Raw genomic sequence first — 55630 nt, forward strand, 5'->3', positions numbered from 1 at the left:
CTGATCGTCGACGGCGCGGCCGAGGTGTCGCCCGAAGGCGGCGCCGGTGACGCGGTGCGGCTCACGGTGACGCCCACCCGCGCGCTGCTGCACCGCGACGCCGACTCCCCCGATGCGGCGAGGGGCTGCCTGCACGACTGTGTGGTGTTCTCGCTGCCGGCCTAGCGGCGATCGCAAGCGCGGCCGCGGCGCAGCGGGTCGCCATGGCCTATCAGCCGGGCGCAGCGGGTCGCCGCCATCGGCCTAGGGCCGTACAGTCTCATCCGTGAGCCGCATCGCGCCCCTCGCCCCGCCGTGGAGCGAAGAGGATGCCGCCGGCATCAACAGCTGGGGCCACCCGGACCGCACCTACGAGCCGCTGCTGTTGGTGCGTTGCCTGCAGCGCCATCCGGCGCTGGCCTCCCGGCTGCGCAAGCTCGGCGAATCCCTTTACACCGCAGCGCTTTTGCCGCCCCGGACGCGGACCATCGCCATCCTTCGCATCTGCGCGCTGCTGCGCTGCGCTTACGAGTGGGGCGGGCAGGCCGCCTTCTGGGGTCCGATCGCCCGGGTCAGCGACGACGAGTGCGACGCGCTGGTCTTGGCCGGCGCCGATGACCCGCGGTGGGGCCCGGCCGAGCGGACGCTGATCGCGGCGGTCGACGAGTGCGAGCGCACGGGTTCGTGGTCGGAGGCGACATGGGAAGCGCTCGGCGACTTTCTTGACGACGAGCAGCGCATCGAATTGCTCACGGCCGTCGGTTGGTACCGCACGATCTGCACGCTGTGCAACGCGCTCGCGCTTCCGGTGGAGGGCTGGATGCGGCCCTGGCCGGGCTCAGCCGGCTGACCGGTCCCTGCGCAGGCTCGGATGCTGATTCTTCAACAGCGGCAGCAGCACTCGTCGCGGCATGAACTGGAACAGGCGGGTGCTGATCTGGCTGGGCAGGCCGGGGATCACGGTTGGGCGGTCGCGGTCGAGCGCGTCGACCCCGGCGCGCGCCACCTCACGCGAGGGCTTCCACATGAACTTCGGGAACGCGTCGGCGAAGTCGCGCTCGTCCATGCCGGCGCTCTTCACGAACTCGGTGCGCACCGGGCCGGGACACAGCAGCGCGACGGTGACGCCGGTGCCGGCGAGTTCACCGCGCAGCCCTTGGGTGTAGTTGTTGACGAACGCCTTGGTGGCCGCGTACCCGGCCTGCCCGGGGAAGGGTTGGTAGCCGGCGGTTGAGCCGACGTTGAGGATCGCGCCGCGGCCGCGCGGCACCATCCGCTGGACCGCGCGGGTGCTCAGATCGATGACGGCCTCGACGTTGACCCGCACCTGCGCGATCTCGTCGGCCACGGGAATTTTCGTCACCGAGCCCATGGTGCCGATGCCGGCGTTGTTGACCAGGATGTCGACCGTCAGGCCGCGGCGCTCGACCTCGTCGAACAGGCCGGCGCGGGCGGCGGAATCCGCGACGTCGCAGGCGATCACCTCGACGCGTACCCGGCCGGCGAGTTCGTCGGCCAGATCCCGCAGCCGGTCTTCGCGGCGGGCGACGAGCATCACGCCGTGGCCACGGTCGGCCAACTCGCGGGCGATGTCGGCGCCGATGCCCGACGACGCGCCCGTCACGACGGCGGTGCTGGTGGGTGAGGGAGCGGGAAGCGCCACGCGCTTAAACGTACAAGGCCGGCCAGGCGCCTCGAGTGTGAAGTCAGGGCGCCGGGTGTGAAGCCTGGGCTTCGCGGGTGAAGCCAGGGCGGAAAAATCACGAAAATCCCGCCCTACGCTCACACTCAAAGCCGCGAACTCACACTCGATGCCGCGGCGCGCCGGCCTACCCGCCGAACGTGCAGCGGGCCGCACGCTCGGCGTAGAAGTCGGCACGAAAAAACCCGGCCCCCAAGGGGAACCGGGTTTTCTCGTGCTCAGACTCTTAGAAGTCCATGCCGCCCATGCCACCGGTCGGGTCGCCGACGGGAGCGGCGGCCTTCTCCGGCTTGTCAGCGACGACGGCCTCGGTGGTCAGGAACAGGCCCGCGATCGACGCGGCGTTCTGCAGCGCCGAACGGGTCACCTTCACCGGGTCGGCGACGCCGGCCTTGAGCAGGTCCTCGTACTCACCGGTGGCGGCGTTCAGGCCGGTACCGGCGGGCGAGTTGCGGACCTTCTCGGCCACCACGCCGGGCTCCAGACCACCGTTGAAGGCGATCTGCTTCAGCGGAGCCTCGAGCGCGACGCGGACGATGTTGGCGCCGGTCGCCTCGTCACCGGTGAGCTTCAGCTCGTCCAGCGACGGGGTGGCGTGCAGCAGGGCCACGCCACCACCGGCGACGATGCCCTCCTCCACGGCCGCCTTGGCGTTGCGCACGGCGTCCTCGATGCGGTGCTTGCGCTCCTTGAGCTCGACCTCGGTCGCGGCCCCGGCCTTGATCACCGCAACACCGCCGGCCAGCTTGGCCAGGCGCTCCTGCAGCTTCTCGCGGTCGTAGTCGGAGTCGCTGTTCTCGATCTCGCTGCGGATCTGGGCCACCCGGCCGGCGATGGCGTCGGAGTCACCGGCGCCCTCGACGATGGTGGTCTCGTCCTTGGTGACGACGACCTTGCGGGCCTTACCCAGCAGGGCGACGTCGGCGCTCTCCAGCGACAGGCCGACCTCTTCGCTGATGACCTGACCACCGGTGAGGATGGCCATGTCCTGCAGCATCGCCTTGCGGCGGTCACCGAAGCCGGGGGCCTTGACGGCCACCGACTTGAAGGTGCCGCGGATCTTGTTGACGACCAGGGTGCTCAGAGCCTCACCCTCGACGTCCTCGGCGATGATCAGCAGCGGCTTACCGGCCTGGATGACCTTCTCCAGCAGCGGCAGCAGGTCCTTGACCGTCGACACCTTGGAGCTGACCAGCAGGATGAAGGGGTCCTCGAGGACGGCTTCCTGACGCTCGGCGTCGGTGACGAAGTAGCCCGAGATGTAGCCCTTGTCGAACCGCATGCCCTCGGTGAGCTCCAGCTGCAGGCCGAAGGTGTTGGACTCCTCGACGGTGATGACGCCCTCGTTGCCGACCTTGTCCATCGCCTCGGCGATCAGGTCACCGATCGACTGGTCGCCCGCCGAAATCGCCGCGGTGGCAGCGATCTGGTCCTTGGTCTCGACCTCCTTGGCCGACTTGAGCAGGGTCTCGGTGACCTTCTCGACGGCCTTCTCGATGCCGCGCTTGAGACCCAGCGGGTTGGCGCCGGCGGCGACGTTACGCAGGCCCTCGCGGACCAACGCCTGAGCCAGCACCGTGGCCGTCGTCGTGCCGTCACCGGCGACGTCGTCGGTCTTCTTGGCGACTTCCTTGACCAGCTCGGCGCCGATCTTTTCGTACGGGTCCTCCAGCTCGATCTCCTTGGCGATGGACACACCATCGTTGGTGATCGTGGGGGCACCCCACTTCTTCTCCAGGACGACGTTGCGACCCTTGGGGCCCAACGTCACCTTTACCGCGTCGGCGAGGGCGTTGAGCCCCCGCTCGAGGCCACGGCGGGCCTCTTCGTCATACGCAATTGTCTTGGCCATTGCGAAGTGATTCCTCCGGATTGGGGATGACACGTTCTGGCCGGGTGCAGTGCCCGCGACGGACGACCGGGCTGTCGTTGGACCTGGTCTCACCGTCCCGACCTAGCACTCACTGGTCGCGAGTGCCAAGTCATTCTTAGCACTCGCCTATGCCGAGTGCAAGAAGTAGTGGGGCTCAGGGCAGGTCGAGCAGCTGCTCGTAGAACCCGCCGAAGCCGCGCGGCCGGTCGACCAGATGGATCTCGAGGATCCAGTGGCAGATGCGCCCGCGCGGGTCGGTGCGGCGCATCGGCTTGTCCGAGCCGGGCATGATGTACCACTCGATGCCGGGGCCGGCGATCTTCTTGTGCGGGAACTCCCCCACCAGGTGCCCGGCGATCCGGCTGGCCCACTCGAAGCCCTCCGCGTGCGCCACCCCGACGACGAAGTCGAACAGCTCGGCGCCGGTGACGTCGGGATGGCCGGCGAAGTAGTCGCGGCCGGCCTGCCACGCCCGGGGCAGCGCGTCGCGGACGGCCTTCTTGTGTGGGTCGTCGCCCAACAGGAAGGTCCGGCCGAAGTCGGCCTCCCACTCCTCGAAGATCGGCCCCAGATCCAGGAAGACGATGTCGTCGTCGACGATCAGCCGGTCCGGCGGGCGCTCGTGGAACGGTTGCAGCGTGTTCTCCCCGGCGCGCACGATCCGCCGATGCCAGTGCCGGGTCACGCCGAACATCTCGCCGGCCAGGTCGTGAATCTCATCGGAGAGCTCCTTCTCCCCGACCCCGGGCCGAATCATGGCCCGCCGCTCGATCTCGTCGAACAGTTGCGCCGCTTTGCGTTCGGCGTCCAGCAGCCGTTCCACGCGCAGTTCCTCCGCGGCCTCCATCCACGCGATGTTATGCGCACACTGGAGCCATGTCCCTCGTCGTGCCGCCCTACCCGCCGGCCCGCTACACCGCCGAAGAGCCGGAGATCAGCGCTTGGCTCAAGCGGGCCGACCAGCCCCCGGACTACGAGACCTCCGGCGTCAAATACCACTATTTGGCCAACCAACAGGACACCGCCGGCGACTACGGCCTCTATCGGGTCGACATCGCCCCGGCCGGCGGCGGTCCCCCGGCCCACTTCCACCGGGCCATGTCGGAGGCCTTCTTCGTGCTCTCCGGGACGATGAAGCTCTACGACGGCACCGAGTGGGCCGACGGGCACCAGGGCGATTTCCTCTATGTCCCGCCGGGCGGCGTCCACGGCTTCCGCAACGAGGCCGACGAGCCGGCGTCGATCCTGATGCTGTTCGCGCCGGGCGCCCCCCGCGAGGCCTACTTCGAAGGCTTCGCGGCGCTGGCCGACATGACCGACGAGGAACGCCGGGAGTGGTTCGTCCGCCACGACAACTACTGGGTCTGACCGCCCAGGTCGCCGTCGACGTAGCGCTGCAGGTTTGGGGCGATCGCGGCGATGGCCTCGTCGTCGGTCATCGAGGCGACGGGCTCGATCTTCCACACGTAGCGCATCAGCGCGAACCCCATCATCTGTGAGGAGATGAGGCCGCTGCGGATCAAGCGGTCCCGGTCGTCGCTGCCGAGCCCCGAGACCCCCATCAGGCTGCCCTCGACCACGCGACGGAGTTTGTCGCGGGTGGCGGGGTCGTGCGCCGCGGTCTGCAGGATGGCCCGCAGCGTCGGCCCGATCTCATCGTCGGCCCAGCTGGCCAGCAGCAGCTGCAGCAGTGCGGCGCCGAGCCGCTCGACCGGGGTGGCCCACACCTCGGCGACGCGGTCCAGCCACTGCTGGGGCGGGTTGGTCGCGGCGTCGAGCAGCCCTTCCTTCGACCCGAAGTAGTGGTAGACCAGCGCCGGGTCGACGTCGGCCCGCCGCGCGACCGCCCGGATCGTGGTGCCGGCCCAGCCGTGCACGGCGAATTCGTCGCGCGCCGCCGCGGCGATGCGCGCGGCGAGCACCCCCCGTTCGTCCCGGGGTCCAGGGGTCCCGGGCGTCGTCGCAGTCTTCGCCACGAGTTTCATCGTAGCGTGAATTTCTCCTTGCGTTGAAACTAATTTCACCGTAGCGTGAGACTAGTCTCAACGGTCCGTGAAAATCTCGAGGGAGCGGCCCCATGTACACCTACGACATCGACGCCGCGGCCATGTTCGACGACCGCACCGACCAGTTCGCGAAGTTCGGCGTTCCACTCGAGGACATTGAGCGGGTCCGCTCGGCCGTCGACGACATGTGGGCCGACGCGCCGGGCGGCTGGGTCTACGAATGGTCGCGGGTGGCAAGGGATTACGCCGAGCGCGGGGACCATCGGATGGCGTCCCTGGTGTACGGGTGCGCCAAGTTCCCCTGCCTGACGGACGCCGCCCGGGTCAAGGCGCTGCAGCACCAGCTCGAGCAATTTCAGTTGGCGGCCAACGGCTTTCCGGTGCACTTCGAGCGCCGCATCGTCGCCGTCGGGTACCGCGGCGGATCGGTCGAGGTGCCGGTGCACCTGTATTCGGCCGACGGCCGATACTCGGACCGGGCGGTGCTGATCGCCAGCGGCGGTGTGGACACCTGGAAGATGGACATCCACCCGTGGTGGGTCGCATTCACCCAGGGCGCGGGCGTGACCACGCTGGCCTTCGACCATCCCGGCACCGGCGAGACGGACATCCCGCTCGATGAACACGCCGACGAGGTGATCCGCGGCCTGGTGGGCTACGCCCGGACGCTGGGCGACGGCCGGGTCGCACACTTCGGCGCGTCATTCGGCGGGAACTTCGCCGCGATGTCCGGGCTGACCGGAATCGTCGACGCCGCAATCGAACTCGGTGGCCCGGTGGTCGACGCGTTCGCCGCCGAGAACATCGCAAAGCTGCCCTACGGCATGCGCGACATCGTGGGCAACGCCATGCACTGGGATCATTCCCCCACCCTCGAGGAGCTCAGCGCCGGCCTCGGCCGGCTCAACCGACGGGATCTGCTTGCCCGGCAAGGCAATTCGGAAATGTTGGTGATCAATGGCGCCGACGACTACTTCGTCCCGCAGTCCGACACGCTCGTCTTCCAGGGCCGGCCCGACACCGAGGTGCACCTCATCGAGGGCACCGGCCATGTCGCCATGAGCAAGGCGCCCGAGGTGGTGCCGCGGGTCATCGCCTGGCTGCGCGCGCAGATGACAACCGAGCGATGACGCGCCCGGCAACATCCGGCCGGGGTGAGTATGTTTTGGGCCATGGCTTCCAACGACAAAGAAACCCGCGCCTGGTCGGAGAGTGACGTCCCGGATCAGAGCGGGCGCGTCGTCGTCATCACCGGCGCGAACACCGGCATCGGGTATGAGGCGGCCGCCGTGCTGGCCCACCGCGGCGCCCACGTCGTGCTCGCGGTGCGCAACCTCGAGAAGGGCAACGCGGCGCTGTCGCGCATCGTCGCCGCCGGGGGGCAAGGGTCCCGAGAAGTAGACGTCACCCTGCAGCAGCTGGATCTGACCTCGCTGGACGCGGTCCGGTCGGCCGCCGACGCGCTGCGCGCGGCCTACCCGCGCATCGACCTGCTGATCAACAACGCCGGGGTGATGTGGACGCCCAAGCAGGTCACCGCGGACGGATTCGAATTGCAGTTCGGCACCAACCATCTGGGCCACTTCGCGCTGACCGGGTTGCTGCTCGACCACCTGCTCCCCGTGCGGGATTCGCGGGTGGTGACCATCAGCAGCCTCGGCCACCGGCTGCGCGCCGCGATCCACTTCGACGACCTGCAATGGGAACACCGGTACGACCGGATCGCCGCCTACGGGCAATCCAAGCTGGCCAACCTCCTGTTCACCTACGAGCTGCAGCGCCGGCTGGCGGCCACGCCCGACGCGAAGACCATCGCCGTGGCCGCGCACCCCGGCGGCTCCAACACCGAGCTGACCCGCAACCTGCCGGCGATCTTCCGGCCCGCCGCCGCGGCGCTGGGCCCGGTGCTGTTCCAGAGTGCGGCCATGGGTGCGCTGCCGACGTTGCGGGCCGCCACCGATCCGGACGTCCAGGGCGGGCAGTACTTCGGCCCGGACGGATTCCTCGAGCAGCGTGGCCACCCGAAGCTCGTCAAGTCCAGCGCCCAGTCCCACGACGCGGAACTGCAACGCCGGCTGTGGGCCGTCTCCGAAGAGCTTACCGGCGTCCGCTTCCCGGTCTGACGCGCGGATAATGGCCCCGATGCGATCAGTCGCGGAACATCAGCGCGTCGTCACCGATTTGATTCGTCCGCGGCCGCCGGTTTCGGTCGCGCTGACCGACGCCCAGGGCATGGTGCTGGCCGAGGACGTCATCGCCCAGCTGGCGCTGCCGGTCTTCGACAACTCCGCGATGGACGGCTACGCGGTGCGCGCCGAGGACACGGCGTCCGCGACGCCGGAAAACCCGGTGGTGTTGCCGGTCGCCGAGGACATTCCGGCCGGGCGCACCGACGAGCTGACGCTGCAACCCGGTACGGCGCACCGGATCATGACGGGCGCCCCGCTGCCGGCGGGGGCGACGGCGATCGTTCCGGTCGAGGCCACCGACGGCGGGGTGGACGTCGTGTCGATCCGCGAGCCCCGCGAGGCCGGCAAGCACATCCGGCGCGCGGGTGAGGACGTCGCTCCCGGCACCACCGTGTTGCGCCGGGGCCAGGTGGTGACGCCGGCGGTGCTCGGCTTGGCCGCCGCGCTGGGGATCGCCGAGTTGCCGGTGATCCCGCGCCAGCGGGTGCTGGTGATCTCGACCGGATCGGAGCTAGTGACCCCGGGCGTCCCGCTGCGGCCGGGGCAGATCTACGAGTCCAACTCGATCATGCTGGCCGGGGCGGTCCGGGATGCGGGCGCCGATCTGGTCGCCGTCGCGACCGCGGAAGACGATGTGGCCCAATTCAGTTCGATCATCGACCGGTACGCGGCGGACTCCGATTTGATCATCACCAGCGGCGGTGTCAGCGCCGGCGCCTACGAGGTGGTCAAGGATGCCTTCGGGCGCGAGGGCGATCAGGGCGTGGAATTCGTCAAGGTGGCGATGCAGCCCGGGATGCCGCAGGGCGTGGGCCGGGTGGCGGGCGCGACGATCGTCACGCTGCCCGGCAACCCGGTCAGCGCGCTGGTGTCCTTCGAGGTGTTCATCCGGCCGGCGTTGCGCACGGCGATGGGCCTGCCCGACCCGGAACGCCCGCACCGGTCCGCCGTCCTCGCCGAGTCGCTGACCTCGCCGCGGGGCAAGCGGCAGTTCCGGCGCGCGGTGCTCAGCGAGGACGCGAGCTCGGTCACCAGCTACGGGCCGCCGGCCTCGCACCACCTGCGCTGGCTGGCGTCGGCGAACGGGCTGCTCGACATCCCCGAAGACGTTGTCGAGGTGCCCGAGGGAACGCGGCTGCAGGTCTGGGATCTGCGCTAGCCCGGCGACGATGCAGCCCGCGTAGCGGGGTGAGGAGGAGTCGGGCAATCAGACCCAGCTGTACTGACCAGGGACGTTGGTGACTTAGCCCGCGGGCGTGGCCACGTCCCGGTGGAATTCGTCGGCCTTGTCGAAGGCCGGGTTGTAGCGGATCGCGATGCCGACGATCGCCATCATCACCGGGATGGTGGCCAGCGCCGCCGACAGCCCCACCCAGCCGGACAGGTGACCGATCAGCGGCGGGCCGAGCAGGTAGCCCAGCCAGCCCGTCGCCGCCACGATGGCGATCGCCGATCCCGCTTCGCTCGCGCCGTAGGCCGCGCTGAACGCGGTGGGCACCAGCAGCGCCACGCCGATTCCCAGTGCGGCGAAACCTAGCACGCCGACGGCCGCGTTGGCGGTCGCCAGCGTCACGCTCATGCCCACCACGGCCACCACCGCCAGGGCCGGCAGCAGCCTGCGACTGGGCACCCGCGCGTGCAGCCGGGGCGCTCCGAACCGGGTGATCACCATCGTCAGCGTGTAGGCCGCGTAACTCAACGCCGAGACGCTCGGGCCGGCGCCCACGACGTTGCGCAGGTAGTTGGCCGACCAGTCGGTCGCCGCGCCCTCGCACAGGAACGACGCGAACGAGACCGCGGCCAGGATCGCCACCGTCGGCGTCATCCAGGCCCGCCGGCCTTGGGGGGTGGGTCCCGACGGCGCGTCGGAGTCATCTGCCGCATCGGGGATCAGGCGACGGGTGAGCGTTCCCACCACGATCAGCACGACCGCCCCGAGGACCGTCAGCTGGGCGGTCAGCCCGATGCCCGCGCCGACGCACGCCGCGCCGATGACGGCCCCCACCAGCGTCCCGACGCTCCACATGCCGTGGAACCGCGCCATGATCGGCGCCCGGGCGGCCCGCTCGACGGTCGCGGCCTGGGTGTTCATCGCGACGTCCAGCGCGCCCTGGAACGTCCCCCACAACGCCAGCGCGCCGAACAGGGCGGCCCCGGATTTGGCCAGCCCCACCGTCGTCCCCGCGACCGCATAGCCGGCGACCATGACCGGGATCAGGCGGTGGCTGCCCCAGCGCCGCAGCGCCCAGTGGCTTGCCAGCGTGGCCACCACCGATCCCAGCGGGGCGCCGAACAGCGCCGTTCCCAACGCCGCGTCGGAGAGGCCCAGCTCGTCCTTGACCCGCGGAATGTGGGCGGCCCACGACGAAAACACCAGACCGTGGGCGATGAATGCGGCGGTGACACCGCGTTTCGCCCGACGCACCGGTGTCGCCCGCCGATCAGCACTGTGCGGTTGCATGTCGAAGGTCAACGTTCCCTCTGCGGGCATCCACGAATCAACCGCGGGCTCCGTAAGATGGCCGCGTGGCACGACGCCCCCGCACTATCGGCCCCACGGCTTCGGACCCGGGCTTCAGCCCCCAACACGCGCTGGAGCTGGTGCGCTCCGCCGTCCCGCCGGTGCACCCGGCCGGGCGCCCGTTCATCGGCGCCGGGCTGGTGCTGGCCCTGGCCGGCCGCCGTCACCGCTGGGTGCGACGGGCGGGCCTGCTGGCCGCGGGGGCCTGCGCGGGGTTCTTCCGGCATCCCCCACGGGTGCCGCCCACCCGACCCGGGGCCGTCGTCGCCCCCGCCGACGGCGAGATCTGCGTGATCGACTTCGCCACCCCGCCCGCCGAATTGAGCATGGGCGACGCGGCGCTGCCGCGGGTCAGCATCTTCCTGTCACTGCTGGACGCCCATGTGCAGCGCGCACCGGTCAGCGGCGAGGTGATCGCCGTGCAGCACCGGCCGGGCCGCTTCGGGTCGGCCGACCTGGCCGCCGCCAGCACCGAGAACGAGCGGACCAGCCTGGTCATCCGCACCCCGGGCGGTGCCGACGTGGTCGCGGTTCAGGTCGCGGGGCTGCTGGCGCGGCGGATCATCTGCGACGCGCACGTCGGGGACAAGCTGTCGATCGGCGACACCTACGGGCTGATCCGGTTCGGCTCCCGGCTCGATACCTACCTGCCGGCCGGCTGCGAACCGCTGGTGAAAGTCGGCCAGCGCGCGATCGCCGGCGAGACCGTGCTGGCCGAGCTGCCATGATCAGCAAGCCGCGCGGCCGGGCGGTCAACCTGCAGATCCTGCCCAGCGCGATGACGGTGCTCTCGGTGTGCGCGGGATTGACCTCGATCCGGTTCGCCCTCGAACACCAGCCCAAGGCCGCGATGGCGTTGATCGCGGCGGCGGCCATCCTCGACGGTCTGGACGGGCGGGTGGCGCGCATCCTGGACGCCCAGTCGCGGATGGGCGAGGAGATCGACTCACTGGCCGACGCGGTGAACTTCGGCGTGACCCCGGCGATCGTGCTCTATGTGACGCTGCTGACCAACTCTCCGGCGGGCTGGGTCGTGATCCTGCTCTACGCCGTCTGCGTCGTGTTGCGGCTGGCGCGGTTCAACGCGTTGCAGGACGACGGCAGCCAACCCGCCTACACGCACGAATTCTTCGTCGGCATGCCCGCGCCGGCAGGGGCGATCTCGATGATCGGCCTGATCGGGCTCAAGCTGCAGTTCGGTGACGGCTGGTGGACCTCGCCGCTGTTCCTGTGCATCTGGATCACGGGGACCTCGATCCTGATGGTCAGCAAGATCCCGATGCGCAAGATGCACGCGGTCGCGGTGCCGCCGAGTTGGGCCGCCCCGCTGCTGGCGATCCTGGCGATCTGCGCGGCCGCGGCGGTGCTGGCGCCCTACGTTTTGATCTGGGTGATCATCATCGCCTACCTGTGCCACGTGCCGTTCGCCATCCGCAACCAGCGCTGGCTGGCCGCCCACCCCGAGGCGTGGGACGACGAACCCAAGCAGCGTCGCGCCACCCGCCGCGCGATCCGCCGGGCGCAGCCCAACCGTCGATCGGTCGCGCGGCTGGGCCTGCGAAAGCCGGGCAGGCGGGTGCCGTGACGGCCGGCGGCTCCGGCGACGATGCGGGCCGCTCCGGGCCGCTGAGGAGCGGAGCCATCAATCCCGCGTCCCGTCAGCTCACTTTGACGGCTCGGCTGAACACCTCGGCCGTCGACTCCCGCCGCGGCGTCGTCCGGTTGCATCCGAGCGCGGTTGCCGCACTGGGGATTCGTGAGTGGGACGCGGTGTCGCTGATCGGGTCGCGGACCACGGCGGCGGTCGCGGGCCTGGCCGGCCCGGGCACGCCGGTCGGCACCGTGTTGCTCGACGACGTGACGCTGTCCAACGCGGGACTGCGGGAGGGGTCCGCGGTGGTCGTCGGCGCGGTCACGGTCTACGGCGCGCGGTCGGTGACGTTGTCCGGCTCGACGCTGGCCAGCCAGTCGATCACGCCGGACACGCTGCGCCAGGCCCTGCTCGGCAAGGTGGTCATGGTGGGCGACGCCGTGTCGCTGCTGCCCCGCGACCTGGGACCCGGCACGTCCACCTCGGCCGCCACCCGGGCGCTGGCCACGGCCGTGGGCATCAGCTGGACCTCGGAGCTGTTGACCGTCACGGGTGTCGACCCCGTGGGGCCGGTCAGCGTGCAGCCCAACTCGCTCGTCACCTGGGGCACCGGCGATGTCGCGTCCGGCGCGATGACGTCGTCGCGGGTATCGGTCGAAGTCGCCCGGCCGGAGATGGTCGTCGAGGAGCTCAAGGGCACCCAGCCGCAGGCCGCCAAGCTCGTCGAATGGCTCAAGCTTGCGCTCGACGAACCGCACCTGCTCAAGACCCTGGGCGCCGGCACCAACCTCGGGGTGCTGGTGTCCGGCCCGGCCGGGGTGGGCAAGGTGACGCTGGTCCGCGCGGTCTGCGGCGATCGCCGGCTGGTCACGCTGGACGGCCCGGAGGTCGGCGCGCTGGCCGCCGAAGACCGGCTCAAGGCGGTGGCCTCGGCGGTGCAGACGGTGCGCGACGGCGGTGGCGTGCTGCTGATCACTGACGTCGACGCCCTGCTGCCGGCCGCCGCCGACCCGGTGGCCTCGCTGATCCTGGGCGAGCTGCGCACCGCGGTGGCCAGCGACGGCGTCGCCCTGATCGCCACCTCCGCGCGACCCGACCAACTCGACGCCCGCCTGCGGGCCCCCGACCTGTGTGACCGCGAGCTGGGCCTGCCGCTGCCCGACGCCGCCACCCGCAAAGCGCTGCTGGAATCGCTGCTCAAAAACGTCCCCGCCGGCGGCCTGGATCTCGACGAGATCGCCTCACGCACACCGGGTTTCGTCGTCGCCGACCTGGCCGCGCTGGTGCGCGAGGCGGCGCTGCGCGCGGCGTCGCGGGCCAGTGCCGACGGCCGGCCCCCCGAGCTCAGCCAGGAGGACCTGATCGGCGCGCTGAGCGTCATCAGGCCGCTGTCCCGCTCGGCCAGTGAAGAAGTCAGCGTCGGCGACATCACCCTCGACGACGTCGGCGACATGGCCGAGGCCCGCCAAGCGCTGACCGAGGCCGTGTTGTGGCCGCTGCAGCATCCCGACACCTTCGCCCGGCTCGGCGTCGACCCGCCGCGCGGCGTGCTGCTGTACGGCCCGCCCGGCTGCGGCAAGACCTTCGTCGTGCGCGCGCTGGCCAGCACCGGGCAGCTGTCCGTGCACGCGGTCAAGGGCTCCGAGCTGATGGACAAGTGGGTGGGCAGTTCGGAAAAGGCTGTGCGCGAACTGTTTCGGCGCGCCCGGGACTCGGCGCCCTCGCTGGTCTTCCTCGACGAGGTCGACGCGCTGGCGCCGCGGCGCGGGCAGAGCTTCGACTCGGGCGTCACCGACCGGGTGGTGGCCGCGCTGCTGACCGAGCTCGACGGCGTCGATCCGCTGCGCGACGTCGTCGTCCTGGGCGCCACCAACCGCCCGGATCTCATCGACCCCGCGCTGCTGCGTCCCGGCCGGCTGGAGCGGCTGGTCTTCGTCGAACCCCCCGATGCCGCCGCCCGCCGCGACATCCTGCGCACCGCGGGCAAATCGGTTCCGCTGAGCGCCGATGTCGACCTCGACGAGGTGGCCGCCGGGCTCGACGGCTACAGCGCCGCCGACTGCGTGGCGCTGCTGCGGGAGGCCGCCCTCACGGCCATGCGCCGATCCCTCGATGCCACCGACGTGACGGCCGCCGATCTCGCGGCGGCGCGCGAAACCGTCCGCCCCTCACTGGATCCCGCGCAGGTCGAGTCCCTACGGGCGTTCGCCAAAGCTGTTTAGCACGGCCAACGCCGAGGCGGCGACGTCCTTTTCGAGCCAGGACGGCATCGGATCGTCGTGGGCGTGGCGGCGCACCACCGCGTAGGGCAGGTCGGCGACCGCCCGCGCGACGGCGTCGACGGAGCGCGGCCTGGCGTTCCCGTACAGCTGCCGCGCCAACACCGCGATCCGCTCGGTCAGCGGGGCGTTCATCGCGGTGAGCGTCTGCCGGAATGCCGCGTCGGGCTCCTCGTCGAGCAGGTCGCCCGGGCGGATCGTCAACAACAGCCGGGCGTCCTCGGGCAGGGCGCGCGCGAAGCCGACGGCCGCCACCGCCATCGCCACGGCCGTGTCCGCCGGCGTGTCCCCCTCGGCGGCCAGCGCCCGCGCCTGAAAGCGTTCCAGCGCCCGCAGCCACGCCGCCGTCAGGACGCCGTCGCGGTTGCCGAACCGGTGATACAGCGTGCCCGCCGGCGCTCCACTGGTTTTCGCGATGGCGGCGACGCTGGCCGCGCGCGGTCCGCCGTCGAGCACCAGCGCCCGGGCGGCGTCGAGGATCACATCGGTTTCATGCTTCCGCGGAGGCGCCATGATCTAGTACAGTCCTTCTATATGGAACGATTACCCTATATCGACGAGCATGCCATAACCCTCGACGCGAACCGCGCAGACACGTGGTCGGCGCTGCTGCGGGTGATGTGCCGCGACCCGCATGACGCGACGACCGTGCCGGTCGGCTTCGTCCTGGACGAAGCGCGCGCGCCGGCGCGGTTCGCGCTGAAGGGCCGCCATTGGTTCGCGGTCTACCGGTGGGTCTTCGAGCTCGACGAACTCGACGGCGCCGCCCGCACCCGGCTGCGCGCGGCGACCTGGGCCGCGTTCCCGGGCATCCACGGGAAGGCGTATCGGGCGCTCGTCATCGGCACCGGCGCGCACCGCGTCGCCGTAAGGTGGACGCTGAAACGCGTTGCGGCAAGGGTTCATTCACGCAGGACTCCGGTCCCGTGACGCCGGGCCTGACGTGGGGGGTCAGGCCCTGGGAGCGAACGACACCGCTGCCCGGCGACGGCGTCCTGCCCTCGGCCGGCGTCCGGGCCGACCGCGCGATCAGCGTCGCCGCGCCCCCCTCGATCGTGTTCGGTTGGCTGTGCCAGTTGCGCGTGGCGCCTTACAGCTACGACAGCCTCGATAACCTCGGGCGCCGCAGCCCCCGCCGGCGCGACCCCGAGCTGACGCGCCTTGCGGTCGGGCAGCGATTCATGACCATCTTCGTCTTGCGGTCGTTTCTCGACGGTCGGCAGATCACGTTGCAATCCAAGGGTGTGGCCGTCACGTATGCGATCCGCCCCGAAGGGGAGGGCTCGCGGCTGCATGCGCGCGTGTTGTTCGCCGGGCCTCGGCTCCTCGCTCAGGCCCTGGCGCTGGGTGACCTGCTGATGATGCGCAAGCAGTTGCTCACGCTGAAGTCATTGGCCGAGACCGAAGCCGACCACCGTCGGATTCCAGCTCTCACACCAGCGCGCTCCCATCCCAGAACGGGCTCAACCCACCCCAGACGCGGTTGGTGATGTGGTGGTCGAGGGTCCGCGTCGCATCGATGAGTGGGTGATCTTCACCGAGCACACGTCCACCGTCATCGATGAGCTTTCGGGTGCGCGCCGCGGCCGGGTCGAATTCGTGGCCGTTCCATAGCCACCAGGCGAGGTAGTACCTCCATTGCAACGTTTCGATGTGATCGTTGCCCAGCCTGCGGGCGCTGCGGGCGAGCGCCCTTTTCACCTCCACCGCGTGTTCCATGAGATCCACGCGATCGGAGCGTTGTTCGTCGGCGTCTTCGGCGACTTTGGCCACGGCGTCGTCGTCGAGATTGCCCGGGGCCATCCAATCCCGCCCGGGCATGACATCGATTTCGCGGTCTTCGGATTCGGCGTCGACGAAGAGATCGAAAGCAATGTTGCGGGTCTCGTTGACGCTGTCCTCCCATTCGGCGCGGGCGGCGCCGAGTCTCTGGGCAGCCTCGACCGTCACGGAATGCTGCTCGCCGAGAACGCGCGCGAGATCCTCGGCCAGGACCTCCCATTCGGAAACTCGCTCGACCTCGTCGGCAGTCTCCGGTGTCCAGACAGCGCGGTTGTAGCGCGCGATCAGCGTGTGCTCGTGGTCGTGGCCGAGCGTGTTCTGCAGGGCCACGATCAGCTCGTCGAACTCGTTGAGGGTGTGATCGTTGATACCCTCGGCCTCCCCCAGCCACGTCAGCCGCGACAGTTGCGCGGCCAGCGTGTGGGGATGATGTTCGCCAAGCAGACGCCGGCGGTAGCCGACGACGATCAACGCGTCGGTGCTGGCGCCGAAGGGGTCCCCGAGGTCGTGGCGCGCTTGGGCCACCCCGAAGGCGGCCGCCAAGGTCAATTCGTTACGGGGGCCGAATACCCGAGTCTCGGCGCCGCACAACTGCACCCAGCGCAGCAGCCGGGCGGCGGGATCAGCGCCGACATCCTCGGCGGTCGCCAAAGCGTGGGTAACCCACAACGTGTCCGCTTGCTCGGCGCCGAGTACCCGGGTCATCACCGGGACGAGCTCGCGCAGCTCATCGACGCTGCCCTCTTCGCCGCGGTGGTAGCGCCAAATCGCGACCAGCCCCGCCACGCCAAGGGTGGAGGGATGTTCGTCTCCGAGTGTTTCGCGCCTGACGGCCAGCACCTGGCCCGGCATCGTGGACGGCACCGAGGCTGTCCCCGGCGGTCCAGCGCGCGGACGCCAGCGCGAGCAGCGCGGTCAAGGTTGACTCGTGATGGGGCCCGAATGTGGCAAGCGCCGAGCGCCATTCCGTGTCGGCGCCCGCAACCGGATCGGCCGCGTCGGCGGGTTGATCTGGGCCGTCAGACATGTGCACTCCTTTTCGTCATGCCAGTCTCCGGCTCCCGTGCCCGCGCCGCCAGTCACCGGCGGTAAGGACTTTGCAGCCGCGAACCGGCCGCGGCGATAGGTTGGTCCGCATGACCGAGCATCCAACGGCCCTGCAGATCGTCGAGGGAATCGATTTGTCCGGCAAGACATGTGTGATCACCGGCGCGTCGTCGGGACTGGGCCGCGAGTCGGCCCGGGCGCTGGCCGCCGGGGGCGCGCACGTCATCCTGGCCGCCCGCAACCCCGATGCGCTGGCGGAGACGGCCCGGTGGATCGCGTCCGAGGTTCCGGCTGCCCGGACGTCGACGGTATCGCTCGACCTCACCGACCTGTCCAGCGTGCGGGCGGCGGCGAGCGCGGTCGCCGGCATCACGCCGGTCGTCGACGTGTTGATGAACAACGCCGGCGTGATGTTCACACCCTTTGGCCGGACCCGGGACGGCTTCGAACTGCAAATCGGGACAAACCATTTCGGGCATTTCGAGCTCACCCGGCTGCTGATCCCCCAGCTCACCGCCGCCGGCGCCGCCCGGGTGGTGATCCTGTCGTCCGGTGGCCACGTGATGGGTGACGTCGACGTCGACGACCCCAACTGGGAGCGTCGCGAATACGACAAGTTCGCCGCCTACGGCGCCTCCAAGACGGCGAACGTCCTGCATGCGATCGAAGCCGACCGGCGCCTGCGCGACGCGGGAATCCGCGCCTACGCCGTGCATCCGGGCACCGTGGCGACCGCGCTCGCGCGGTACATGTCGCGCTCGGACTTCTCCGCGCTGCGCAGCCTCGTCGCCGAAAACAGCCGCGAGCCCTCCGACGGCTTCCTCGATTTCGTCATGCCCGAACACGGTGCGGCGACGCAGGTATGGGCCGCGGTAAGCCCCGACCTCGCCGGCCGCGGCGGGGACTACCTGGAGGACTGCGGGATCGGTGAGGCAGCGCCGCACGCTCGCGACGAGCGGCGCGCGGCGCAACTGTGGGAGCTCTCCGAAAGGCTTTGCACCGCACGATGACTCGGTCACGGTTCGGGAAGCGGTACCCAATCCCGGGAAACCCGGGCGGTGAAATTCGGTGCGCGGTGGTCCAGGAAGGCGGCGACGCCCTCAGCGGCGTCGGCGCCGCCCATCACCCGCTCGTGCAACCGGGTCTCCAGCGCGGCGACCTGCCGTGGCGTGTAGTGATGGATCGCGCTGTCCCACAGCAGGCGTTTACACAGCGCGGCCGACATCGGCGCCACGTTGAGCGCGATGTCGCGGGCCACCGTCAGCGCGTCGTCGAGGACCCGCTCGCCGGGCAGGGCCCGGTTGGCGATCCCGAGCGTCACGGCCTCGGCCCCGCCGAACGTCCGGCCGGTGAGCAGGATGTCGGCGGCCACCCCCAGGGTGGTCAACTGGGCCAGCGTCCAATGCGCCATGCAGTCGGGGATCACGCCCCGCCGTACCTGCACCACACCGTATTTGGCGTCCTCGGCCAGGATCCGGATGTCTGCCTGTAACGCGATCGTGAGGCCGATTCCGATGGCGTGGCCGTTGACCGCGGCAATCACCGGTTTGCGCAATTCGAAGGCCGCCGGGGTGATCGGCGACGCCGAGAACGTGCCGTCAGCGGCGGGCGCATCGAAAGGGCTTGCGTCACCGGAGAAGTCGGCGCCGGCGCAAAAGGCGCGCCCCGCCCCGGTCACCACGATGGCCCGCACGTCGTCGTCCTCGTCGCACTCCCGGTACGCGCGGCTCAGCAGGGCGCCCATCTCGGCGGTGTAGGCGTTGAGCTGTTCGGGGCGGTTGAGCGTGAGTACCGCGACGCCCGAGTCGATTTCGACCGTCAGGTCATCGCTCATGGCAGGGCCGGCGCCCGGTGCAGGGCCCCGATCAGGTCGGCGATGTCGGCGTCGCGCGGCGTGTAGCCGGGGAAGTAACAGCACACCTCCCCCGCGTGCTCGCCGAACCGGCCGGCGATCTGCCGCGCGCATTCCTCGGGCGTTCCGACGATCCCGATCCGGGCCACCATCTCGTCGCTGACCAGCCGGCGCATCTCGGCGAAGCGGCCCTGCTTGGACAGGGCGTTGAGCTCGGGCTGGACATCGTCCCAGCCCTCGACCTGCAGCACCGGCAGGTAGGCCGGCGTCGAGCCGTAAAACGCGATGAGGGACGCCACCCCGTTGACCGCGGCCGCCAGATCCGCCTCGTCGCGGCCGACGGCAACCATGGCCTGGGCGATGACGGTGAACTCACCGAACGCCCGGCCCGAACGGCGCAGCCCCTCGGCAATCGCGGGCACGGTGCGTTCGGCGAAATGGCGGGCGCTGTTGAACGGCATCACCAACAATCCGTCGGCGACCTCGGCGGCGGTGCGGGTCATCACCGGGCCCAGCGCGCCCAGCAGCACCGGCGGCGGGCCGAACGGGTTGGGCCCGGGGTTGAAGTTGGGCGCCATCACGGTGTGCGTGTAGAACTCGCCGCGAAAGTCCAAGCGGCCCTGGTTTTCCCACGCGGCGAAGATCGCCTTGATCGCGGCGATGGCCTCGGCCATACGGGCCGCGGGCTTGTCCCATTTACTGCCATAACGCTTTTCGATGTGCACCTTGATCTGGGAGCCGAGGCCGAGGCGGAACCGCCCGCCGCTATAGCACTGCAGGTCGTAGGCCGAGTGCGCCAGGTGCAACGGGCTGCGCGGCGGCGCGATCGCCACGTTGGTCATGAGGTCCAGGCCGGTCGTGCCGGCGGCGAGGAGCAGCGGGAAGAAGACGTCGTGCTGGCCTTCGAACGTGAACAGGCCATCCGCGCCCGTCGCGGCTATGTCGGCGGCGCTGGCCGCCGCACCCGCCGGTGAACCGTCCACCTGCAGGTGAACCTTCATCGTAAGCTCCTGTCGCGCAGTTCTATTCGGAGAGCTGAAACTCGACCACCTCGGCGACCGCGTCCACGGCTTCGCTCAGCGCGGCGAGGCGCTCGGCGGCCGTTGGGGCCGCCAGCACCGTGTAGCGGTCGGCCGTGCCGATCGGGATGCGCGAGGCCAACGCGAACAGGCGCTCCCCCGCCGGGGCCTGGGGGTCGTGGCCCAACAGCACCTCGCGGCCGGGCAGGGTGATCCCGCGCGCCTGCGCGATCCGCTCGAACAGGGCCACCGCGCGGTCTTCGACGTCGAGCAACTGGGCCGGCGAGACCTCGGGTCCCGGCTCGTCGGGCCATAGCGTGATCCGCGCCCGCGGATAGGGATCGTCGGGCAGCCATTCGCGCACCCGGATCCGTTCGCCGGTCCGGCAGCGCAGCGCGTACAGGCCGGCGCCCTGGTCGACGCATTCGGTGATCCGCGACAGCACGCCGACGTCGCAACGCTCATCACCGCCGCCCACCTCGCGCCCCCGCGCGATCAGCACCACCCCGAACGGGTCGCCCGCGTCCACGCAATGCCGCACCAGCGCCCCGTAACGGGGCTCGAAGATCCGCAGCGGCAGGTCCTGGTCGGGCAGCAGCGCCGACTCGAGCGGAAACATCGCCAGCTCAAGGGATTCCATCATCAGATTTCCAGCTCGGACACCAGGGCGTCGACGACCGCGCGCAGGTCGCCGTCATGTTCCTCGGCCACCCGGCGCTGGCGCTGGTAGGAGGCGCCCTGCCGGGGTATCTCGGCCACCGCGGCGAGCTCGTCGACGCAGTTCAACTTCTTCGCGACCGGCTCCAGCCGGTTCAGCACGTCGTCGAGATCCTCGGTGACCAATCGCTCGTTGCTGTCGGCGTCCAGGATGATCACCGCGTCCAGGCCGTAGCGCGCCGCGCGCCATTTGTTCTCCTGGTTGTGCCACGGCGGCATGCTGGGCAACGACTCGTCGGCTTCGAGCCTGCGGTCCAAATCGACCACCAGGCAATGCGTGAGAGCGACCAGCGCGCCCAGCTCCCGCAGGTTGGACACGCCGTCGCAGATCCGCATCTCGAGCGTGCCCAGGTGCGGGGAAGGCCTGATGTCCCAACGGACTTCGTCGACGTGGTCGATGATGCCGGTCTTCTTCTGGTCGTAGACGAATCCCTCGAACTCCGACCAGGTCTGGAACTGAAACGGCAGCCCGGCGGTGGGCAGCTGCTGAAACATCATCGCCCGGTTGCTGGCGTACCCGGTGTCCACGCCGGTCCACCACGGTGAGGACGCCGACAGCGCCAACAGGTGCGGGTAGTAGTTCAGCAGCGACGTCATGATCGGCATCACCTTGTTCGGCGAGGAGATCCCGACGTGCACGTGCACACCCCAGATCAGCATCTGCCGTCCCCACCACTGGGTGCGCTTGATCAGCTCGGCGTAGCGCGCGCCGGCGGTGAGCTTCTGGGTGGTCCACTGCGCGAACGGATGTGCGCCGGCGCAGAAGAGCTCCATGCCCCGATCCCGCACGATGCGTCGCGCCGGGCCCAGGGTCTGCCGCAGGTCCTCCATCGCTTCGCCCGCGGTTTGGCAGATGCCGGTGACGACCTCGACGGTGTTGCGCAGCAATTCCTTGTGCACACGCGGGTTTTCGCCGATCTCGGCGATCACCGCGGTGGCTTCGTTGCTCAGGTCGCGGGTCTGCGCGTCGACGAGCGCGAACTCCCACTCCACCCCGATGGTCGGCCGTGACGAACGGGCGAAATCGATGCGCGCGTCACGCCTTTTAGCCGGCACCGATGACACCGCATGCCACCCGCTTGCCGGCGTCACCGGTGCTCTTCGTCGTCTCGTCGGGGCCCGGCGTGCCGTTGGTCTGGTTGTAGCGCTCGGCGGGGATGTTGGCGAAGTTGTCCGCGTCGGCGTGAATGATGATCGCGGTCTTCTGCCCGGTGAGCAGGTCCTCCATGGCGAAGGCATCGGTGGTGGTCACCAACGTCCCGGAACCGTCTTTGCGCACCTGCAGGGAGGTCAGGTCCCCGCTGGCGGGTTCGGTGGCGTGTCCGGGCACCTGGAAGTGCCCACCGGCGGACAGGAAGTCGCCGGGCGCACCGCCGTTCGGGGCGACCGAGTTGGGCTCGCACTTGCCCACCTTGTGGATGTGGACGCCGTGAAAGCCGGGCGCGAGTACGCCGTTGGCGGTCGTCTCGATGGTGACCGTCGCGTAGCCGTTGTTGAATTCGAACTTGGCGATCGCGACCTGGGTGCCGTCCGGTGCCTTCAGGTGCGTGGTGACGGTGGGCACCTCCGCCGGCCCCGCCTCTGCGGCCTTGGCGCCCGACGGCGACGGCGATCCCGTCCAGATCGCGGGCGTGGTGCCCGGGACGGACGACGCGTACTGCGGCGTCGAGCAGGCGCCCAGCAGCGCGGCGCAACCGGCCAGAACCAGGGAGGGGGGCAGCTTAGGCATAGCCAGCAGCCTATCGCTTATCTAGCCCGCGACGAGGACGATGACACCCGGCGGCTCCCCGCTCAGCGCGGGAATGCGCGGTTCGACGGGGGCGCCCAGCTTCTTGCCGATCGCGTCGGCGGTGGCGTGTTCGTCGTCGGCGTCGGTGTAGTAGACCGTGGTGGCCGAGACGTCGGGCACGGTCATGTTGTCGACCTTGGTGACCTTGAAGCCGGCGGACGTCAGCTGGTCTCCGGTGCGCGCGGCGACGCCCTCTTTGGTGGAGATGTTGTACACCTGCACCTCGGCCTGGGTGGCGGCCGGCTTGTTGCTCGTCGACGTGGCCGACGCGGTGGCGGTCGCGCTCGGTACCGGCGACGCCGAATCGTCGTCAGAGCTCCCGGAGGTGCCCAGCGCCTGCCAGCCGAGCAGCAGGAAGATGACGCCGAGGAACAACAGCACCATCACCATGGCCCGCAAGGGCAGCCCAGTGGAGTCGGGAACTCGTTCTTTCATCGAGCCCTACTGTAACGAGTCAGGTCACCTCGAAGCCGAGACGCCGCGCCGCCCGTGCCTTCTGCCTGCTGGCGCGCAGCCGGCGCAGCCGTTTCACCAGCATCGGATCGGCCGCCAGCGCCTCAGGCCGGTCAACGAGCGCGTTGAGCACCTGGTAGTACCGCGTCGCCGACATCGAGAACAACTCCTTGATGGCGTCTTCCTTCACACCGGCGAACTTCCACCACTGGCGTTCGAAGGCCAGGATGTCGTGTTCGCGGCGGGTAAGGCCATCGGCGACCTCAGAATCGTCCCCCGATCGATTTGCCCGCGCCATGGCGCTGTCCATATTGCTTCCCCTGGACCCTTTCGGCGAATTCCGAACTGCTCGAATGACTTGACTTAGCTAAGGGCGTGTTTCGGCGAATATTGAAACACGCCCCAAACCCTCAAGCCGTCATCCAGACCCGCGAGTCGGCCGATTGGCCTAATTGCCCACCCCGAAGATCGGCGGCTGAGCAGCCCACGGGCGTGCGGTAGCTTAGCCGACCATGGCAGTCGTTCCGATCCGCATTGTGGGAGATCCCGTCCTGCATACCCCGACGAAACCGGTGCCCGTCGCTGCCGACGGTTCGCTGCCCGCCGAGCTGCCGGCGTTGATCGCCGACCTGTACGACACCATGGACGCCGCGCACGGGGTCGGCCTGGCGGCCAACCAGATCGGGGTCGGCTTGCGGGTCTTCGTCTACGACTGCGCCGACGAACGCGGGCGCACCGAGCGCCGGCGCGGCGTCGTCGTCAATCCGGTCCTGGAAACCTCCGAGGTACCCGAGACCATGCCCGACCCGGACAACGACGACGAGGGCTGCCTGTCCGTCCCCGGCGAGTCGTTCCCCACCGGCCGGGCGAAGTGGGCGCGGGTCACCGGGCTGGACGCCGACGGCAACCCGGTCACCCTCGAGGGCAACGACCTGTTCGCCCGCATGCTGCAGCACGAGACCGGACACCTCGACGGCTTCCTGTATCTGGATCGCCTCGTCGGCCGGCATGCCCGCAGCGCGAAACGCGCCGTCAAATCCCACAACTGGGGCGTCCCCGGCCTCTCCTGGATGCCCGGCGAGGGACCGGACCCGTTCGGTCACTGATGATCTCGTGGCCGGCCCTGGGAACGCGGGTGATGGTTCGTTACCGGCTCGCCGAAGGATCGGTACCGCCGTTGACCGACGCGGTGGGACACCTGCTGGCGGTCGACCCGGTAGTGCGGCTGCAGACCAAAACGGGCGCGGTCGTCGAATGTTCGCCCGCCGATGTGGTGATGCTGCGGGTGCTGACCTTCGCCCCGGTGCGCACCTCCGACATCCGCGCGCTCGAGCACGCGGCGGCGATGGCCTGGCCCGGCGTCGAACACGCCTGGCTTGAGGGCTGGCTGCTGCGGGCCGGCTCCCCAACCGGCAAGGGCACCGAGCTGCCCGCGAATTCGGCGGTGCCGCTGGATCTTTCGGCTCGCCTGGGTACCGTACCGGCGATCGTGGACTGGTACGAGCGCCGCGGCCTGACACCGCGGCTGGCGATACCCGATCGGTTGTTGTCGGTGCCGACCGGTTCGACGGGCGAACAGCCCGAAAGCGTGCTGGTGCGCGACGTGTCGGAAACGGCCGCGCGCGAACCCGACCCGTCCGCCGGCCTCTCGGCGCGCCCCGACGATGCCTGGCTGTCGATTTTCGGGCCCGAGGTCGACGTCGACGTGCTCACCGCGGTGGGCAACGGCGAGCTCATGTTCGGGACACTGGGCGGCGCGGCGGTCGCGCGTGCCGCGGTGACCGACGCCCCCGACGGCGCGCGCTGGGTCGGGCTGTCGGCGATCCGCGGCGACGACCGGGCCGCGACGGCCTTGTGCGAAGCGTTGTTGGCGTGGGGCGCCGGTCGCGGCGCGGCGCGCGGCTACGTCGCCGTCCCCGACGCCGAGGCCGACACCGGGTGGCTGGGCTTCCGGCTGCACCACCACCGCCGCTACTTCCCGGTCCGGCAGGGCGCCTGAAATGCGGCTCGCCACCTGGAACGTCAATTCGATCCGCTCCCGGCTGCCGCGCGTCCTCGACTGGCTGGCCCGCACGGACGTCGACGTGCTGGCCATGCAGGAGACCAAGTGTTCCGACAGCCAGTTCCCGACCCTGCCGTTCTTCGAACTCGGCTACGAGGTCGCCCACGTCGGTTTCAACCAGTGGAACGGCGTGGCGATCGCGTCCCGCGTCGGCCTCGAGGACGTGCAGATCGGATTCGACGGCCAGCCGACCTGGAGCGGCAAGCCGGAGGTCGCCGCCGTCGCGGAGGCCCGCGCACTGGCCGCCACCTGCGGCGGCGTGCGGTTGTGGAGCCTCTACGTTCCCAACGGCCGCGCGCTGGGCGACCCGCACTACGCGTACAAGCTCGATTGGCTTGCCGCGCTGCGTGATTCGGCGGAAGGATGGTTGCGCGACGACCCCGGCGCCGCGATCGCGCTGGCCGGCGACTGGAATATCGCTCCGCAGGACGACGACGTGTGGAGCATGGAGTTCTATGCCGGCGCCACGCACGTCTCCGCACCGGAGCGCCGCGCGTTCAACGCGATCGTCGAGGCGCAATTCACCGACCTGGTACGGCCTTTCGCGCCGGGGCCCGGCGTCTACACGTACTGGGACTACACCCGGCTGCGGTTCCCGAAGCGGCAGGGCATGCGCATCGACTTCATCCTGGGCTCACCGGCATTGGCGAGTCGCGTGACCGACGCGCGGATCGACCGCGAGGAACGCAAAGGCAAGGCCGCCAGCGATCACGCGCCCGTGCTCGTCGATCTGCGCGTCGACTGACGCCGCGACCCGGCGTAGGCTAACTGGCAGCGCAATTCCGTAGATCCCCTCAACTGTGCGATCCACGGTATACATGAAAACAGCGAACGCGAATTGCATGAATACGAAATTGGGCCAGGGAGTCAACATGGGTGTCGTCGACGGAGCGGTTCGCAGCGTGGGGCGAACACTGAATCGTGCGGCATCGGTCACCACCTCCACTGCCGGCGCGGTCGGCGGAGCGGCGGTGAACGGTGTCGTCGGCGGCATCAAGGGCGCCGCGGACGGCATTCAGCAGGGCATCAGCAAGGGCAGCAAATCGACGACGGCCGCCGCGGTGGGCCTGGGAGCGCTCGGCGCCATCGGCCTGATCGAGTGGCCGGTGCTGCTCGCGGTCGGCGGCGGGGCGCTGGTGTTGCAGCGGATCGCCCGCCAGCAGAAGGAGTCGGCCCCGCCGTCCAGGGCAAAGCTGACGACGGTGCCGACCAAGCCCGAACCCGAGCCCCAGACGCGCAAATCGCCGCCGCAAAAGGCCCCCACCAAGCGGGCGGCCGCCAGTAAACCGGCCAAGAAGGCCACCGGCCGCCGCGCCGGCAGCGCCGCGCTGCGCAGCACCAACTGACACGGAATCCTTACTGAACCCTTGAGTATCACAACGTCTCTGCGACGGTCGCTGCCGTCGCGACTGATTTCTGCGGGCCTACAGGCGACAACCGAGCTGGCGCGAGCCGGGATCGAAACCGGTATCGACGTCGCGACGATCCCCCTGCGCGAGGGGGCCAAGGCGCTGTCCGGCGAACTCTCCCGCGCCACGTTGCGCCGGCATTGCTGGCGTGGCAACGGCCGCGCGTGGATCGAGGTACGCGGGCTGGCGGACGCGGCCGACGGCCCACTCGGTCCGACCGTGCTCGAGGCGATCCTGGCCCATCCCGGCGTGGCGTCAGCAAAGCTGAATCGTCCCCTGTCCCGGGTGGTCGTGGACCTCGACGACCCGGACACCTCGCTGAGCGACCTCTGCCGCGTCGTCGAGGAAGCCGAAAACCGTTGCCCGACAACGCAAGATGCCGGCCAGGCGTCGGCGAGCCTGCCGGGCGACGGCCTGGTGCTGGCGACCAGGGCGGTCACCGTGGCCGCCAATGCGGCCGGGCTGGGTGTCGCGCTCTTCGGCCGGGCCACGCGGCTACCCCGGCTGCCGGTCACCATCGCCGCGGGCATCACGTTCTTCGACTACCAGCCCTGGCTGCGCCGTCGGCTCGAAGACCGCATCGGCGGCCCCGCCACCGACACCGTGATGACGCTGGTGCAGGCGACCAGCCAGACGCTCTCCCAGTCGCCGACGTCGCTGTCGCTGGGGCTGACGATGCAGTCGCTGAAGGTCGCCGAGTGCCGCGCCGAGGCACGAGCCTGGGAACAGCATGAGCCCGAGCTGGCGCGCCACGCCGACCAACCGCTGTCCCCCCGCTCGCCGCGGCCGCAGCCGTCGAGGGGCATGGAGCGCGCGCCCGGTCGCTTCGCCCTCCTTCAGGCGCTCAGCGCCGGCGCGATCGGCGCCGGCACCCGCAACCTGAACATGGCCGCCACCGCGGTGCAGGTGACCACCCCCAAGGCCAACCGGACCACCCCCGAGGCGTTCGCCGCGACGCTGGGCCGCGGCCTGGCCGAGCGACATTCGGTGTTGCCGTTGCGGCCCGAAAGCCTGCGCCGGCTGAACAAGGTCGACACCATCGTCATCGACCCCCGCGTGTTGTGTACCGACACGTTGCGGGTGTCCCGCATCCGCGGCGCGGACGACAGCGAGCTACCCGCGGCCTGGAATCGCGCCCAGCTCATGCTGGAGAACAGCGGCCTGCGCGCCGGCTGGCGCAAGGTGCCCGGCATATCGAGCGGCCGGTCCGGTGCACAGGTCAAGGCGCTGTTCCTGCCGGCCCACGATCCGCTGGCCTCCGCCGTCGTCGGCGAGGCCAACCGCGCCGGGGCGCAACTGGTGACGGTCGACCACGAGTCGCTCGACGAGTTGCGGCCGGCGTTCGACGAGGTCCGGCCGCTGAAGAGCGGGACCGACAAGTCCATCGACGACGCGCTGGCCGCCGCGGTGGACGACCTGCAGGAGGCCGGCCGCACCGTGGCCGTGCTGTCGTCGACTGCCGCACAAGCCATTTCGTCGGCGCATCTGGCGCTCGGCGTGTTGCCGCAGGACGGCGTGGGTGCCCCGCTGTGGAACGCTGACCTGCTGTTGCCGGACCTTCAGGCCGCCTGGCGGGTGCTGCACGCGCTGCCCGCGGCCGCCGCGGCGACCCAGCGCGGCATCGGGATTTCGGCCGGTGCCACCGCGATGGGGTCGCTGTTCATGATCCCGGGCGTGCGGGGCAACCTCGGATCCGAAACGGTGAACGTCGGCGCGGCGGCCGGTCTGCTCTCGGGATACCTGCTCGCCCGCGGGGTCCTGGGCGCGGACACCCCACGCCCGGCGGCCACGCACGAATGGCACGCGATGTCGGTCGAGCAGGTCCGTAAGGCGTTGCCCGAGCAGGATTCCGCGGCGCCCGTCCCGACGGAGCGAGGCACCCCCGCGGCCCTGCGGCTGGCGGAGACGCCCGCGCAGGCGGTGTGGCAGCTCGCCAAGGCGGTGCGCGCCGAATTGTCCGACCCGCTGACCCCGGTGATGGCGCTCGGCTCGGCCGCCAGCGCCGTGCTCGGTTCGCCCGTCGACGCGATGTTGGTCGGCACCGTGCTCACCGGCAACTCGATCCTGGCCGCCGCGCAGCGGCTGCGCGCCGAGAAGCGGTTGAGTTATCTACTGGCCCAACAGACTCCGCCCGCCCGGAAGGTCATCGGCGGCCCGGACGGCGCGCGCACGTACACGCTCGTCGACGCCGCGCAACTGCGGCCGGGCGACGTCATCGAGGTGCGCACGCACGAGGTGGTGCCCGCCGACGCCCGCGTCATCGAAGAGGTCGACGTCGAGGTCGACGAATCGGCGCTCACGGGCGAATCGCTGTCGGTCGAGAAGCAGGTCGAGGCGACGCCCGGCGCGCCGCTCGCCGAGCGTCGCTGCATGGTGTTCGCCGGGACCACCGTGGTGGCCGGTACCGCCCTGGCCCTGGTGACCGCGGTCGGGCCCGACACCCAGCAGCGCCGCGCCGCCGACCTCATCTCCGGCGAGCTGTCCTCCGACATCGGTCTGCAGCACCAGCTCGGCCAGCTGACCACCAAGGCGCTTCCGGTGAGCATCACCGGCGGCGCGCTGGTCGGCGCGCTCGGGCTGTTGCGCCGCCTCCCCCTGCAGCACGCGGTCGGCAGCGCCATCGCCATCGCGGTCGCCGCCGTCCCCGAGGGAATGCCGCTGGTGGCCACGCTGGCCCAGGCGTCGTCGGCGCGACGGCTCACGAAGTTCGGTGCGCTGGTGCGGGTTCCGCGCTCGGTGGAGGCGCTCGGCCGCATCGAGGTGGTGTGCTTCGACAAGACCGGGACGCTCAGCGAAAACCGCCTGCGCGTCTCGCAGGTCCATCCCGCGCCCGGGTACTCGCGCGAGGAGGTGCTGCGCTGCGCCGTGCACGCCGCGCCGGTGACCAACGGCGGCACCCAGGTGCACGCCACCGATGTCGCCATCGTCGAGGCCGGTTCGGCCGTTGACGGCTCGGCGTCCGCACCGCCGACCGCGCACCTGCCGTTCCGCTCCGGCAGGTCCTTCTCCGCCTCGGTGACCGGCACCGAGCTGACCGTCAAGGGCGCGCCCGAAGTGGTCCTGGCCGCCAGCGGGGACACCGGCGCGATGGAAGGCACGGTCGCCGAACTCGCCGCCGGCGGCCTGCGCGTCATCGCGGTGGCGCGCCGCGAGCTGACCGCCCAACAGGCCCGGGCGATAGCGGAAAACCCCGATGACATCGCCGAGTACTGCACCAGCGGGTTGACGTTGACCGGCTTCCTCGGCCTGTCCGACACCCCGCGCGCCGAGGCCGCGAAATTGCTCGCCGACCTCGGCGGCCTCGGGGTGGGCGTGAAGCTGATCACCGGTGACCATCCGATCACCGCCAAGGCCATCGCCGCCGAGCTGGGGCTCAACGTGACCGCCGATCAGGTGATCAGCGGCGCCGAATGGGAGGCCTTGTCGCGCAAGGACCAGGAGCGCGTCGCGGCGGAGCGGGTGATCTTCGCCCGCATGACACCGGAGAACAAGGTCCAGGTTGTCCAGGCGCTGGAGAACGCGGACGTGCGGACGGCGATGGTGGGCGACGGCGCCAACGACGCCGCCGCCATCCGGTCCGCCACGGTCGGCATCGGCGTGGTCGCCCATGGCAGCGACCCGGCGCACCTGGTGGCCGACGTGGTGCTGGTCGACGGCAGGATCGACGCGCTCATGGAGGCCATCCGGGAAGGACACCAGCTGTGGCGGCGGGTGCAGTCGGCGGTGTCGGTGCTGCTCGGCGGCAACGCCGGCGAGGTGATCTTCGCGATCATCGGCAGCGCGATCACCGGCACGTCGCCCCTGAACACGCGCCAGCTGCTGCTGGTCAACACGATGACCGACGCCCTGCCGGCCGCCGCGCTCGCGGTCAGCAAGCCCAGCGGCCCGATCGACCCGCGGCTGCGCGGCGCGGATCAGGCCGCGCTGTGGCAGGCGGTCACCATCCGCGGCGTCACCACGGCGGCGGCGACGACGGCGGCGTGGGCGATGGCGGGCCTGTCCGGCCCGCTGAGTAGTCCGCAACGCGCCTCGACCGTCGCGCTGGTCGCGCTGGTGGGGACCGAACTGGGCCAGACGCTGGTGGAGTCTCAGGCCCCGCTGGTGGTGCTCACCGCGCTGGGTTCACTCGGCCTGGTGGGGGTCCTGATCAGCACGCCAGGCGTCAGCCAGCTGCTCGGCTGTACGCCACTCGGACCGTTCGGCTGGGCCCAGGGCCTGGGCGCCGCCGCGGCGGCGACGGTCGCGACCGGCGTGCTGTCACGTGCGCTGACGGGTCGGGACAAATCAAACCCGGAGCCGCCGCCGGATCCCGCCGAGCCTCCCGCTCCGAGTTCCGAATCTCGACCACCCCGGCGCGCCACAACAGCGCATAGAGTTCCAGTAACGGCACCCTGAGCACCGAAGCAATCGACGAAACTAGCGGATCGCCCCCGGTGCCTGTCATCGTCGACATAGGTCCGACGTTGTACGCGTGACCCAGCGAGGCGGGAAACCCTTCGTTACCGAAAGGCAAATGATGGCGGAAAAGAAGTCGCGGCGCCAGACGTCCCAGCGCGATGCGGTGGAGAAGATCCGCGAGGGCGAAACGTTTGTGGTGAACCTGCCGGCGATCGGCCAGGTGCAGATTCCCCGGCCCGAGCAGTTGGCCTACTTCGGGGGGTTGGCCGCCCTGGCGGCGTTCGAACTCATCGACTGGCCGGTGGCCGTCGTGATCGCCGCCGGACACCTGCTGGCGAGCAACCACCACAACAAGCTTCTCGAGGAACTCGGCGAGGCGATGGAGGAGGTCTGACCTCGTAACGCGCCGGCAGCGTCGGACCTGTCGCCACAGCCGACGTCGAGATCCTAGTCGGCGGGCCTGGGCGAAATCCGTTCGTGCACGGTCAGCAGCAAATGGTCGAACTGGCTTTGCACGGCGGTCGACGGCGCCGGCAGGCCGGCCATTTCGTCGAGCAGCTGCTTGGCCAGCGCACGCAGTTTCACGTTGGTCTCCTGCGAGCGCCACTGCAGCACGCGGAAGGCCTGTTGTGCGCTGACCCGGTAGACGGACATCAGCACGCCCTTGGCCTGTTCGATGGCCGCGCGGCTCTCGACGAGATCCGGCAGCGCCTCGTCGAGCACCTCCTGGCGGGTCTCGTCCAGGGTGTCGGTGAGGTCGATGTAATAGCCCTCGGTGCCCAGCACGGCGCCCGACTCGTCCAGCATGCGGTCAGCGACGACGATCGCGTCGTGCACCGTGCCCGCGGTGTCGAGGAATCGGTGCCGGCTCGAGAACGAGCCCTCCGACTGCAGCGCGTAGTCCAGCAACTCCTGGACGTGCGCGCGGTCGTCGGGATGCTTGTGCGACAACAGCAGTTGGGTCGTCGGCTCCACGTCGTTGGGTTCGTAGCCGTGCATCCTGGCGACCTCGTCGGACCATTCCCAGCGTTGTCCCCCGAACCAGAAGCGGAAGGTGCCGATGTTCAGGTATTCGGACGGCCCACGGGATCGCGCGTCATCGCCGTTCGTGGATGGGTCGCCAGCTTGCACGTTTGCATCTTTCCACTCGGGGGACGTCCTCGGCTACCGCCCCGGAAGATGGGCCGTCGCCCTGCCATGTGTTCCGGGGTGGGGGTAACGTCGCGTGCGGACCCATCCATCAACGCGGGAGCGCATGCCGAGTGCGCTGAGAGGACGGCTCGGGGCCGTCGACCGTACGAACCTGACCGGGTAATGCCGGCGTAGGGAGATGAAAAATGACCGAGACCCTATCGGGAACCGCTGCACCCTCCGTGACCACCGGCCCGATTGCGGGCAGCCACAAGATCTATCGCGATGTCGCCGGCGGGCGGGTTCCGTTCCGCCGGGTGGACCTGTCCAATGGCGATCACTTCGATCTCTATGACACTTCGGGCCCCTACACCGATCCGGACGCGACGATCGACCTGGCGGCCGGGCTGCCGGCGCGGCCGGGTGTGGTTCGCGACCGCGGCACTCAGTTGCAGCGCGCCCGCGCGGGCGAGATCACCGCGGAGATGGCGTTCATCGCCGCGCGCGAGGGCATGCCCGCCGAGCTGGTGCGCGACGAGGTCGCCCGGGGGCGCGCGGTGATCCCGGCCAATCACAACCACCCCGAGATCGAGCCGATGATCATCGGCAAGGCGTTTGCGACCAAGGTCAACGCGAACATCGGCAACTCGGCGGTGACGTCCTCGATCGCCGAGGAGGTCGACAAGATGGTGTGGGCCACCCGGTGGGGCGCGGACACCATCATGGACTTGTCCACCGGCAAGAACATCCACGAAACCCGCGAGTGGATCATGCGCAACTCGCCGGTGCCGGTGGGGACCGTGCCGATCTACCAGGCGCTGGAAAAGGTCAAGGGGGATCCGACCGAGCTGACGTGGGAGATCTACCGCGACACCGTGATCGAGCAGTGCGAGCAGGGCGTGGACTACATGACGGTGCACGCCGGTGTGCTGCTGCGCTACGTGCCGCTGACCGCCAAGCGCGTCACCGGCATCGTGTCGCGCGGTGGCTCGATCATGGCCGCCTGGTGCCTGGCGCATCACCGGGAGTCGTTCCTGTACACCAACTTCGAGGAATTGTGCGAGATCTTCGCCCGCTACGACGTCACCTTCTCCCTCGGTGACGGGCTGCGGCCGGGCTCGATCGCCGACGCCAACGACGCCGCGCAGTTCGCCGAGCTGCGCACCCTCGGTGAGCTGACCAAGATCGCGAAATCCCATGGCGTGCAGGTGATGATCGAGGGCCCGGGCCACGTCCCGATGCACAAGATCGTCGAGAACGTGCGGCTGGAAGAGGAGTGGTGCGAGGAGGCCCCGTTCTACACGCTGGGCCCGCTGGCCACCGATATCGCCCCGGCGTATGACCACATCACCTCGGCGATCGGCGCGGCGATCATCGCCCAGGCCGGCACCGCGATGCTGTGCTATGTGACGCCCAAGGAGCACCTGGGGCTGCCGGACCGCAAGGACGTCAAGGATGGGGTGATTGCCTACAAGATCGCCGCCCACGCCGGCGACCTGGCCAAGGGGCATCCGCACGCCCAGGAGCGCGACAACGCATTGAGCCAGGCGCGCTTCGAGTTTCGCTGGAACGACCAGTTCGCCCTGTCGCTGGATCCCGACACCGCGCGGGAGTACCACGACGAGACGCTGCCCGCCGAACCCGCCAAGACCGCGCACTTCTGCTCGATGTGCGGGCCGAAGTTCTGCTCGATGCGCATCACCGCAGATGTGCGGGCGTACGCGGCGGAACACGGCCTGGACAGCGAGGAAGCGATCGAGGCGGTCATGTCCGAGGGCATGGCGGAGAAGTCTCGCGAGTTCGCCGAGCACGGCAACCGGGTGTATCTGCCGCTGGCACAGCAGTGACCGCAAGGGCGGCCGCGGCGCGCCACCATCTGGCGCAGTGACGTTCCTTCCGGTTCCGCCGCCGGGCACGACGCCCCTGCGGGTGTTGTCGATCGCCGGGTCGGACTCCGGGGGCGGCGCGGGCATCCAAGCCGATATGCGCACCATGGCGCTGTTGGGTGTGCATGCTTGCGTCGCCGTGACCGCGGTGACCGTGCAGAACACCGTGGGAGTCAAGAGCTTTCACGAGATTCCCGACGACGTCGTCGCCGGCCAGATCGAGGCCGTGGTCGGCGACATCGGCATCCAGGCCGCCAAGACCGGGATGCTCGCGTCGCCACGCATCATCGACACCGTCGCCACCACGTGGCGCCGGCTCGGACTGACCGTCCCGCTCGTCGTCGACCCGGTGGCGGCCTCCATGCACGGCGACGCGCTCATGGCGCCGGCGGCCCTGGATTCGCTTCGGAATCAATTGTTTCCGTTGGCCACGCTGGTGACGCCGAACCTTGACGAAGTAAGGCTACTGGTGGACATCGACGTCGTGGACCCGGCGTCGCAGCGGGCGGCGGCCAAGGCCCTGCATGCGCTCGGCCCGCAGTGGGTGTTGGTCAAGGGCGGCCACCTGCGCTCGTCGGACCACAGCTGTGACCTGCTCTATGACGGCACCTCCTACCACGAGTTCGACGCGGAGCGGATCGCGACCGGCAACGACCACGGCGGCGGGGACACCCTCGCCAGCGCGGCGGCTTGCGCACTCGCGCACGGCCTCACCGTGCCGGAAGCGGTCGGTTTCGGGAAGCGGTGGGTCACTGAATCTCTGCGTGCCTCCTATCCCCTGGGCCACGGCCACGGCCCCGTCTCGCCGCTGTTTAGGCTGTCATGATGGCTCGCCCCCTCGATCAGATCGCGGGCATCGTGCACGAACCGGACGATGCAAGTCGCCCAGAAGGGGTCGTGGTTCTGACCCACGGCGCCGGTGGCAATCGGGATTCTCCACTGCTGCACAGGTTTGCGACGAATGGGCCCAACGGGGCTGGCTGGCGGTGCGCTATAACCTGCCCTACCGCCGCCGGCGCCCCACCGGGCCGCCATCCGGGTCGGCCGCCACCGATCGCGCCGGCATCGTCGAGGCGATCACGGTGTGCCGCGACCTCGCCCCCGGGCCGCTGATCGCCGGCGGGCATTCCTACGGCGGCCGGCAGACATCCATGGTGGTTGCCGCCGGCGAGGCCCCGGTGGACGTGCTGACGCTGTTCTCCTACCCGCTGCACCCGCCGGGCAAGCCGGAGCGCCTGCGCACCGAGCATCTGCCCGACATCACGGTGCCGACGGTGTTCACCCACGGAACCTCGGATCCCTTCGGCACGCCCGACGAGCTGCGCACCGCGGCCGCGCTGATCGGCGGAACGACCGCCGTCGTCGAGATCGCCAGCGCCCGACACGATCTGCGGTCCAAGACGCTGAACGTCCCGGCCCTGGCCGTGGATGCCGCGCTACAGCTGCTCGGACGGGAATAGACAGTCCGAACTGGACAGTTTTGGCTGTCTAATTTAGAGTGGTGCCGTGGATGGCATCAGCGACTCCGCGGCAGCGGCGGCACGCGATATCCGGGTGGTGTTCAGCAGGCTGCGGCGCCGGTTGAAGGACATCGCGGTCGACGGTTTGACACCGTCGCAGACGGCGGTGCTCACGCGGCTTTGGAAGGAGGGGCCGTCGTCGGCCAGCGCATTGGCCGGCGCGGAACAGGTGCGTCCCCAGTCGATGGCCACCATCCTGGCCGGATTGGGGCAGCGGGGGCTCATCGAACGCTCCCCGGACCCGAATGATGGTCGGCGACAGGTGGTCTCGCTGACCCCGGCGGGGAGAAAGCGCGCCGAGAGCGACCGTCGGGCCCGGGAGGAATGGCTGGCCCGGACCATCCAGGAGCGCTACACCGAGGCGGAGCGGCGCGTCATCGTCGACGCGCTGTCGCTACTCGAGCGCTTGACCGAACACTGAGAAAGGGGCGTCATCGCAATGGAATTGGGATTGCATTTCATCGACTTTCTACCCGGAGACCCGGCGCGACTGGGCCCGACGCTGGCCGACGCGGCCAAGGCCGCCGAGCAGGGCGGCGCCACGTTGTTCACCCTGGCCGATCACTTCTTCCAGATGGAAGAGCTTGGCCCAGCGCAGGACCCGTTCCTCGAGGGCTACACGTCGCTGGGGTTCTTGGCCGCCCAGACCGCCACGATCGACCTGACCCTGCTGGTCACCGGGGTCACCTACCGCCACCCGGGCGTGTTGGCCAAAACGGTCACCACCCTGGACGTGTTGTCGCAGGGCCGATCGATGCTGGGGCTGGGTGCGGCCTGGTACGAGCGCGAGCACACCGCGCTGGGCATTCCGTATCCGCCGCTGAGCGCGCGCTTCGAAATGCTCGAGGAGACGTTGCAGATCTGCCGGCAGATGTGGAGTGACGACGACGGCCCGTATGAAGGCGCGCACTATCGGCTGGCCGAGACGATCTGTGTGCCGCAACCGATTCGGCGTCCCCCGATCCTGATCGGCGGGGATGGCGAGAAGAAGACGCTGCGCCTGGTCGCGCAGTATGCCAACATCTGGAACAGCATGTCGAATGACGTCGAGGAGCTCGAGCACAAAATCGACGTGTTGCACCGGCACTGCGACGCGGTGGGCAGGAACCCCGCCGACATTCGTAAGACGTCCGGCGGTCTCGCGACGACGGACCCGTTCGAGAACATCGACGAGTACCTGAAGACCGTGGAACGCTACGCCAGGCTCGGTGTGGACATGATCAATGTCGGCCCGCTGCCGGGCAACCCGGACCCGGTCGGGTTCGTCCGCCGCCTGGGTGACGAGGTGATTCCCCGGCTGGCCGAAATAGGCTGATCCGCGGGGTCTTTCGTTATCCCGGATAACGGGAATAACACGCGTCCGCGTTGCCGGTCACGCCGCCACGGAACGCGGCGATGCGGGTGAAGCCGGCGGGGACGCTGGTGCCGTCCGCGTCGCTGGCCACCAGGTGATTGGTGAGCAGCCCGGCGACCGCTTCGTCGAGATCGCCGGCGGTGAGCTGCAATTGGTTGTGCGAGGGCAGCTCGATGGGTTCGGCCATCTTGCGGTGCACCACGCCGGTCAGGCATGCGGTGCGCAGCGCGGTCCACGGGCTCTGCATCGGCAGGCCGCGTTCATGCTGCACCGCCAGTGCGTATCTCGACATCACGAGGGACAGGGCCGTGTCGTCGCCTTGCGGCAGGGACTGTTCGCTCTCGTCGGCGACCCTGCCCATGACGGCAAGCTTGGGCAGGTCGACCGCGATGGTGTTGGTGCCCGGACAGTAGGACGCCGGTGGGGTGGGTTTGGCGTCCGGGCAATTGGCGGGCTGGTAGGACAGCACCGGCGGATTGGCCGGGGCGAAGATCTTGCCCAGCAGTTCCATCAGGGTCGACAGGGTGTCCTGGTTGATCGGGACCTCGCCGGTCTCCGGCGTTCCGGTGCTGAAGTCGACCCGCAGGGCGTTCGGCAGATCGCCGCGGCGCTGCTCGATCTCCCTGCGGTCGATCGCCGCGCACGCCGAGGCGCCGGTGAGGAAACCCATTTGGAAGGCGCTGATCCGGTCCAGGGCCGAGCCGTGTGCGTCGTCGTTTTCGGCCTCGCTGTCCATCACCGGGTCACGCGTGGTGATGATTCCGGCCAGCACGTGGTCGAGGCCGTCGGCGGTGCTCAGCGTGAAGCGCGGCGATTTGCCGTCGGCGACCCAGAACAGATAGACGCCGGCGAAGCAGTCGGCCTGCTGTTCGTGGACGATGGTCGGGTCCCGTCTGGTCACCAGCTTCGCCATCTGCTGCAACGCGTGCCCGAATTCGTGGGCGAGCACGCCGGTAACGGACATGTCGCCGAAGTACTTTTGCGCGACGGGCATGAACACGCCGCGGTCCCAGGCGATCAGGTTGCAGCGCGACGTGTAGAAGGCGTTGACGAGCTTGTAGGTGTCGTTGTGGCACACGATCGGGCTGCTCGGGTCGTTGGAGTCGTAGGACACCATCTTGCTGACGGGAGCGAAGGTGCCCTTGAGCGATCGGCTGTACGCCGACTGCCAGTAGTCCTCGATGTCGTTGACCGAGAGCAACGCCAACCTGTCGATGGGGCCGTTGTCGGTGTTGAGCACCTTGCCGGTGGGGCTAGGCGCGTTCGAGCGGATCCCGCTGGGCCCGTTGGTCGCGGGCAGCCCGCCCACCAGGAAGGGGTCGTTGAGCATCGACAGCGCGCGCCCGTCGACGAATGTCGTGCAGCCGGCCACCACCAGCACCGCCGCCGCCCAGACCAGTGCCGACCTGAGCGCATGGCTATTCATGACCAACCTCATCCCGACCGGCGACACGGCAGCACCAAGGGGACTCATTCTAGAGGTGCCGACCGTCCGCGGCGGGCGAAATCGAGAGACCCAGCAAACCCCGGCCGGACGCGGCCGCGCTAGAAAGGCGGCGGCTCGCCGTCGCCTTGGCTGACGGCTCGGCGTGTGAAGGCCTCGCGATGGTTACGTAAGCCCGGCTATATTGACGGTCATGTGGACGGTGCCACTGAAGGCCAAAGACACCACAAAGCCATTCGGATCGACTGCCACGCGAAATCGCCGCTGCAGTGGTTGAAACCGCTCAGCGCGCGGATCTTGGCGTGGCGTTCGACGAACTCGATGCCAAGATCAACGCCGGCATGGACGCCTACGCGATTCCGGGCGTCGCGGTTGCTATCTGGGTCGACGGCCAAGAATTCGTCAAGGGCTACGGGGTTACCAATGTCGACCATCCGTTGCCTGTCGACGGTGACACGGTCTTCCGAATCGGTTCCACCACAAAGACTTTCACAGGAACCGCGATGATGCGCCTGGTCGAGCAGGGCAAGGTAGACCTGGATTCACCCGTGCGCAGCTACATCCACGACTTCGCGGTGGCCGACGAGTCGGTCGGCGCCACGGTGACCGTCCGTCAGCTTCTCAATCACACCGCGGGCTGGGATGGCCGCAACGGCCAGGACTTTGGGCGTGGCGATGACGCGGTGGCGCGCTACGTCGACGCGATGACACACTTACCGCAGCTGACGGCTCCGGGAACCGCGTTCGCGTACAACAATTCGGGTCTCGTGGTGGCGGGGCGCATCATCGAGCTTGTCACGGGAACAACCTACGAGTCCGCCGTGCAGAAGCTGGTACTTGATCCGCTGCAGCTTGCCCACACCCACTACTTCTCCGACCAGATCATCGGTCTGAATGTGGCGGCGCCGCACGCCGTGGTCGGCGGAAGACCCATTGTCGAAAGCGAGTTTTGGGCGTTTCCACGCAGCTGTAATCCCACCGGTGGGTTGATGTCCACGGCGCGAGATCAGCTGCGCTACGCGCGGTTCCACCTCGGCGACGGCAGCGCGCCGACCGGCGAGCAGATTCTGAGCCGACGGTCGCTGGAGGCGATGCGCTCGAACCCGGGCGCGGGCGGCACGCTTTGGGTCGAGCTGACCGGGATGGGGGTGACCTGGATGCTGCGGCCGTCCGCGGAGAATGTGACCATCGTCGAGCACGGCGGTACCTGGAAGGGGCAACGTTCCGGTTTTTTCATGGTGCCCGATCGCGACTTCGCCATGACCGTACTCACCAACTCTGACGGCGGATTTCATCTGATCAACGACCTTTTCGCCCGCGACTGGGCGTTGCGAAGATTCGCCGGAATCAGCAACCTGCCCGCCGCACCGCAACGCCTCGGCCCCGCCGACCTGGCGCCCTACGAGGGCCGGTACGTCGCCGGGCAAGTCTCGCAAAATGGCAATTTCGAGCAAACGGTCATCGAATTCCGGGCGAGGGACGGCCAGCTCGCTGGAACCCTGACTGATGCCAACCCGGACGGCCCGGATGCCGCCGAATTGGGGCTCGCCTTTTACCGGCCCGATTACGGGATCGACATCGGACCCGACGGCAAACCCACCGGCAGTCGGTCCAACTTCGTCCGCGGGCCGGACGGCAACATCGCCTGGTTCTGCACCCTCCATGGGCGCCTGTTCCGACGCCAATAGCACAACGAGGACACGGCTAAGGTGGCCTGATGCCGCGCACCGACGACGACAGCTGGGATCTGGCGTCGAGCGTCGGCGTCACCGCGACCATTGTCGCAGCCGGGCGCGCGATGGCCACCAAGGATCCGCGCGGTTTGATCAACGATCCGTTCGCCGAACTTCTGGTCCGTGCGGTGGGATTGGATCTGTTCACCAAGATGATGGACGGCGAACTCGACATGTCGGCGATCGCAGACGTCTCACCGGCCGTGGCCCGGGCGATGGTCGACGGAAACGCGGTCCGCACGAAGTACTTTGATGACTACGCCCTCAGCGCCACCGGCCGCGGGATTCGACAGGTGGTGATCGTCGCGTCCGGGTTGGACACCCGGGCCTACCGTCTGCCGTGGCCGACCGGGACGGTGGTGTACGAGATCGACCTACCACAAGTGATGGAGTTCAAGGCGACGACCTTGGCCGAGCTGGGCGCCCGCCCCTCGACCACCCTGCGCGCCGTGTCCGTCGACTTGCGCGCGGATTGGCCGACGGCGTTGCGCGCCGCCGGCCTTGACTCGGCGGCACCGACGGCGTGGCTGGCCGAGGGGTTACTGATGTATCTGAGGCCAGAAGACCAGGACCGGCTGTTCGACAACATCACGGCACTCAGCGCATCAGGAAGCAGGGTAGCCACCGAATTCGTCACCAGCATCGTGGATTTCGACGCCGAGCGAGCGCGGACCGTCTCCAACCCGTTCCGCGACCATGGCGTCGACATCGACCTGGCTTCCTTGGTCTACACCGGCCAGGGCAACCACGCCCTCGACTACCTCGGCGCCAAGGGCTGGCAGCTCGAAGGTGTGCCGCTGGCAGAACTGTTCCGGCGCAGTGGCCTCGACGCGCCCGCTCCAGACGACGACGACACCCTCTTCATCAGCGGCGCTCTGGCCTGACTTGGCTCACGTATCGGGATTGGCGGCCCGGTGTTGTCGGTGGTCGCTGTGATGATGTGGTCATGTCGTCGATCGCGTCCGCTGAGCCCGTGGTGGTCACTGCGAGTGACCGCCTGGAGGTGCTGTTCGGGGAGTTGGCGGAGTTGGCGGGTCAGCGCAATGCGATCGACGGGCGCATTGTGGAGATCGTGGCCGAGATTGATCGTGACGGGTTGTGGGGTGTGACCGGGGCGCGCTCGGTGCCGGCGTTGGTGGCCTGGAAGCTGGGCTGTTCCTCGGGCAACGCCCACACGATCGCCACCATCGCTGGCCGGCTGACCGAGTTTCCCCGCTGCGCCGCCGGCATGCGGGAGGGTCGGTTGTCGGCCGATCAGGTTGGGGTGATCGCCGCCCACGCAGGCGAGGGATCTGATGAGCATTACGCGCAGCTGGCCGCGGTCGCCACGGTCAACCAGTTGCGCACCGCGGTCAAACTCGAACCGCGACCCCAACCCCAACCGCGGCCGTGGTCGGGGCCCGAGCGTTCGATCACCACGACCACCGACGAGGCGGGCAGCTGTTACCGGATCAAACTTCCGCACCACGACGCGGCGAAGTTCGACGCGGCGTTGGCGTCTCATCGTGATGCGCTGATCGCCGAGTGGAAGCGCGATCACGACAATGGCGAGCACGCCGGTGCTCAGCGGCCGCCGTTGCCGACCACCGTCGATGCGTTCATGCGCTTGGTCGAGGCGGGTTGGGACGCCGAGGCCACCCGCCGCCCGCATGGGCAGCACACCACCGTGGTGGCCCACCTCGACATCGAACGGCGCGCTGCGGCGCTGCATCTGGGTCCGCTGCTCTCAGATGCCGAGCGCCGCTTGTTGACCTGTGATGCCACCTGTGAGGTGTGGTTCGAACGCCACGGGCAGCCCATCGGGGCGGGCCGGACCACCCGGGTGATCAACCGGCGGCTGCGCCGCGCCCTGGAGTACCGCGACCGCGCGTGTGTGGTGCCCGGTTGTGGGGCCACCCGTGGTCTGCATGCCCATCACCTGTGGCATTGGGAAGACGGTGGCCCCACCGAGTTGGCCAACCTGGTGCTGGTCTGCCCCTATCACCACCGGGCACACCACCGCGGCGACATCACCCTCACCGGACCCGCCCACGACCTCACCGTCACCGACGACACCGGCCGACCACTGAGCCCGGGATCACTGGCACGCCCACCCAGCCTTCCCCCGCCCGCGGTGCCGCCGTGTCCCGGTCCTACCGGGGAACGCGCCGACTGGTGGTGGTATGACCCCTTCCAACCCCAACCACCACCGACAAACAACTAGCCCGGCCACCGGGCGCCACCGGCACAGTGATGGCGATCAAACACGCTGGGGCATAACGGGATTAGTTCACACCACCCGGCCGCCTAGCTCGTCGTGCACCTCATCAGCATCCACGGTCAGCGCGCGCGCCAATGTGGCGGTTGTCGACCTGCGTTTGTTGGCGCCGGTTCGCGTTGGCGCGATTGCAGACTCCCGATATCCGGGTTCCCACATACCCCGGAGGTTCGCGAGCAGGGCAGCGCCCCTTGCCAATCGGTCCAGTCGCCCTCGGCTCATTGGGTTTCGGGCGAATAGCGCCACCCAACACCTCGTTTGTATGCGATTCTTTGGCCAGAGTGGTGCGGAATGGCGGAGGAAAAGGTTCGGATTGGTCGACGAATTCCCGGGGGCGGCGGCGCGAGCGAAAAGGGAGGATTGGCGGTGCGGAGAGACGACGATAGCTGGGATCTGACCAGCCATGTCGGCGCAACCGCAACGCTGGTGGCCGCGGGCCGTGCCAGAGCCACCAATTCGGCCGAGCCGTTGATCGAGGACCCGTTCGCCGAACCGTTGGTCCGCGCGGTGGGTATCGAATTCCTCATCAGATGGGCCACCGGAGAGCTCCACGCGTCCGACGTCGACGATCCCGAAGCGGCCTGGGGCCTACAGCGAATGACCACCGAGTTGGTGGCCCGCACCCGCTACTTCGATCAGTTCCTTAAGGACGCCACAGCCACCGGGATCCGCCAGGCGGTGATCCTGGCGTCCGGCCTCGACGCGCGCGGCTACCGACTGTCGTGGCCGCCCGGGATGACGGTGTATGAGATCGATCAACCGGATGTGCTGCAATTCAAGGCCGAAACGTTGGCGCAGCTGGGTGCCGAGCCGACGGCGCGTCTGCGGATGGTACCGGCCGACCTGCGCCACGACTGGCCGGCCGCGCTGCTGCGGAGCGGATTCGAGCCGGCGCGACCGACCGCCTGGATCGCCGAAGGACTGTTCGGCTATCTGCCCCCGGACGCCCAGGATCGCTTGCTGGACAACGTCACCGATCTCAGCGCACCGGGAAGCCAGATGGCCATGGAGACGTTCGTGGGGTCGTCGGATCTGGACTCCGAGCGGGTCGAAGAGATCATCCGCGGTGCGACTCGCAGCTGGCGCGACCATGGATTCCATCTTGACATCTGGTCGCTGAACTATTCCGGGGCCCGCAGCGACGTTTCCGACTACCTCGACAACCACGGGTGGCGCTCGGTGGGGACCACGGCCGCGCAGCTGCTGGCCGATCACGGCCTTCCGACGATGTCCGGCAATCACAGCCCGCCTTCCGACAAGCCCAGCTACTACATTTCGGTTCTCGCGTGATAGCCGCGACCTAGAGGACAGCACGATGCGGATTCTGGCGGTAACGCGCGCCCACAATGCCGGGGAAACCTTGGCCGATACCTTGGACTCGCTGGCCGCCTTCAGCGACGAGATCTACGCGATCGACGACCGCAGCACCGACGACACCGCCGCGATTCTCGCGAACCATCCCGCGGTCACCAATGTTGTTCGCGCCCGGGCGGATCTACCGTCCACGCCATGGTTGATCCCCGAGTCCACCGGCCTGGACCTGCTCTACCGGATGGCCGATTTCTGTCGCCCGGACTGGATGGTGATGGTCGACGCCGACTGGGTTTTCCAGATCGACGTCGACATCCGTGAAGTGCTTGCCCGGACACCGGAGGACGTGGCGGCGCTGATGTGTCCGATGGTTTCCCGCTGGGATGACCCCGACTACCCGGACATGGTGCCCGTGATGGGCACCGCCGAGGCGCTGCGCGGGCCGTTTTGGCGTTGGTACCCGGGCCTGTATGCGGGCTCCAAGTTGATGCACAATTCGCACTGGCCGGCCAACATCACCGACCACGGCCGGATAGGGCGGCTGGACGGAATCCGCTTGACGCACAACGGCTGGTCGACGCTGGAGGAACGGATCGCACGCGTCAGGCACTACATGCGGCTGGATCCCGATTTTCGGCACAACTTCGGTGTCGCCTATGACCGATCCCTGCTGTTCGGCTACGCACTCGAAGAGGTCGACGTCCTCAAAGCGGACTACCGGCGGCGGGTGCGTGGCGACTTCGACCGGACCGAACCGGGGGCGCGCCTGCCGATCGAGGCGGAGCCACGCGCGATCGGGCGCGGATACGGACCCCGCGCGGACGGTTTCCATCCCGGGGTCGACTTCGCCGCTGACCCCGGCAGCCCGATCTACGCCGTCATATCCGGAACTGTTTGCCGCACAGGCGAAGTCGATCACCTTTGCTCGGTGATCATCTCGGACGGCGACTCCGAAATCCGCTACGTGTTTCGGCCAGGTGGCGCCACGCACATCGCGGTCGGTGATCGAATCAATGCGGGCACCCAAATCGGCAGCATCGGCGCGGAAGGTCAATCAGCGGACGGCTACCTGCATTTCGAGACGCGGGTTCGGGGCGCACACGTCAATCCGCTGCGCTTTCTGGGCAACATGGGCCTGCGGCCCTGGCCGCCGCCGGGGCGGCTGCGCGCGGTATCGGGCAACTACCCGCCCGCCACACCGTGCACAATCACCGCCGACGGGTAGCGGTGAGTTGGGCGGCCTCGACGCGTTCCAGCAGGCTGCGGCCGGCCCGGATCGTCGAGCGGACCTCCTGCAGCAGTTTGGCGGGATGCTGCAGGTCCATGTCGTGCAGTCCTTCGTAGCGGTCGATGCCGAAGCCCACCGTCTCGATGCCAATTCCGAACGGCAGGGTCAGAGTCCGCAGCGCGTCAAAGTTCTGATAGGGGACGAACGGCTGACCGGTCACCAGTAGGCAACTCGATCGCTGCATATCCAGGCTCCGCGCGGTAAAGGTGAAGGTATCCGCGGAGGTGGCGCGGCGGTTGTTGGGGTCCGGCGACGGCGCCTCGAGCAGTGTGATGGGCAGCCCGACGTCGTTGCTGTCTTCGCTGAAGCGCCAGACCATCTGGCCCCGATGCGGGTCGCCGACTCGCTGCCGCCCATGCCGTACCGCTTCGCGGGTATCCACCCCGAACGCGTCGGTCGCGGCGGCCGCCAACAACTCGAATTCGGTACGCGCGCCCGGCGCGCAGGACGCGGCCGCGTCGTGTTCGGACGGCAATAGCTGCCGAGAAGCGGCGGCCAGCACGATATGACCGACGCGATTCTCGGCGGCCAGATTCCGCGCCCACCGGGCCCGAAGCATGTTCGAGTAGCGTCCGGTGCCGATCACCAGCATGTAGTCGAACGTTGCGTCAGTGCGCCGTGATTCGTCGGTAAGGCCAAGCTGTCGCGCCAGCGTCGTGATCGTGTCGAGTTGCCGGTCCGGCAGGTCCAGGCGCTGGATCATCCACCGCGCCCCGCCGTCGGCGTCTTGGCACCGCACCTGCTGCCCGCCCCGACGCGCCCTCGCCCGGCCCCGGTAATCCCATACCGCACTGAACTCGTCCAGGGCGGCCAACCGGGTTGCCAGATTGGCGTGCCGCGGGAAAACTCCGCCGAACATCGCAACCAGCTGCGCCAGCGCGTCATGCGCACTCCACGCGTCGACCTCCTGGCGCAGCGACGTCAAAAACTCACCATCAAACTCGCCGCCACGCATCGACACTTCAGCCGGACTGTTCACTTCAAGGTCCTTGCTCCGCGAACACGTAACACCGAGCCATTTGTGGGATGGAAGCTTTCACCAGCCTAACGGCGATGTGCTGGGCAAGACGCACTTTTTGAAAGATCGGTAATCGCCGGACTCATAGGGGCGACAAGACGCCGCTGACCCCGTCTTGTTGGTAGGAGTATTGTGGCTGATCCTTGGCCCATTGGATGTAGCGGTCGATGCCTTCCCAGATACCGACTTCGGGCTTGAATCCGAGACTTTTCGCGAAGTCGATGTTGGCGGGGAAACGAGCGACTTCGCCGGCGCGTGCTTCGCGACGTTCGATTTTGGCGTCGAACTTTCCGGCGACATATTCGACGATGTCTTTCACCCGTGTGTTTATGCCGCTCGCGAAATTGATCGCCCGTCCACGAAGCGCGCTGGTTTCCAATACCAGGTTGTATGCGCGCACGATATCGCTGACGTACAGGTAGTCGCGCGTTGCCGAACCGTCGCCGAAGATCGTCAGGTTTTCGCCGTTGATGGCCTGCCGGACGAGTCGTGGAATCAGCGCACCGAAGCGCCCGGTTTTCTGGCGCACCCCGAAGATGTTGAATGGCCGAACGATCGTGACGTCAAGCCCATAGGAGCGGTAGTAGGAATAGCACAACCGATCCGCCGCCGCCTTGGAGGCGCCGTAGGGGCTGTTCGGTTTGAGCTCAGCTGTCTCGTCGAGAAGCTCGCCGTCCCGCAGATTGTGTCCGTCGCCGTACACTTCGCAGGTTGACACGTAGATCAACCGGTTCTTATAGCGCCTTACCGCCTCGAGCACGCGGTAGGTACCCATGACGTTGGTTTCGAGAAAGCTCTCTGGATCACCCAAAGACTGGTCCACGTTGATATTGGCGGCCAGATGAAAAACGACGTGGTGCTCCCGCACCGCGCGATGGACAGTTTCGCCGTCGGTCACCGAGCCGGAGATAAAGGCCGCTCGCGGGTGCGAACGAAAGTCATTGGTGTTTCGGTTCGCGCTCTTCGACGACGTATTCAGGACGGTGACCCAATGCCCGTTGGCCAGTAGCGACTCGCATAGATGGCTTCCCTGAAAGCCTGCGCCCCCCGTGACAAGTATTTCCATCTGGTTCGTCCCTCGCCTGCTACTGGTAGGGCGAGAGCTTAATCGATACGCACGGGCTCGGTGGGCGATCCGGCTTGATAGTGGAAGCTCTTATGTTCTCAGGAAAGGAGTTCGATGATTCTGCTGCTGGGATCGCGGACGCCTGCTAAACTCCCGCGAGCGATATAGCGCTTGGCGCAGCGCATTATTTTGCAGTGTCCGACAGAACGCCCCTACGGCATTCGGGTGCGATGCCTCTTGTCGTGTGACGGCACGCCGTTGACCCCGCCGATGGACTCGGCGTAGCTGCCGACCGCGAAACCGACGCCAGAACCCATGATCCCCAAGGCTTCCCGGTTGATGTTGTCGACGGTGTCGCGCGGGCTCTGGAAGTTCGGATCGAACGGCACGCCGGCCTGGCCGCCCCACAAGCGCGCCTGCACGGTGGTCTTCGTCTGGGAGGAACCGGTGGTCAGTCCGCCGATCGGCACGCCCGCGACCATGAAGGGGTGGTAGTCGGCCCGGGAATTCAGCGGCATGTCCGCGGGACGCTTGCCGGCCAGGTTCAGATAGCCGGCCAGCGTGCGCTCGATGCCCGCCGAGCCTTCGGGGACGTCCGCGGCGAAGACTCCGGGTCCGGGCGGGCCGGATTGATCGCCGTCGTCGGTGAAGAAGCCCGCGTTGGGCGAGCCCAGCATGGTGAAGTTCAGATAGAGCGCGATGTCGTTGAGCTGATCACGGTCCATGCCGAACACGTAGTCCATGACCCCGTTCGGCCCCTCGGCTCCGGCGCCCCAGAACACGAACCGCACGGCGTTGTTCACCGGGGCCAGCGGTCCCAGTTGACGCGCCGTCTCGAGCACCGCGGCGACCCCGGAGCCGTCGTCGTTGATGCCGGGTCCGGCGCGTGAACCGTCGAGCTGCGCACCCACCACGACGACGTCGTGCGGAGAACCGGTCTTGGTCTGTGCCACGACATTTCGGGAGGTGATCTTGGTGTTGACGGCGTCGAGCACCAGGCGGATCGGTGCGGTCACACCGGTCAGCGCGGAGGCGCCGTACGGGTTGACGACGGCAACCGGCACGGTCAGCTGCTTGAAATAACCGGGACTGAACAACGTGGGCGGCGCCCCTCGCCCGGTGGGCGCGCTAAGCACGATGAGCCCGCTCGCCCCCTTGGCCAGCGCGGCGTTCTGCTTATCGACGACCGAGCAGCGGGTGTCGTCGACGACGGCGATCGCGCCCTTGGGCATCGCGGCCGGGTAGTCGTGGGCGGCACAACCCGATGGCTGTGCCGGCCGGATCGGTTGCCCCGTCAGGCCGCCCGGCGGCGTTTGGACCAGCAGCGAGGCCTGGTCGACGGGGTAGGTGCGGCCCGCGACGGTCAGCGACGGCTTACCCATCGACACGGTGTACAACCGGTCGAACTGCGGCGTCTGCACGTCAAACCCCTTGTCGCGCAGCGCTTTGGCGACGTAGTCCACGCTGGCGTTGAAGCCCGGCGTGCCGTCCGCGCGGTTGCCGCCGTTGGCGTTGGCGATGTCCTGCAGGGCGCGCAAATGGGTGAGGATGCCCTCGACGGTGATCTTTTTGGCGAGGCCGTGCCCGAGGTCGGGTGTCGCGGCGTGCGGGGCGGGCCGCGTCGACGAACACCCGGCCACGAGCGCCGCGATCAGCAACAGCGTTGCACCCCAGCGGGGATTCATGACTTGGCGAGGACGTGCCGGACGCGGTCTTCCATCGCCGGGACCCCGTTGTGTCCGCTGAGGTCCTGTGCGTAGAAGCCGAGCGCGTAGGCCACCCCGCCGCCGTTGATTCCCAGCGCGGTGCGGTCGATGTGGTCGAGGGTGTCGCCTTTTTGGTGGTAGTTGGGGTCGAACGGTTGGTCGGCCGTCCCGCCCCACAGCTTGGCCTGGTCCGCGGACATCTTCCCCTCGGCGCCGGAGAACAGGCCGCCGGCGGGTATGCCCGCCAGGGTGAATCCGTCGTAGTCGGACCGGCCGTCGAAGGAGGTGTCCTGCGCGGTCTTGCCGGCCGACTTCAGGTAAGCGACCAGCGTGCGCTCGATGCCGGCCGAGCCTTCAGGGACCACCGGCTTGCCGCGGGCGTCCATGGGCAGCGATTGGTCCCCGTCGTAGGTGAAATAGCCGGGGTTCGGCGATGCCAGCATGTCGAAGTTGAGGTAGAGGGCAATGTTTTTGAGCGCGGCCAGGTCCAGCGACTCGACGTAGTTCCGCGACCCGATGAGCCCGAGTTCCTCCGCACCCCAGAAGCCGAATCGCAGCTTGTTGTGCACCGGCGGCGAACTGCCCAGCCGCACAGCGGTTTCCAGCACCGCCGCCACTCCCGATCCGTTGTCGTTGATCCCGGGCCCCTCGGGCACGCTGTCCAGGTGCGCCCCCGCCATCACCACGTTGGCGTCCGAACCGGTCTTGGTCTGTGCGATCACGTTGCGGGCCTTGAAGCTTTGCGCGCTGGCATCGAGCTTGATCGTGGTGGGCCCCGGCTGGCCGCGCAGCTGCACCCCGGTGGATTTCGTCACGCTGAGCACCGGGATCTTCACCTCGGTGGTCGGCCCGAGCGTGCCGCCCATCTGTTCTTCGTCGACGTTGTCGGCGATGATCATCGCCACGGCTCCGCGCTGCGCCGCGGCGTCTTCCTTCTGAGCGAACGGGCAGGTGCCGCGATCGACGAGCACCACCGCGCCCCGCACCGGGAGATCGCCGTAGTCGGCGGCCGCACAGCCCAAGCTGTTCGCCGGCGCGGCGACCAGCGGTCCGCTCACCCCGCCCGGCGGGGTTCCCAGGCTGAAGTCCAGCGCGCGCGCCTCCACCGGCCTGCCGCCGACGGTCAGCTCCGGCTTCTCGGCATGGAACACTCGCGCCGAGAACTCGGGCGTCTGCACGTCAAAACCGCTGTCGCGCAAGGTATTCACCACATAGTCGACACTGGCTTCATAGCCGGGGGTCCCCACCGCCCTGGTGCCATTGTTGGCGTTGGCGATGTCTTGCAGCTTGGACAGGTGGGCCATCATGGCGTCTGTCGTCACCTTGCCCTTCAGCGCGGACGCGAACTCGGCAGCACCCGTCGTTTGCTCCGAGCCGGACCGGTGGGAGCAACCGGTCGAGAATGCGGTCAGGGCGATCACGGCGAGCGCCGCCGGCAACGTCGCGAGTTTGTTCACCATCGCGCCCAGGTTAGACCGCGGTCCGAGCGGGCGGGATCAGGACACGTCGGGATCAGACATACAGCGCAGTGAAGGGGGCGAAGGGAATGTTGCGCACCACAAACCACGCCAGCACCAATGACAGTGTCACCGCGGCGGCCCAGCGGCGGTGTTGCCAACTGCGGACCCGCCGGCCCACCACGTGTCCGTAGGTCCAGGCCAGGTACGCCCACACCAGCAGCACGACCGCCGCCAGGCCCAGAGCGTTGAACCTGGCGGCCGCCCACACATTGCCGTGCATGAGGGAATACAGCATGCGCAGGCTGCCGCAACCGGGACAGTCGATCCCCAACAACGCCTTGGTGGGGCATACCGGCAGCGGGCCGTTCGGGGTGGTCGGGTCACCCGCCCAGATGGCGGCGCACATCAACGTCGTGGATGCGGCCACCACCAGTGGTGCACCCAGGCCCGCGTGCGCCGCCCCTCGGCGGGTCACCAACATCGAGATCCGGGCTTAGAACATCGCGGCGAGCGCCGCGTTCGTGTTCGTGTTCAGCGCGCCAACCGACATCAAGATGACGTAGATGATGCCGACGACGACGCCGATGGCCGCCGACCAGATCGCCCATTTCTTGGCGCTCTCGGCCGATGCCTGCGCCTCGGCGTAGCGGCCCTGCGCCCACAACCCGTTGACCTGGCTGGATTTGACGATCGCCACGATCCCGAACGGAAGGCAGCAGAACAGGGTCACCAGAATCGACCACACCAGATAGTTGTTCGGCGCTTGGGCGGCCGGCTGCTGCGGCGGGTAACCCGGAGGCGGCGGCGGGGGCGGCGGTTGTGTCATGGATTCTCCACTCAGAGAAGTTAGCTGGCGTAAAGCGGTGCTAACCATACCCGCTCGGCGTCGCGTCGGCACTAGCAATGAAAAAATCCGATCGGCGCAACGACGGCCACGGCGCGTCGGCGGCGTCGGCGCATCGGTCCGAAGACCCGATTGTCGCCCGGCCTCAACGTCATTCGATATTAGACGCATCGAAATGCGCCTGCGGTCCGTTGCCCTGGGGCTTTGCGGGCGACGCCCCGAACTAATGCCCACACAGACAATTGCCGCCGGAACGTGTTGCATTACCACGACATAGCCCTACTATCCGTGTTAGCAACGGCCGTTAAGGAGCCATTCATGTCTGAGTTCAGCAACGCGCTGAAGACGGCGATGGCAATGGCGCTCACGGCCGGTTTCGCGTTAGCGGGCGGCGTCACGGCGGCCGCCGACCCCGCCGGCACCGGCAACTCGTCGGACATCAACACGCTCGCGGCCACGCTCTCGAAGGGCTACGGCTTGAACAACTGCACCGCCCAGAACATCGACCGCGGCAGGCAACTGGCCGTACTCACGTGCGGACAAAGCCCCGATCCGAAAGGACCGGCACAGGCCAAGTACGTCCTGTTCACCAGCGCCGAGAACCTGGCCACCGCGTTTCGGGCCACCATCAAGGAGGACGTCCTGACGCCGTGCGGGGACGCCAACCAGTCGCCGTCCAGTTGGCACAAGGACGGTTCGGCCGCCAACGCCGGGCAGGCGGCGTGCGGCACGTACCAAAACGCCGCCGAGATCATCTGGACGACGGACGCGAAAAACACGCTGAGCTACCTGCGTGCGTCCAACACCGACGTCAACGCGCTCTACCAGTGGTGGCGCGCCAACGGTTGACAATCTTCTTGGGGGGCAAGGGGTTTCTGCATTAACCACCCACAACCGCAGGGAGTCAAAATGTCACATCTGATCACCGCGCTGCGCGTCGTATCGGCCGCAGCTGTCACAGGCGGTTTGGTTCTCGCGGGCAGCGCCACCGCGGTCGCCGAACCCAACACCGGTAGCGCCACGGACATGAACACGCTGGCGGCTTCGCTGTCGAAGGGCTACGGCCTGAACAACTGCAAGCCGCAGGAGCTGACCGAAACCGGCGAACTGGCCGAACTGCTTTGCGGGCAGAGCCCCGACTCCGGCGGACCCGGCTCCGGCGTCTACGCGCTCTTCTCCAACAGCACGAACCTGGGCTCCGCCTTCAGTTCCACGATCAAGGATGTGTCGCTGGCCGCGTGCGGGGACGCCGGGCAGTCGCCGGGAACGTGGAAGCAGAACGGCCAGACCGGCGGCCAGATCGCCTGCGGCACCTACAAGAACTACGCGACGTTGACCTGGACCACCGACGCCAAGAACGTGCTGGGTCACCTGACCGCGGCCAACGCCGACGTCAACGCGCTCTACCAGTGGTGGCGCACGAACGGCTGACGTTTACAGCTGAGCCGCAATCAAATCCGCTACCGCGCGCATCCCGGTGGGATTCGGGTGCAACGGTGTGGGGCGACCCGGTAGCGGAACACCGTAGCGCGCCGGCAGCGTCGTCCACGGCTCCGCCGACCAGGCGTGGTGCTCGCGGCTGGCCGCGGCGGCGTGGACGATTCCGCAGCCGGTCGCCGCGGCGGCGTCGGCCGTCATCCTTTCCAGCGTGGCGGCCACGTGCCGGCCCAGGTCGGCGTCAGCGGGCGACAGCGGTGGGGCCGGCGTGCCCGCGGGCGGCAGCATCGTCAGGTAGTCGACGAAGAAGATCCGCGCCCCGGCGGATCGTTGACGCACCGCGCGGCCCACCGCGCACAGCGATTCGAACACCGCGTCGAGGGCCCGATCTCGCGCGTCGGGATCGAGCAGTTCGCGGATGCGGTCGCCCAGCAGTGGCACGCGCCGCAGCGGGCGCGGCAGTGCGGCCGCCATCAACAGCGGTACGTAGCCGACGTCGTTGCCGCCGATGGTGATGGTGACCAGACCCTCCGAACCGTCCAGGGCGTCGACTTGCGCCGGCGCGCCGCGTTGACGCTCGGCGAGCACGTTCGCGGTGGTCGCACCGGAAAAGGTGACGTCGACAAGGTCGTAGCCGTATCGCCGGGCGATCAGGTGGGCATAGTTGCGGGCGGACCGGCCCGACCAGCGCGGGGCACCCGCGGCGCGCGGCCGGATACCGGGACCGGCGGCCATCGAACTGCCCAGCGCGACATAGCGTTTCATCGGATCAGGCTCGATTGCCCGGCTCCTCGGCGGCCCGCTGCGCGGCCCGCATCGTCGCCGCGCCAGGGCTCGAGGCCTGCGCCCAGAACCGCTTCGGGATCCGCCCGGCGCGCCGGGCCAGATAGCCGGCGGTGACGGCGGCCGACATCGCGGCGGCCATCGCGGGGGGGTCGGCGGCCCGGGTCACCGCGGAGGCCAACAGCACGGCGTCGCAACCCAATTCCATGGCCAGCGCGGCGTCGCTGGCGGTGCCGATGCCGGCGTCGAGCACCACCGGGACGTGGGCCCCGGCGACGATCATCTCGATGTTGTGCGGATTGGTGATGCCCAGCCCGGTCCCGATCGGCGATCCCAGCGGCATGACGGCCGCGCATCCGGCGTCCTCCAGCCGGCGCGCAAGCACCGGGTCATCGTTGGTGTAGGGCAGCACGACGAACCCGTCGTCGACCAATTGCTCTGCCGCGCGCACCAATTCGACCGCGTCGGGCAGCAGCGTGCGCTCGTCGGCGATCACCTCGAGCTTGATCCAATTGGTGTTCAACGCCTCGCGGGCCAGCTGCGCGGTGAGCACCGCCTCGGCGGCGCCGCGGCATCCCGCGGTGTTGGGCAGCGGCGTGATTCCGAGCCGGCCCAGCAGATCGAGCAACCCGGTGCCGCCCTCGGCGTCGACCCGGCGGATCGCGACGGTGGTCAGTTCCGTGCCCGACGCGACGAGCGCCTCTTCCAGCACCGCCAGGTTGCTCGCTCCCCCGGTCCCCATGATGAGCCGCGAGGCGAAGCTGCGGTCCGCGATGGTCAGTTTCGAGTCAGCCACCTTGCACCGCCGTCACCACCTCGAGACGCACGGGAGCGCCGGGAAGCTCCGAAAGCTCTGTCTCCCATCGTGATCGCGGCAGCACCGCGTCGTCCATCGCCACGGCGACGCCGCGGTCCGGGAAGCCCAGGGAATCGAGCAGCGCCGACACCGTGGTGTGCGCGTCGACGTCGACCTCTTTCTCGTTCACCAGGATGATCATTGCGCGGCTCCCACCGGTGCGAGTTCGGAAACGATCTGTTCTGCCGTCCAGGGCGCCAGCAGGAACCCCGACCGTCCGTGGCCGGCGGCGACCAGCGTGCGCGCGTCCAGGCGATGCACCAACGGCAGATTGTCGGGTGTCATCGGGCGCAGCCCGGCCCCGCACTCGGCCAGCTCGTATTCACCGAGCGCCGGCAGCACCGCGCAGGCATCGTCGAGGAGGTCACGCACCCCCGAGACGACCGGGGCGGTGTCACGCCCGTGCTCGTATTGGGTCGCGCCGACCACCACGCCGTCCGCGCGCGGCACCAGGTAGACCTGCCGGCCGTGCACCCGGGCGCGAATCACCCGCCGCGGCAACGGCATACAACCTTTGCGCCACCGCAGTCGCAGCACCTCGCCCTTGACCGGGCGCACCGGCAGCCCGGGCCACAACGCCGGCGCGTCGATGCCGTTGGCGATCACCACCGCGTCGGCCTCGACCGCCGACAGGTCGTGCACCGGCGACGCCCACCGCACCCCGAGACGCTCGCACTCCGCCTCGAGCGCGTCGAGCACCGCCCGGTTGTCCACGGCCAGCTCGGTGGGCGCCCGAAAGCCGTGCCGGATGCCCTGCGCGAGTAGGGGTTCCACGTCGCGGGCGGCCGACTCCCAGACCACGGGGTGTCCCTGAGCGGACAGCCAGTCCGCCACGGTGCGCAGGTCGGCGGCGTCGGCGCGGTCGACGGCCACCACCAGCGACTCGCGGGCGGTGACCACCCCCGCCGGCAGGCCGTCGAGGAAACCGCCGTCGCGCCACAGCCGCAGGGATTCCAGGCCTAGCCGCAGCAACCGCTCTTCGCCCGGCCAGCCCTCGCTGTGCGGGGCGAGCATGCCGCCGGCGACCCAGGATGCGCCCCGCTCCCCGCTGCGGTGCACCCGCACCGACCAGCCGGCCTGCGCGGCGCGGCGTGCCACCGCCAGCCCGATGACGCCGCCGCCGATGACGGCCAGCGACCCCAGCGGTGGGCCCGAGGGCATCCCGGTCATTGTCGAGCCTCCCTTCGCCGGCATGATCCGGATCAGGTGTGACGGTAAGGGCAGGTCCTCGCGGCTGTGCCCACTCTCAGCCCCGCTCCCGGGACTCCCGTGTCTGGTAATTCTCTGCGCTCCACGCTAGCGCGCTAGCGTCTCGGTGTGCAGCGTCCCTGGGATAGACCACTCTCCGTCCTGGCCACCGCGCGGCTGTACCTGTGCACCGACGCGCGCCGCGAGCGCGGCGACCTGGCCGAGTTCGCCGACGCCGCCCTGGCCGGCGGGGTGGACATCATCCAGCTGCGCGACAAGGGGTCGGCCGGCGAGCAGCGGTTCGGGCCGCTGGAGGCGCGCGAGGAGCTGGCGGCCTGCGAGATCCTGGCCGACGCCGCCCGCCGGCACGGCGCCCTGTTCGCGGTCAACGACCGCGCCGACATCGCCCGCGCGGCGGGCGCCGACGTGCTGCACCTCGGGCAGGGGGACCTGCCGCTGGACGTCGCGCGCGACATCGTCGGTCCGGACGTGCTGCTCGGGCTCTCCAGCCACAGCGCCGACCAGGCCGTCGCCGCGGCCGTCAGCGAAGCGGACTACTTCTGCGTCGGCCCCTGCTGGCCGACGCCCACCAAGCCGGACCGCGAGGCGCCGGGCCTGGGGCTCGTCCGCGCCGCCGCCGGGCTCGGGACCGACAAACCGTGGTTCGCGATCGGCGGCAT

Annotated in this window: 56 protein-coding genes, 2 pseudogenes and 2 riboswitches (2 of these 60 running past the window's edge); of the genes and pseudogenes, 31 read left to right on the top strand and 27 right to left on the bottom strand. The window is 69.0% G+C overall.

Annotated features, from left to right (window positions below; translation table 11 throughout):
• Positions 1-165, top strand: the 3' end of a protein-coding gene (locus W7S_RS23030; protein WP_008261307.1) for a hypothetical protein. The gene continues 237 nt to the left of window position 1, outside the view; 165 of the gene's 402 nt are visible here — the last part of the coding sequence; the start codon falls outside the window, past its left edge; the stop codon is at positions 163-165.
• Positions 166-265: 100 nt separating this feature from the next.
• On the top strand, positions 266-829 hold the full coding sequence (locus tag W7S_RS23035) for a carboxymuconolactone decarboxylase family protein (RefSeq protein WP_008261309.1): 564 nt from the start codon (positions 266-268) through the stop codon (positions 827-829).
• On the opposite strand, the gene W7S_RS23040 is transcribed toward W7S_RS23035, so the two are convergent.
• The 3 genes from W7S_RS23040 to W7S_RS23050 form a co-directional block, all read right to left on the bottom strand.
• The gene (locus tag W7S_RS23040) at positions 818-1642 is read right to left on the bottom strand and encodes an SDR family oxidoreductase (RefSeq protein ID WP_008261311.1); all 825 of its coding nucleotides are present in this window, start codon (positions 1640-1642) and stop codon (positions 818-820) included. The two genes, W7S_RS23035 and W7S_RS23040, sit on opposite strands and share 12 nt — an antisense overlap.
• A gap of 265 nt (positions 1643-1907) precedes the next feature.
• Complete coding sequence (gene groL / locus W7S_RS23045) at positions 1908-3533, bottom strand: chaperonin GroEL (RefSeq protein ID WP_008261313.1); 1626 nt, start codon at positions 3531-3533, stop codon at positions 1908-1910.
• Between the two features lie 175 nt (positions 3534-3708).
• Positions 3709-4401, bottom strand: a complete 693-nt coding sequence (locus W7S_RS23050; protein WP_008261315.1) for a M24 family metallopeptidase — start codon at positions 4399-4401, stop codon at positions 3709-3711.
• Positions 4402-4430: 29 nt separating this feature from the next.
• On the opposite strand from W7S_RS23050, the gene W7S_RS23055 reads away from it, so the two are divergent.
• The gene (locus W7S_RS23055) at positions 4431-4922 is read left to right on the top strand and encodes a cupin domain-containing protein (protein ID WP_008261318.1); all 492 of its coding nucleotides are present in this window, start codon (positions 4431-4433) and stop codon (positions 4920-4922) included.
• Here the strand turns inward: W7S_RS23055 and W7S_RS23060 are convergent.
• Complete coding sequence (locus W7S_RS23060) at positions 4910-5476, bottom strand: TetR family transcriptional regulator (protein ID WP_008261321.1); 567 nt, start codon at positions 5474-5476, stop codon at positions 4910-4912. The two genes, W7S_RS23055 and W7S_RS23060, sit on opposite strands and share 13 nt — an antisense overlap.
• 155 nt (positions 5477-5631) lie before the next feature.
• On the opposite strand from W7S_RS23060, the gene W7S_RS23065 reads away from it, so the two are divergent.
• From W7S_RS23065 to glp, 3 genes are read left to right on the top strand one after another with little or no spacing between them, the layout of a single operon-like run.
• Positions 5632-6690: an alpha/beta fold hydrolase gene (locus W7S_RS23065; RefSeq protein WP_008261322.1), complete on the top strand. Its 1059-nt coding sequence runs from the start codon at positions 5632-5634 to the stop codon at positions 6688-6690.
• Positions 6691-6732: 42 nt separating this feature from the next.
• On the top strand, positions 6733-7683 hold the full coding sequence (locus tag W7S_RS23070) for an SDR family NAD(P)-dependent oxidoreductase (protein WP_008261325.1): 951 nt from the start codon (positions 6733-6735) through the stop codon (positions 7681-7683).
• A 19-nt stretch (positions 7684-7702) separates the two neighbouring features.
• The gene (gene glp, locus W7S_RS23075; RefSeq protein ID WP_008261332.1) at positions 7703-8908 is read left to right on the top strand and encodes a gephyrin-like molybdotransferase Glp; all 1206 of its coding nucleotides are present in this window, start codon (positions 7703-7705) and stop codon (positions 8906-8908) included.
• Between the two features lie 84 nt (positions 8909-8992).
• Here glp and W7S_RS23080 read toward each other — a convergent pair whose 3' ends face one another.
• The gene (locus tag W7S_RS23080) at positions 8993-10240 is read right to left on the bottom strand and encodes an MFS transporter (protein WP_008261334.1); all 1248 of its coding nucleotides are present in this window, start codon (positions 10238-10240) and stop codon (positions 8993-8995) included.
• A 35-nt stretch (positions 10241-10275) separates the two neighbouring features.
• Here W7S_RS23080 and W7S_RS23085 point away from each other — a divergent pair, with 35 nt between their 5' ends.
• Genes W7S_RS23085 through W7S_RS23095 form a run of 3 tightly spaced genes read left to right on the top strand, consistent with a single transcriptional unit; the run spans position 10276 to position 14083 of the window.
• Positions 10276-10998, top strand: a complete 723-nt coding sequence (locus tag W7S_RS23085) for a phosphatidylserine decarboxylase (protein WP_008261336.1) — start codon at positions 10276-10278, stop codon at positions 10996-10998.
• On the top strand, positions 10995-11855 hold the full coding sequence (pssA, locus tag W7S_RS23090) for a CDP-diacylglycerol--serine O-phosphatidyltransferase (RefSeq protein ID WP_008261338.1): 861 nt from the start codon (positions 10995-10997) through the stop codon (positions 11853-11855). Before W7S_RS23085 ends, pssA begins: the two co-directional genes overlap by 4 nt.
• 56 nt (positions 11856-11911) lie before the next feature.
• Positions 11912-14083, top strand: a complete 2172-nt coding sequence (locus W7S_RS23095; RefSeq protein ID WP_036429626.1) for an AAA family ATPase — start codon at positions 11912-11914, stop codon at positions 14081-14083.
• Here W7S_RS23095 and W7S_RS23100 read toward each other — a convergent pair.
• Positions 14057-14653, bottom strand: a complete 597-nt coding sequence (locus W7S_RS23100) for a TetR/AcrR family transcriptional regulator (protein WP_008261342.1) — start codon at positions 14651-14653, stop codon at positions 14057-14059. The genes W7S_RS23095 and W7S_RS23100 overlap by 27 nt on opposite strands.
• 21 nt (positions 14654-14674) lie before the next feature.
• On the opposite strand from W7S_RS23100, the gene W7S_RS23105 reads away from it, so the two are divergent.
• Both W7S_RS23105 and W7S_RS23110 read left to right on the top strand, forming a co-directional pair.
• Positions 14675-15070: a hypothetical protein gene (locus W7S_RS23105; protein WP_008261344.1), complete on the top strand. Its 396-nt coding sequence runs from the start codon at positions 14675-14677 to the stop codon at positions 15068-15070.
• A complete protein-coding gene (locus W7S_RS23110) occupies positions 15067-15630 on the top strand; it encodes a hypothetical protein (RefSeq protein WP_008261346.1) in 564 nt (187 codons plus the stop codon). Before W7S_RS23105 ends, W7S_RS23110 begins: the two co-directional genes overlap by 4 nt.
• On the opposite strand, the gene W7S_RS23115 is transcribed toward W7S_RS23110, so the two are convergent.
• Positions 15572-16786: a hypothetical protein gene (locus W7S_RS23115; protein ID WP_020823657.1), complete on the bottom strand. Its 1215-nt coding sequence runs from the start codon at positions 16784-16786 to the stop codon at positions 15572-15574. The two genes, W7S_RS23110 and W7S_RS23115, sit on opposite strands and share 59 nt — an antisense overlap.
• A 272-nt stretch (positions 16787-17058) precedes the next feature.
• Here W7S_RS23115 and W7S_RS23120 point away from each other — a divergent pair, with 272 nt between their 5' ends.
• The gene (locus W7S_RS23120) at positions 17059-17979 is read left to right on the top strand and encodes an SDR family NAD(P)-dependent oxidoreductase (RefSeq protein WP_008261350.1); all 921 of its coding nucleotides are present in this window, start codon (positions 17059-17061) and stop codon (positions 17977-17979) included.
• 5 nt (positions 17980-17984) lie between these two features.
• Here the strand turns inward: W7S_RS23120 and W7S_RS23125 are convergent, their stop codons facing one another.
• The 7 genes from W7S_RS23125 to W7S_RS23155 are packed head-to-tail and all read right to left on the bottom strand — an operon-like array spanning position 17985 to position 23109.
• Entirely contained in the window at positions 17985-18803 is an 819-nt protein-coding gene (locus W7S_RS23125; RefSeq protein WP_008261356.1) for an enoyl-CoA hydratase-related protein, read from the bottom strand.
• On the bottom strand, positions 18800-19822 hold the full coding sequence (locus tag W7S_RS23130; protein ID WP_008261357.1) for a TIGR03617 family F420-dependent LLM class oxidoreductase: 1023 nt from the start codon (positions 19820-19822) through the stop codon (positions 18800-18802). The genes W7S_RS23125 and W7S_RS23130 overlap by 4 nt, the downstream gene beginning before the upstream one ends.
• Before the next feature lie 22 nt (positions 19823-19844).
• On the bottom strand, positions 19845-20483 hold the full coding sequence (locus tag W7S_RS23135) for an LON peptidase substrate-binding domain-containing protein (RefSeq protein WP_008261358.1): 639 nt from the start codon (positions 20481-20483) through the stop codon (positions 19845-19847).
• Positions 20483-21613, bottom strand: coding sequence for a glutamate--cysteine ligase (locus W7S_RS23140; RefSeq protein ID WP_008261359.1), 1131 nt, complete (start codon positions 21611-21613; stop codon positions 20483-20485). Before W7S_RS23140 ends, W7S_RS23135 begins: the two co-directional genes overlap by 1 nt.
• A complete protein-coding gene (locus W7S_RS23145; RefSeq protein WP_008261360.1) occupies positions 21603-22286 on the bottom strand; it encodes a superoxide dismutase family protein in 684 nt (227 codons plus the stop codon). Before W7S_RS23145 ends, W7S_RS23140 begins: the two co-directional genes overlap by 11 nt.
• Before the next feature lie 21 nt (positions 22287-22307).
• Positions 22308-22781: a LytR C-terminal domain-containing protein gene (locus tag W7S_RS23150; RefSeq protein ID WP_050989397.1), complete on the bottom strand. Its 474-nt coding sequence runs from the start codon at positions 22779-22781 to the stop codon at positions 22308-22310.
• 19 nt (positions 22782-22800) lie between these two features.
• On the bottom strand, positions 22801-23109 hold the full coding sequence (locus W7S_RS23155; RefSeq protein WP_008261362.1) for a DUF3263 domain-containing protein: 309 nt from the start codon (positions 23107-23109) through the stop codon (positions 22801-22803).
• Between the two features lie 202 nt (positions 23110-23311).
• Between W7S_RS23155 and W7S_RS23160 the strand changes: the two genes are divergently transcribed.
• From W7S_RS23160 to W7S_RS23180, 5 genes are all read left to right on the top strand, one after another.
• Complete coding sequence (locus W7S_RS23160) at positions 23312-23905, top strand: peptide deformylase (protein ID WP_008261364.1); 594 nt, start codon at positions 23312-23314, stop codon at positions 23903-23905.
• Positions 23905-24798 carry a hypothetical protein gene (locus W7S_RS23165; RefSeq protein ID WP_008261366.1) on the top strand — a complete coding sequence of 298 codons (894 nt, stop codon included), beginning with the start codon at positions 23905-23907 and terminating at the stop codon, positions 24796-24798. The genes W7S_RS23160 and W7S_RS23165 overlap by 1 nt, the downstream gene beginning before the upstream one ends.
• Before the next feature lies 1 nt (position 24799).
• On the top strand, positions 24800-25606 hold the full coding sequence (locus W7S_RS23170; protein ID WP_008261368.1) for an exodeoxyribonuclease III: 807 nt from the start codon (positions 24800-24802) through the stop codon (positions 25604-25606).
• Between the two features lie 127 nt (positions 25607-25733).
• Positions 25734-26207, top strand: coding sequence for a hypothetical protein (locus tag W7S_RS23175; protein ID WP_008261371.1), 474 nt, complete (start codon positions 25734-25736; stop codon positions 26205-26207).
• A gap of 21 nt (positions 26208-26228) precedes the next feature.
• The gene (locus W7S_RS23180; RefSeq protein ID WP_008261375.1) at positions 26229-30665 is read left to right on the top strand and encodes a cation-translocating P-type ATPase; all 4437 of its coding nucleotides are present in this window, start codon (positions 26229-26231) and stop codon (positions 30663-30665) included.
• On the opposite strand, the pseudogene W7S_RS27920 reads toward W7S_RS23180, so the two are convergent.
• Positions 30646-30723: pseudogene (locus W7S_RS27920) on the bottom strand (hypothetical protein); the annotation flags it as partial. The gene W7S_RS23180 and the pseudogene W7S_RS27920 overlap by 20 nt on opposite strands.
• A gap of 63 nt (positions 30724-30786) precedes the next feature.
• Between W7S_RS27920 and W7S_RS23185 the strand changes: the two are divergent.
• On the top strand, positions 30787-31062 hold the full coding sequence (locus W7S_RS23185) for a hypothetical protein (RefSeq protein WP_008261377.1): 276 nt from the start codon (positions 30787-30789) through the stop codon (positions 31060-31062).
• A gap of 53 nt (positions 31063-31115) precedes the next feature.
• Here the strand turns inward: W7S_RS23185 and W7S_RS23190 are convergent, their stop codons facing one another.
• Positions 31116-31799 carry a PAS and ANTAR domain-containing protein gene (locus W7S_RS23190; protein WP_008261379.1) on the bottom strand — a complete coding sequence of 228 codons (684 nt, stop codon included), beginning with the start codon at positions 31797-31799 and terminating at the stop codon, positions 31116-31118.
• A gap of 104 nt (positions 31800-31903) precedes the next feature.
• A riboswitch (TPP riboswitch) is annotated at positions 31904-32014 on the top strand.
• On the opposite strand from W7S_RS23190, the gene thiC reads away from it, so the two are divergent.
• The 5 genes and pseudogenes from thiC to W7S_RS23215 all read left to right on the top strand — a co-directional run bounded on the left by thiC (position 32006) and on the right by W7S_RS23215 (position 36520).
• Complete coding sequence (gene thiC, locus W7S_RS23195) at positions 32006-33646, top strand: phosphomethylpyrimidine synthase ThiC (protein ID WP_008261381.1); 1641 nt, start codon at positions 32006-32008, stop codon at positions 33644-33646. It overlaps the preceding riboswitch by 9 nt.
• A 37-nt stretch (positions 33647-33683) precedes the next feature.
• Entirely contained in the window at positions 33684-34511 is an 828-nt protein-coding gene (gene thiD / locus W7S_RS23200) for a bifunctional hydroxymethylpyrimidine kinase/phosphomethylpyrimidine kinase (RefSeq protein ID WP_008261386.1), read from the top strand.
• Positions 34508-35145 (top strand): annotated as a pseudogene (locus W7S_RS23205) (alpha/beta family hydrolase). Before thiD ends, W7S_RS23205 begins: the two are co-directional and overlap by 4 nt.
• 46 nt (positions 35146-35191) lie before the next feature.
• Complete coding sequence (locus tag W7S_RS23210) at positions 35192-35626, top strand: MarR family winged helix-turn-helix transcriptional regulator (protein ID WP_008261391.1); 435 nt, start codon at positions 35192-35194, stop codon at positions 35624-35626.
• An 18-nt stretch (positions 35627-35644) separates the two neighbouring features.
• A complete protein-coding gene (locus W7S_RS23215) occupies positions 35645-36520 on the top strand; it encodes an LLM class F420-dependent oxidoreductase (protein WP_008261393.1) in 876 nt (291 codons plus the stop codon).
• Positions 36521-36536: 16 nt separating this feature from the next.
• Here the strand turns inward: W7S_RS23215 and W7S_RS23220 are convergent, their stop codons facing one another.
• A complete protein-coding gene (locus W7S_RS23220) occupies positions 36537-37985 on the bottom strand; it encodes a peptidase (protein ID WP_008261395.1) in 1449 nt (482 codons plus the stop codon).
• Positions 37986-38248: 263 nt separating this feature from the next.
• On the opposite strand from W7S_RS23220, the gene W7S_RS23225 reads away from it, so the two are divergent.
• From W7S_RS23225 to W7S_RS23245, 5 genes are all read left to right on the top strand, one after another.
• Positions 38249-39691: a serine hydrolase gene (locus W7S_RS23225; RefSeq protein WP_231504905.1), complete on the top strand. Its 1443-nt coding sequence runs from the start codon at positions 38249-38251 to the stop codon at positions 39689-39691.
• Between the two features lie 29 nt (positions 39692-39720).
• Complete coding sequence (locus W7S_RS23230) at positions 39721-40620, top strand: class I SAM-dependent methyltransferase (protein WP_014712455.1); 900 nt, start codon at positions 39721-39723, stop codon at positions 40618-40620.
• Positions 40621-40682: 62 nt separating this feature from the next.
• Positions 40683-41939: an HNH endonuclease signature motif containing protein gene (locus W7S_RS23235; protein WP_014712456.1), complete on the top strand. Its 1257-nt coding sequence runs from the start codon at positions 40683-40685 to the stop codon at positions 41937-41939.
• 420 nt (positions 41940-42359) lie between these two features.
• Positions 42360-43283, top strand: coding sequence for a class I SAM-dependent methyltransferase (locus W7S_RS23240; protein ID WP_014712457.1), 924 nt, complete (start codon positions 42360-42362; stop codon positions 43281-43283).
• Positions 43284-43308: 25 nt separating this feature from the next.
• On the top strand, positions 43309-44529 hold the full coding sequence (locus tag W7S_RS23245) for a peptidoglycan DD-metalloendopeptidase family protein (RefSeq protein ID WP_014712458.1): 1221 nt from the start codon (positions 43309-43311) through the stop codon (positions 44527-44529).
• On the opposite strand, the gene W7S_RS23250 is transcribed toward W7S_RS23245, so the two are convergent.
• The 6 genes from W7S_RS23250 to W7S_RS23275 all read right to left on the bottom strand — a co-directional run bounded on the left by W7S_RS23250 (position 44513) and on the right by W7S_RS23275 (position 50668).
• Complete coding sequence (locus W7S_RS23250; protein ID WP_232518850.1) at positions 44513-45547, bottom strand: hypothetical protein; 1035 nt, start codon at positions 45545-45547, stop codon at positions 44513-44515. The two genes, W7S_RS23245 and W7S_RS23250, sit on opposite strands and share 17 nt — an antisense overlap.
• Positions 45548-45692: 145 nt before the next feature.
• Entirely contained in the window at positions 45693-46676 is a 984-nt protein-coding gene (locus W7S_RS23255; RefSeq protein ID WP_041298092.1) for an NAD-dependent epimerase/dehydratase family protein, read from the bottom strand.
• A 212-nt stretch (positions 46677-46888) separates the two neighbouring features.
• Positions 46889-48361 (bottom strand): M28 family peptidase, encoded by a 1473-nt coding sequence (locus tag W7S_RS23260; protein WP_041298094.1) that lies wholly within the window; start codon positions 48359-48361, stop codon positions 46889-46891.
• Positions 48358-49842: a M28 family metallopeptidase gene (locus W7S_RS23265; RefSeq protein WP_009952594.1), complete on the bottom strand. Its 1485-nt coding sequence runs from the start codon at positions 49840-49842 to the stop codon at positions 48358-48360. The genes W7S_RS23260 and W7S_RS23265 overlap by 4 nt, the downstream gene beginning before the upstream one ends.
• A 52-nt stretch (positions 49843-49894) precedes the next feature.
• Positions 49895-50320, bottom strand: coding sequence for a DUF2752 domain-containing protein (locus W7S_RS23270; RefSeq protein WP_041298289.1), 426 nt, complete (start codon positions 50318-50320; stop codon positions 49895-49897).
• Between the two features lie 15 nt (positions 50321-50335).
• Positions 50336-50668, bottom strand: a complete 333-nt coding sequence (locus tag W7S_RS23275; RefSeq protein WP_008261422.1) for a CD225/dispanin family protein — start codon at positions 50666-50668, stop codon at positions 50336-50338.
• Positions 50669-51004: 336 nt separating this feature from the next.
• Here W7S_RS23275 and W7S_RS23280 point away from each other — a divergent pair, with 336 nt between their 5' ends.
• Together W7S_RS23280 and W7S_RS23285 are read left to right on the top strand one after the other, a co-directional pair.
• Positions 51005-51535, top strand: coding sequence for a hypothetical protein (locus tag W7S_RS23280; protein ID WP_014712463.1), 531 nt, complete (start codon positions 51005-51007; stop codon positions 51533-51535).
• Between the two features lie 60 nt (positions 51536-51595).
• Positions 51596-52117, top strand: coding sequence for a hypothetical protein (locus W7S_RS23285; protein ID WP_008261427.1), 522 nt, complete (start codon positions 51596-51598; stop codon positions 52115-52117).
• Positions 52118-52120: 3 nt separating this feature from the next.
• Here W7S_RS23285 and W7S_RS23290 read toward each other — a convergent pair whose 3' ends face one another.
• The 4 genes from W7S_RS23290 to thiO are packed head-to-tail and all read right to left on the bottom strand — an operon-like array spanning position 52121 to position 54923.
• Entirely contained in the window at positions 52121-52888 is a 768-nt protein-coding gene (locus W7S_RS23290) for an SGNH/GDSL hydrolase family protein (protein ID WP_014712464.1), read from the bottom strand.
• Positions 52889-52892: 4 nt separating this feature from the next.
• Positions 52893-53702 carry a thiazole synthase gene (locus tag W7S_RS23295; protein ID WP_014712465.1) on the bottom strand — a complete coding sequence of 270 codons (810 nt, stop codon included), beginning with the start codon at positions 53700-53702 and terminating at the stop codon, positions 52893-52895.
• Positions 53695-53904, bottom strand: a complete 210-nt coding sequence (gene thiS, locus W7S_RS23300; protein ID WP_014712466.1) for a sulfur carrier protein ThiS — start codon at positions 53902-53904, stop codon at positions 53695-53697. Before thiS ends, W7S_RS23295 begins: the two co-directional genes overlap by 8 nt.
• Positions 53901-54923 (bottom strand): glycine oxidase ThiO, encoded by a 1023-nt coding sequence (gene thiO, locus W7S_RS23305; protein WP_014712467.1) that lies wholly within the window; start codon positions 54921-54923, stop codon positions 53901-53903. Before thiO ends, thiS begins: the two co-directional genes overlap by 4 nt.
• A 1-nt stretch (position 54924) precedes the next feature.
• Positions 54925-55043, bottom strand: a riboswitch (TPP riboswitch).
• Between the two features lie 36 nt (positions 55044-55079).
• Here thiO and thiE point away from each other — a divergent pair.
• Positions 55080-55630: the 5' portion of a thiamine phosphate synthase gene (thiE, locus tag W7S_RS23310; RefSeq protein ID WP_014712468.1), read on the top strand. 133 nt of this gene lie beyond the right edge of the window; only the first 551 of its 684 coding nucleotides appear in the window; its start codon is at positions 55080-55082; its stop codon lies beyond the right edge, outside the window.

The sequence above is a fragment of the Mycobacterium sp. MOTT36Y genome, from assembly GCF_000262165.1.
In the GTDB taxonomy this organism is placed as follows: domain Bacteria; phylum Actinomycetota; class Actinomycetes; order Mycobacteriales; family Mycobacteriaceae; genus Mycobacterium; species Mycobacterium intracellulare.

Excerpts from the sequence above, each read along its gene's own strand:
- groL (WP_008261313.1), bottom strand. The coding sequence starts at position 3,533 with ATGGCCAAGACAATTGCGTATGACGAAGAGGCCCGCCGTGGCCTCGAG.
- W7S_RS23050 (WP_008261315.1), bottom strand. The coding sequence starts at position 4,401 with ATGGAGGCCGCGGAGGAACTGCGCGTGGAACGGCTGCTGGACGCCGAA.
- W7S_RS23055 (WP_008261318.1), top strand. The coding sequence starts at position 4,431 with ATGTCCCTCGTCGTGCCGCCCTACCCGCCGGCCCGCTACACCGCCGAA.
- W7S_RS23065 (WP_008261322.1), top strand. The coding sequence starts at position 5,632 with ATGTACACCTACGACATCGACGCCGCGGCCATGTTCGACGACCGCACC.
- W7S_RS23070 (WP_008261325.1), top strand. The coding sequence starts at position 6,733 with ATGGCTTCCAACGACAAAGAAACCCGCGCCTGGTCGGAGAGTGACGTC.
- glp (WP_008261332.1), top strand. The coding sequence starts at position 7,703 with ATGCGATCAGTCGCGGAACATCAGCGCGTCGTCACCGATTTGATTCGT.
- W7S_RS23080 (WP_008261334.1), bottom strand. The coding sequence starts at position 10,240 with ATGCCCGCAGAGGGAACGTTGACCTTCGACATGCAACCGCACAGTGCT.
- pssA (WP_008261338.1), top strand. The coding sequence starts at position 10,995 with ATGATCAGCAAGCCGCGCGGCCGGGCGGTCAACCTGCAGATCCTGCCC.
- W7S_RS23100 (WP_008261342.1), bottom strand. The coding sequence starts at position 14,653 with ATGGCGCCTCCGCGGAAGCATGAAACCGATGTGATCCTCGACGCCGCC.
- W7S_RS23105 (WP_008261344.1), top strand. The coding sequence starts at position 14,675 with ATGGAACGATTACCCTATATCGACGAGCATGCCATAACCCTCGACGCG.
- W7S_RS23120 (WP_008261350.1), top strand. The coding sequence starts at position 17,059 with ATGACCGAGCATCCAACGGCCCTGCAGATCGTCGAGGGAATCGATTTG.
- W7S_RS23125 (WP_008261356.1), bottom strand. The coding sequence starts at position 18,803 with ATGAGCGATGACCTGACGGTCGAAATCGACTCGGGCGTCGCGGTACTC.
- W7S_RS23130 (WP_008261357.1), bottom strand. The coding sequence starts at position 19,822 with ATGAAGGTTCACCTGCAGGTGGACGGTTCACCGGCGGGTGCGGCGGCC.
- W7S_RS23135 (WP_008261358.1), bottom strand. The coding sequence starts at position 20,483 with ATGATGGAATCCCTTGAGCTGGCGATGTTTCCGCTCGAGTCGGCGCTG.
- W7S_RS23145 (WP_008261360.1), bottom strand. The coding sequence starts at position 22,286 with ATGCCTAAGCTGCCCCCCTCCCTGGTTCTGGCCGGTTGCGCCGCGCTG.
- W7S_RS23150 (WP_050989397.1), bottom strand. The coding sequence starts at position 22,781 with ATGAAAGAACGAGTTCCCGACTCCACTGGGCTGCCCTTGCGGGCCATG.
- W7S_RS23155 (WP_008261362.1), bottom strand. The coding sequence starts at position 23,109 with ATGGACAGCGCCATGGCGCGGGCAAATCGATCGGGGGACGATTCTGAG.
- W7S_RS23160 (WP_008261364.1), top strand. The coding sequence starts at position 23,312 with ATGGCAGTCGTTCCGATCCGCATTGTGGGAGATCCCGTCCTGCATACC.
- W7S_RS23165 (WP_008261366.1), top strand. The coding sequence starts at position 23,905 with ATGATCTCGTGGCCGGCCCTGGGAACGCGGGTGATGGTTCGTTACCGG.
- W7S_RS23170 (WP_008261368.1), top strand. The coding sequence starts at position 24,800 with ATGCGGCTCGCCACCTGGAACGTCAATTCGATCCGCTCCCGGCTGCCG.
- W7S_RS23175 (WP_008261371.1), top strand. The coding sequence starts at position 25,734 with ATGGGTGTCGTCGACGGAGCGGTTCGCAGCGTGGGGCGAACACTGAAT.
- W7S_RS23185 (WP_008261377.1), top strand. The coding sequence starts at position 30,787 with ATGGCGGAAAAGAAGTCGCGGCGCCAGACGTCCCAGCGCGATGCGGTG.
- thiC (WP_008261381.1), top strand. The coding sequence starts at position 32,006 with ATGACCGAGACCCTATCGGGAACCGCTGCACCCTCCGTGACCACCGGC.
- W7S_RS23215 (WP_008261393.1), top strand. The coding sequence starts at position 35,645 with ATGGAATTGGGATTGCATTTCATCGACTTTCTACCCGGAGACCCGGCG.
- W7S_RS23220 (WP_008261395.1), bottom strand. The coding sequence starts at position 37,985 with ATGAATAGCCATGCGCTCAGGTCGGCACTGGTCTGGGCGGCGGCGGTG.
- W7S_RS23230 (WP_014712455.1), top strand. The coding sequence starts at position 39,721 with ATGCCGCGCACCGACGACGACAGCTGGGATCTGGCGTCGAGCGTCGGC.
- W7S_RS23235 (WP_014712456.1), top strand. The coding sequence starts at position 40,683 with ATGTCGTCGATCGCGTCCGCTGAGCCCGTGGTGGTCACTGCGAGTGAC.
- W7S_RS23245 (WP_014712458.1), top strand. The coding sequence starts at position 43,309 with ATGCGGATTCTGGCGGTAACGCGCGCCCACAATGCCGGGGAAACCTTG.
- W7S_RS23250 (WP_232518850.1), bottom strand. The coding sequence starts at position 45,547 with ATGCGTGGCGGCGAGTTTGATGGTGAGTTTTTGACGTCGCTGCGCCAG.
- W7S_RS23255 (WP_041298092.1), bottom strand. The coding sequence starts at position 46,676 with ATGGAAATACTTGTCACGGGGGGCGCAGGCTTTCAGGGAAGCCATCTA.
- W7S_RS23260 (WP_041298094.1), bottom strand. The coding sequence starts at position 48,361 with ATGAATCCCCGCTGGGGTGCAACGCTGTTGCTGATCGCGGCGCTCGTG.
- W7S_RS23265 (WP_009952594.1), bottom strand. The coding sequence starts at position 49,842 with ATGGTGAACAAACTCGCGACGTTGCCGGCGGCGCTCGCCGTGATCGCC.
- W7S_RS23275 (WP_008261422.1), bottom strand. The coding sequence starts at position 50,668 with ATGACACAACCGCCGCCCCCGCCGCCGCCTCCGGGTTACCCGCCGCAG.
- W7S_RS23280 (WP_014712463.1), top strand. The coding sequence starts at position 51,005 with ATGTCTGAGTTCAGCAACGCGCTGAAGACGGCGATGGCAATGGCGCTC.
- W7S_RS23285 (WP_008261427.1), top strand. The coding sequence starts at position 51,596 with ATGTCACATCTGATCACCGCGCTGCGCGTCGTATCGGCCGCAGCTGTC.
- W7S_RS23290 (WP_014712464.1), bottom strand. The coding sequence starts at position 52,888 with ATGAAACGCTATGTCGCGCTGGGCAGTTCGATGGCCGCCGGTCCCGGT.
- thiS (WP_014712466.1), bottom strand. The coding sequence starts at position 53,904 with ATGATCATCCTGGTGAACGAGAAAGAGGTCGACGTCGACGCGCACACC.
- thiO (WP_014712467.1), bottom strand. The coding sequence starts at position 54,923 with ATGCCCTCGGGCCCACCGCTGGGGTCGCTGGCCGTCATCGGCGGCGGC.